The following is a 56,996-nucleotide window of genomic DNA, read 5'->3' on the forward strand; positions in this document are numbered from 1 at the left end:
TATGTCCCGAAACAGCACGAAAACGCTTGCGCCGGAACATAGAATCTCCCACGAAAGCCGCTACTTCCTGCGCGACGCCGCCTTCCGTGGCTTCAGCAGTGGCGCGAGGTAGTGCCCGGTGTATGAACGCTCTTCCGCAGCGACCTGCTCCGGCGTGCCGGTGGCGATGATCTCTCCGCCGCCGGCGCCGCCTTCGGGGCCGAGGTCGATGATCCAGTCGGCGGTCTTGATCACGTCGAGGTTGTGCTCGATCACGACGATGGTGTTGCCGGCGTCGCGCAGCCGGTAGAGCACGCCGAGCAGCATGTCCACGTCGTGGAAGTGCAGGCCGGTGGTCGGCTCGTCGAGAATGTAGAGCGTGCGGCCGGTGTCGCGCTTGCTCAGCTCCAGCGCCAGCTTCACCCGCTGCGCCTCGCCGCCGGACAGCGTGGTCGCACTTTGGCCCAGGCCGATGTAGCCGAGGCCCACCTCGACCAGCGTTTCCAGCTTGCGGGCGACCGTGGGTACGGCGTCGAAGAAGCCGCGTGCTTCGTTCACGGTCATGCTGAGCACGTCGTGGATGGTCTTGCCCTTGTAGCGGATGTCCAGCGTTTCGCGGTTGTAGCGCTTTCCGTTGCACACGTCGCAGGGCACGAACACGTCGGGCAGGAAGTGCATTTCGACGCGCACCAGGCCGTCGCCCTGGCAGGCCTCGCAGCGGCCGCCCTTCACGTTGAACGAGAAGCGGCCGGGGCCGTAGCCGCGCGAGCGCGCCTCCGGCGTGCCGGCGAACAGTTCGCGGATCGGCGTCAGCAGGCCGGTGTAGGTTGCCGGGTTGGAGCGCGGCGTGCGGCCGATCGGCGACTGGTCGACATTGATCACCTTGTCGAACTGCTCCAGTCCTTCGATGGCGTCGTGCGCCGCCGGCAGCGCGGCCGAGCCGTACAGGTGATGGGCGGCGGCGGTGTACAGCGTGTCGTTGATCAGCGTGGACTTGCCGGAGCCGGACACGCCGGTCACGCAGGTGATCAGTCCGAGCGGGATCGACGCATCCGCGCCGCGCAGATTGTTGCCGCGTGCACCGCGCACGTGCAGCCAGGCGTCCGACGGCTTGGTGCGCTTCTTCGGCACCTCGATCTGCTTGCGGCCGGAAAGGTAGGCACCGGTCAGGCTGGCCTCGGAGGCCTCGATGTCGGCCGGCGTGCCCTGCGCGATCACCTCGCCGCCGTGCTGGCCGGCGCCCGGGCCCATGTCGACCACGTGATCGGCCATTTCGATCGCTTCCTGATCGTGCTCGACCACGACCACCGTGTTGCCGAGGTCGCGCAGCTTGTTCAGCGTGCCGAGCAGGCGCGCGTTGTCGCGCTGGTGCAGGCCGATCGACGGCTCGTCCAGCACGTACATGACGCCGGTCAGGCCGGAGCCGATCTGGCTGGCCAGCCGGATGCGCTGCGCCTCGCCGCCGGACAGCGTTTCGGCCGAGCGGTCCAGGCTCAGGTAGTCGAGACCGACGTCGATCAGGAAGCCGAGGCGGGCGGCGATCTCGCGCATGATGCGGGCGGCGATCGCGGCACGCGCGCCATCCAGTTCCAGCCCTTCGAACACCTGCTGACAGGCGCGCAGCGGCAGTGAAGCGAGCTGCGGCAGCGTGTGGTCGCCGACCTTCACGTGGCGCGCGTCCGAGCGCAGCCGCGTGCCCTGGCAGTCCGGGCACACCTTGGTGTTGCGGTACTTGCCCAGTTCCTCGCGCACGACGACCGAATCGGTTTCGCGGTAGCGCCGCTCCAGGTTCGGCACCACGCCCTCGAAGGTGTGCTCGCGCACCGTGGTGCGGCCGGATTCCGACAGGTAGCGGAAGGGGATGCGGTCACGCCCGGAACCGCTGAGCACGATGTCCTGCAGCTTCGCGTCGAGCTGCTCCCACGGCGTATCGACGTCGAACTTGTAGAAGGTGGCGAGGCTGGACAGCAGCTGGAAATAGAACTGGTTGCGCCGGTCCCAGCCGCGGATCGCGCCGGAGGCGAGCGACAGGTGCGGGTGGGCGACGATGCGCGCCGGGTCGAAGAAGGTGACCATGCCCAGGCCGTCGCAACTGGTGCAGGCGCCGGCCGGGTTATTGAACGAAAACAGCCGCGGCTCCAGCTCGGCCACGCTGTGGCCGCACACCGGGCAGGCGAAGCGGGCGGAGAAGAGCTGTTCGGCGCCGCTGTCCATGTCCAGCGCGATGGCGCGGCCTTCCGCCTGCTGCAGCGCGGTCTCGATCGATTCCGCCAGCCGCTGGCGGGCGTCGGCGCGCACCTTCAGGCGGTCGACGACGACGTCGATCGAGTGCTTGATGTTCTTGTCCAGCTTGGGCAGCTTGTCGATGTCCATCAGCGCGCCGTCCAGCCGCACGCGCACGAAGCCGCGCGAGCGCAGGTCGGAAATGAGCTCGACCTGTTCGCCCTTGCGCTCGCTCACCACCGGAGCAAGGATGGCCACCTTGCTCTCTTCCGGCATCGCCAGCACCGCGTCGACCATCTGCGACACGCTCTGTGCGGCCAGCGGTGCGCCATGCTCAGGGCAGTGCGGCGTGCCCACGCGGGCAAAAAGCAGGCGCAGGTAGTCGTGGATTTCGGTCACCGTGCCGACGGTGGAGCGCGGGTTGTGGCTGGTCGCCTTCTGTTCGATCGAGATCGCCGGCGACAGGCCCTCGATCAGGTCCACGTCCGGCTTTTCCATCAGCTGCAGGAACTGGCGCGCGTAGGCCGACAGCGACTCGACGTATCGGCGCTGGCCCTCGGCGTACAGCGTGTCGAAGGCGAGCGAGCTCTTGCCCGAGCCGGACAGCCCGGTGATCACCGTCAGGCGGTCGCGCGGAATGTCGATGTTGATGTTCTTCAGATTGTGGGTGCGCGCACCGCGTATGCGTATCCAGTCCATGGTCCGGCCGGGGGCAGGGCAAACCGGGTATGAGACCCCATTTCCCGTCGAATTGCGAGCGGCTGCACAGGTCGGGCTGCACGCACTTGCGTCGCGCATGCGTATTGATTAGCGTGCCGCTCGCCGTCTCCCTCCAACAACGATGACAACAGACATGCAGATCCTGACCGTTGCGCCCTATCCGCGCGAGAACACGCTGTTCCGAATTCACGCCGTGCTGTCCGCAGTGCTGTGGGTGCTCATCCTGGTCGCCACCTTCGGCCTGGTGCTGGTCTACCTGCTGTTCGGCGGGCTGTTCTACCTGTTCGGCTTTTCCTGGTTCATCACCCACCTGAAGGGCAACGGAGCGCGCATCGGACCGGACCAGTTTCCGGACCTGCACGCGCGCATCGTCAGCGCCTGCGACCGGCTGGGCATACGCGAACTGCCCGAGTGCTACCTGATCCAGTCCGACGGCATCCTGAACGCGCTGGCGGCCAAATTCCTGGGCCGCCACTACGTCGTGCTGTTCTCGCCCATCGTCGATGCGCTGGAGGAGCGTCCGGATTCACTGGATTTCTACATCGGACACGAACTGGCGCACATCCACCGCAAGCACACCGGCCTGCTGCGTTCGGTCTTTCTCTGGCCGTCGGCCTTCCTGCCTTTGATCGGTGCCGCCTACCGCCGCGCCCAGGAATACACCTGCGACCGTTATGGTCTTGCGCTGTGCCCGAAGCCGGAGGATGCCGAACGCGCGCTGGCGGTCGTGGTGGGTGGATCGCGCCGGTGGATGACGCTGAACAGCGACACCTTCATCGGTCAGAGCGCCGAAAGCGGTGGCTTCTGGATGTCGTTCAACGAGCTGACCTCGGACTACCCCTGGCTGTCCAAGCGCATGCTGGCGCTGCGCGCGCTGTCGTCCGGCCGCGAACTGCGGGTGCCGCGACGCAGCCTGCGCGCCAAGCTGCTGGCGCTGTTCGTGCCGCGCTTTCCCGGGATTGGCGGCGGCGGCGGCCTGATCATGCTGGTCGCGCTCGTCGGCGTGATGGCCGCCATCGCCATTCCGCAGTACGAGGACTACGTGAAGCGTGCCCGCCTGGCGCAGGTCGATGCGGCCGCCGGCACGCTGCTGCAGCACCTGCAGACCGAGGCGGCCACGCTGGAACAGGCGAACACCCTGTTGTCCGCGCTCGACCGCGTGCCGGCGGTACAGGCGCTGCAGGCGGTGGCAAGCGTGGACATGCGCGAGGGCGGTACGGTGATCGTGACGCCGCTGGGCCGGCCCGGCGGCCAGGACGACGCGCTGGCCTTCGTGCCCTCGCTGGATGACGTCAGCGGCGCGGTCCAGTGGCAGTGCCAGACCGAGCGACCTGAGCCCCGCCGGCCGTCCTGGTGCCGCTGAAACCGGGCGGCGGTGACGGAGAGGCCGTGGCAGTGGCCGCGGCTTTGCTAGAATTCGGCGGTTCCTTCGCCGTCCCGCCATGACTTCCCCTATTTCAGACCGCATGACCCGCACCGAATGGCGTGCGGGCGTGGCGCTCGCATTCATTCTCGCCTTGCGCATGCTCGGCCTGTTCCTCGTGCTGCCGGTGTTTTCGGTGTTCGCGCGGACGCTGCCCGGCGGCGACAACATCTTCATGGCCGGGCTGGCCTTCGGCGTGTTCGGTCTCGCCCAGGCCTTCATGCAGATTCCGTTCGGCATTGCCTCCGACCGCTTCGGTCGCAAGCCGGTCATCGTCGTCGGTCTGCTGCTGTACGCGGCGGGCAGCCTGATGGCGATGTGGGCGCCGGACATCCACTGGATGATCGCGGCGCGCATCCTGCAGGGTACCGGCGCCATTTCCGCCGCGGTGACCGCGCTTGCCGCCGATCTGGTGCGCGACCAGCACCGCACCAAGGTGATGGCGATGATCGGTTCGACCATCGGCCTCGTGTTCGCCGGTTCTCTGGTGCTGTCGCCGGCGCTTTACGGCTGGGTGGGCATGGATGGCATGTTCCTGTTCATCGCCGTGCTGGCACTGACCGCGATTCCGGTGCTGCTCAAGGTGGTGCCCGACCCGGACCACGCGCCGGTGGTGCAGCCGACGCCGTTTGCGCGGGTGATCGCCGACCGTCAGCTGATGCGCCTCAACTTCGGCATGTTCACCGTGCACATGGTGCAGATGGCCATGTTCCTGATGGTGCCGCTGGCGCTGGTCGAAGTGATGGGCGTGCCGGTGGCCGAACACTGGACGCTCTACCTGCCCATCGTGCTGGCCAGTTTCGTCGTCATGGTGCCGGCCATCGTCTGGGCCGAAAAGCGGGCGCGCGTTAAGTCGGTGTTCCTGGCGTCCATCGTCACGCTGATCGTTTCGCAGTTCATCTTCCTGGCGCAGGTCGACCTGATGTGGGTGCTGGTCGGAGGGCTGTTCGTGTTCTTCATCGCCTTCAACCTGCTGGAGGCGCTGCTGCCCTCGCTGGTGTCGCGCATCGCGCCGCCGGCGGCCAAGGGTGCGGCGCTCGGTGTGTTCAATACAGCGCAGTCCATCGGCGCCGCCACCGGCAGCGCCATCGGCGGGGCGATCGCGCTGCGTTTCGGCGCCGCTGGCGTGTTCGGCTTCTGCATTGCGCTGGCCATCGCCTGGTGGCTGTGGGCACGCAGCATGCAAGCGCCGCCGGTGGTTGCACTGCGCGAGTACGCGATCGGCGATCATGTCGACATCGAGTGGCTGCGCGAGCGCCTGCTCGAACTGCCGGGTGTCAGGGAAGCCAGCGTAGAACGGGAGCGCCGGATGGCGTATCTGAAGGTGAATCTGGAACTGTGGGACGAAGAGGGCGTACGCCGGCTGCTCGATGCGCCGGTCGTTGCCTGAAATTCATATGGAATAATGGCGCAGCGCCCGTCCGGTGCGTAGCGCCTCTGTCAGAAACGAAATACACGAATCTCGCGGGAGGAAAATCATGGCTTCAGTAAACAAGGTCATCATCGTCGGCAACCTGGGCCGCGATCCGGAAACCCGCTACGCGCCAAACGGCGACGCGATCTGCAACATCACGGTGGCGACCACCGACAGCTGGAAGGACAAGGCTACCGGCGAGAAGAAGGAACAGACGGAGTGGCATCGCGTGTCCTTCTACGGCCGCCTGGCCGAGATCGCCGGCCAGTACCTGCGCAAGGGCTCGGCCGTCTATGTCGAGGGCAGCCTGCGCACCCGCAAGTGGCAGGACAAGGAAGGTCAGGACCGCTACACCACCGAAATCCGCGCCGAGCAGATGCAGATGCTGGGCAGTCGTCAGGGCTCGGGTGGCGGCGGTGGCGGTGAAAGCTACGGCGGCGGTGGCGGTGGTGGTTACGGCGGTGGCGACGATTTCGATCAGGCACCGCGCCAGTCCGCGCCGCGTCAGGCGCCCAGCCGGCCGGCTCCCGCGCCGCAGTCGGCACCGCCGTCCTCGTCCGGTGGCTTCGGCGGCATGGACGACGACATCCCGTTCTGACACGAACGGTCAGTCCGGACAGAAAAACGGCGCGCCTGCGGGTGCGCCGTTTTTTTTCAGCGCGCCGTCGCCCGCCCGGGCCGCGCGGCGACGAAGGCGCCCGCCGACACGCAGATCAGGCCGGCGACCAGCCAGCCGGACAGCGGTTCGTCGAGCAGCGGCGCCGCGGCGACGCCGGCCAGTACCGGCACCAGCGCCACCAGCGCGCCGGTGCGTTCGGCGCCCAGCTCATGCACCGCCTTCAGGAACAGCATCATCGCCACGATGGTGACGCCGGCGCCCTGGTAGAGACCCTGCAGCACCAGCATGCCGGTCGGCACCTGGTCGAGCGCCTTGGGCAGCCACAGCAGATAGACCGGGAGGTAGAGCGCGGTCGAGCCGAGCGCGACGAAGCGGGTCAGCGTCCAGGCGTCGCGCTTCCATTTCTTCGCCAGCACGCTGTACAGCGCCCACGCGGCCGAGCCGCCGAGCAGCAGCAGGTCGCCCAGCAGCATGTCGTGTGTCCATGCGTGGCCGCCGGCAGAGTAGTGCACCGCCACGCAGGCAATGCCCAGCGCAATGCCGGCCAGGCCGACCATGCGCCCGGCACCCGGTCGCGAGCCGAGCACCCACCAGGCGGCCGCGGCGACCAGGAAGGGCTGCATGCCCGGCAGCAGGATGGCGCCGTGCGCGGCCGGTGCGTACTTGAAGGCGGCGAACACGAACAGGCCGTAGATGAGGCCGCCGAGCAGGGTCAGCGTCCACAATTGCGCGTCGCGCCAGGCGCCGCGCGGCAGGCTGCCGGCGAAAGGCAGCAGCAACAGTGCGGCCGTGCCCAGGCGCAGCGCCAGCGTGTCCCACGCGGTCAGCGGGCTCTTGCCGCCGTAGCGGGACACCAGGATGAAGCCGGTCCAGATGGCGACGGTACCGGCAGCGGCGAGATAGCCGGTGGTGCGCGGGGGCGGGGCGAAGCGGGGCATTGCGAAGTCAATCGATGCGACGGGGCCTCAGTGTAGAGCGTGTCGTCGTCCGCCTCCCCGTCGTGTTGCCGGCTGTTCCGGTCGGCGCAGCGGCACAGTCAAGGCGCGCCCGCCTGATCCTGCTCAAGACGACCGACCGGCCGGCGGCTAGATTCAAAGGGGACTCGCCCCGGGCATTTCAGGAGACATCATGGAAAAGCGCTACATCGCCTTCATCATCAAGAACAGGGAACCGCTGTTGCTGCAGCGGAAGGACACGGTCAGCCATGCCTGCCGGCTGATGCACGAGAAGGGGACGGGGGCGGTACTGGTGGTCGACGACAAGCAGAAGCTGGTCGGCATCTTCACCGGCCGCGACGCGGTACGCATGCTGGCCGAGGGGCATCACGCGCCGGCCATGACGCTGGCCGAGGCGATGACGCCGGAGCCGCACACGATTGCGCCGGACCAGACCTCAATCGACGCGCTGCGCGAAATGAACGATCGCGGCTTCCGCCATCTGCCGGTGGTCGACAACGGGGTGATCGTCGGCATCGTGTCGCGCGGCGACTTCAAGGGCGCTGAACTGGAACGACTGGGCGACGAGACCAGCCTGTGGGAAAGAATCTGTTGACGCGGGATCTGCTGAGTCGGGATCCGCTGACTCAGCGGCGATCGGCGCGCGCGCTGCGGTACTGCTGCCGCCAGTCGCGCGACGAGGCCAGCCACCACATGCGGTCGAAGGCCAGTGACAGCGTCGGCAGCAGGTCGGCGAAGTAGTGCTCGGCTGCGCTCGGGCCGTCGGCCGCGTCGGGCAGGCCGTCCGCGTGGTCGATATCCAGCGCCGCCAGGCGTTCGGCCAGCGCCGGGTGGGTGTCGAAGGCGGCGGTGTCGGCGCGTGCGCCGAGCAGATGGTCCAGATCGGCCAGCGCGTCGTCGCGCACGAAGCCCACCTGCATGCCGAGGCCCATTTCGCGGAAAGGGCGGATGCGCGGCCGGCGTTTGCTGCGCGCCTGTTCCATCACCTTGGTCCAGTAGTTCTCGGTCAGGAAGCGGTCCTTCATCGCCAGATCGATCAGGGCGCCGGCCAGCGCCGGCGCGCCGACCGCGCGGGCAGCGAGTGCGTCGGCCTCGAATTCGTCCAGTCGCGACAACTGCACGGACTGTTCGAGATCAGTCCGTGCGGTGCGCGCGAACACACGGCGGGCGGCGCGCGCCAGCGCGCCGTCGTCCTCGTCGATGCGGTCGAAACAGCGCAGCCACCAGGTGCGCAGATGGGCGGCCCAGGCGCCGCGGCGGCCGCGCTGCGCCGACAGGTGAGCCAGTTCGTGCGCCAGCACCGCCGACAGTTGCTGCGGCGTCAGGCAGTGGGCCAGGGGTATGCCCAGCAGCAGCGTCGTGCGCATCGGGCCGAACAGACCGAAAGCCGGGCGACACACGACGGCCGCGTTCACCTCCGGCGTGGCCAGCACGCGATCGATGCGGCGTGCGCCGAGCCGCGCACACAGGCGGTCGATGCGCCGGCGGAAGCCGGGCGCCAGCGCGTCCGGCAGCACGATGCCCGTGCAGTCCGGCGTCGGTACCCAGAGCCAGTACGAAAGTCGCACGCCGACCCCGGCGACCGCCAGCAGCGTGGCCAGCGCCACGGCAGCCGCCCCGGTCGAGGCGCCATCCAGCGCATGCAGCAGCATCAGCCCGGACAGCAGGCTGCCGGCCAGCGCTGCGGTCAGCAGCCCGATGCATAGGGTGGCGCGCAGCGTGAGCAGGCGGCGAAGCTGGCGTTGTCGGCTGTGCGCATTCACGATGGCGGCTCCGGGCAGGGCAAACGCGAGGGGACTGGGCCGACTTATACGCAGCGCGCCAGCGCTGCGGCAATCAGCCGAATACCTGAGCCCGATCAGGCAATTTCCCCGTTCGAAACAACGATGTGGCGTCTGCTCGCGCCGATTTGTATCAGCGTGATGCGTTGGGCATGTCGGCGCGCGGCGTCGGCATAGACTGGAACGGTCATCTTCTTCGGCCCCCGTTTCACCATGGCGCTTCCCCTGTTCAAGCCCGATTCCCCGCTCGCCGAGTTCGAACTGCTTGAACTGCTGGACCGCAGCAACCGGCAGGCGCGCGAACGCCTGCGGCGCTTCGGCACGGTGTGGCCCTTCGGCAGCTACGTCTGTCCGGCCGGTTTTGTCCATCCGCTGGAGTCCGATCCCGCAAACTACGCGCTGCCGCACTACATGCAGTACGAAATACTGCACGACAGGCTGGTGGCGATGGCGTGGAAGGACAGGCTGATCGCCTACACGCTGGTGGCGCAGATCGGTCTGCCGCCGGAGTTCGATGCGGCGCGCACGTCGTCGGTCCGGGTCCATTTCGAATCGCCGGAAATGTCCGTCTATATGTACACGCCCTTCCTGCAGGCGCCCTGTCGCGCACATCCGCCGACCGTCGCCGACTTCCAGCGCACCCGCTTTCTCGAATCCTTCGTGACGCCGGCCGGCGCCAACGTGTTCGAGGCCCGGCGAGGCTGAAACCGCCAGCGGCGCCTACAATCGCCGCATGCCCAGATTCCAGCTGCTCATTTCGGCGATCGAGTTCGCCGCCACGCTCGCCTTTGCCGTGTCCGGCATGATCGAAGCGGCGCGCCGCCGCATGGACGTGGTCGGTGTGTTCGCCGTGGCCTTCATCACCGCTTTCGGCGGTGGCACGGTGCGCGACGTGCTGCTCGACCGCCGGCCCTTCTTCTGGGTCGAGCACCAGGGCTATGTGTGGCTCATCTTCGTGCTCACCCTGGTGGCGGCGCCCTGGCTGCACAAGCACCGCGAAATCGTCACCGAGCGCGCGATGCTGATTCCCGACGCGCTGGGCCTCGGTCTGTTTTCGGTCACCGGCGTCAGCCTGGCGCACCAGATGGGCATGCCGCTCTTCGTGTCGGTCATGATGGGTGTCGTCACCGGCGTGCTCGGCGGCGTCATGCGCGACGTCATCTGCAACGAGGTGCCGAACGTGTTCCACGACCACCGGCCCTATGCCCTGTGCGCCTTCGTCGGTGCCTGGCTCTACCTCGGCATGGACGCGCTGGCGGTGACACCGCTGCTGTCGCTGGCCGTCTCGGTCGCGCTGATCGCCGGCCTGCGGCTGCTGGCGGTGATGACCGGCTGGTCGGTACCGCGCTGGCCGCGCGACGAAAGCTGAGCACACCGTGTAGCGTCAATCTGTAGACACATCCGATAGTGTCAGCATAAAGTGACGCTATCGGATGTGCCATCGATCTTCCATGGCGCCCGACTTCCGCGCGAGGTGCGCCATGTCGCAAGCCTTCCCGTTTTCGGCCATCGTCGGCCAGGACGAAATGAAGCAGGCCATCCTGCTGTCGGCGGTCGATCCGTCCATCGGCGGTGTGCTCGTGTTCGGCGACCGCGGCACCGGCAAGTCGACGGCCGTGCGCGCACTGGCGGCACTGCTGCCGAAGATGCGCGCGGTCGAGGGCTGCGCCTACCAGTGCGACCCGGACGAGGTGGCTTCGGTCTGCCCGGTCTGTTCCGCCGCCGCCGCATCGCGACGCGCGCGGCTGGTGCCGGTGCCGGTGGTCGATCTGCCGCTCGGCGCCACCGAGGACCGCGTGGTCGGCGCTCTCGATCTCGAACGCGCGCTGACCCGCGGCGAGAAGGCTTTCGAACCCGGACTGCTGGCGCGCGCCCATCGCGGCTTCCTCTATGTCGACGAGGTCAATCTGCTGGAAGACCACCTGGTCGATCTGCTGATCGACGTGGCCGCTTCCGGCGAGAACGTGGTCGAGCGCGAAGGCCTCAGCGTGCGTCACCCCGCGCGCTTCGTGCTCGTCGGCAGCGGCAACCCGGAAGAGGGCGAGCTGCGGCCGCAGCTGCTGGACCGTTTCGGCCTGTCGGTCGAGGTGAGCACGCCGACCGACCTGCCGACCCGCGTCGATGTCGTGAAGCGGCGCGACGCCTTCGAGCGCGACCGCGCCGGCTTCTGTGCGCAGTGGTCCGGACGCGACGCCAAGCTGCGTCGTCGCATCGTCGGTGCGCGCGAGCGCCTGCCCGCCGTACGGGTGCCGGATGCGGCGCTCGAACAGGCGGCCCGGCTGTGCATGCAGCTCAGCACCGACGGCCTGCGCGGCGAACTGACGCTGGTGCGCGCGGCGCGCGCACTGGCCGCCTACGACGGCGACGACGAGGTCGGCGACGCGCACTTGCGACGGATCGCGCCGTCGGCGCTGCGCCACCGGCTGCGCCGCGATCCACTGGACGAATCCGGCTCCGGCGTGCGCGTGGCGCGCGCGGTCGATGAGCTGCTGCCGGCATGAGCGGGGCACCGATGCAGACTGACGACACGATGGCGCGCTGGCTGCGCGCACTGCTGCCGGCCGCGCTGTGCGCGCTCGATCCGGCCGGATGTGGCGGCGTGCGGCTGCGCGCCCAGGCGGGCCCGGCGCGTGACGCCTGGCTGGCGCAACTGCGCGCGCTGCTGCCGCCCGGCACGCCGCTGCGCCGCATTCCGCTCGATGCCCCCGATGCCCGCCTGCTCGGCGGGCTCGATCTCGCGGCCACGCTGCGCGCCGGCCGACCGGTGGCCGAGCGCGGCCTGCTGGTCGAGGCGCACGGCGGTGTCGTGCTGCTGGCGATGGCCGAGCGCATCAGTTCGGCCGCCGCGGCGAGGCTGACCGCGGTGATGGACGAGGGCGTCGTGGTGATGCTGCGCGACGGCATGGAAGCGCGCGAGGCGGCCGAGTTCGGGGTGATCGCGCTGGACGAGGCACAGGGCGACGACGAGAACCTGCCGGCCGCGCTGTGCGATCGGCTGGCCTGCATCGTCGACCTCGAAGGCCTGCGTGCCGGCGACTGCCCGCAACTGCCCTTCGATGCCGGACACATCGCCGCCGCGCGTGCGCGCCTGCCGACGGTCAGCGTGTCGCCGGTGGTGATCCAGTCGCTCGGTGCAGCGGCACAGGCCTTCGGGGTCGATTCGCTGCGCGCCTTCATGCTCGCGGTACGCGCCGCCCGCGCCGCGGCCGCGCTGGACGGGCGCGACCAGGTCGGCGAGCCGGACGTGACGCTGGCCGCCCAGCTCGTGCTGGCGCCGCGCGCGACGCAATGTCCGGCGAGTGCCGCCGAGGCACCCGCCGATGCGTCACCCGAGGCCGCCGCGCCCGATCAGCCCCCCGACAGCACGCCCGCCGAGGCTGCGCCGCCGCCGGGCGATGCGGGCGGCGAGCAGAGGGACGAGCAGAAGGACGACAGGCCCGCCGATCTGCAACAGCCGCTCGAAGACCGCGTGCTCGACGCGGTACGCGCCGCGCTGAGCCCTGACCTGCTGGCGCACATCCGGCTGGCCGGCGGTCGTCTGCCGCGGGCGCGCAGCGCCGGGCGCTCCGGCGCGCTGCGCGGAAACGGCCAGCGCGGACGGCCGGTCGGCGTGCGCAAGGGGCGACCGGGCGGCGGGCTGCGGCTCAGTGTCATCGACACGCTGCGTGCGGCGGCGCCGTGGCAGGTGCTGCGCCGACGCCAGGGCATGCCGGCGACGCGGGTGGCGGTGCGACCGGAGGACTTCCGCATCGTCCGTTACCGGCAGCGCACGCAGACCACCACCATCTTCGTCGTCGACGCCTCCGGCTCGTCGGCGCTGCACCGGCTGGGCGAAGCCAAGGGCGCGGTCGAACTGCTGCTGGCCGACTGCTACGTGCGGCGCGATCGCGTGGCCGTCATCGCCTTCCGCGGCACGCGTGCCGAACTGCTGTTGCCGCCGACCCGTTCACTGGTGCGCGCCAAACGCAGTCTGGCCGGCCTGCCCGGTGGCGGTGGCACACCGCTGGCCGCCGGCATCGAAGCCGGCTGGAGCCTGGCCGACGCGTTGCGCCGGCAGGGCGACACGCCGACCCTGGTGCTGCTCACCGACGGCCGCGGCAATGTCGCGCGCGACGGTCTGGGCGGCCGTGCCCGCGCCGAGCAGGACGCGCAGGCGGCGGCGCGGCGGGTGCGCGCGTCGGCACTGCGCACGCTGTTCATCGACACCTCGCCGCGGCCACATCCGTCAGCGCAGTCGCTGGCGGCCGGCATGGGCGCGCTGTACGCACCGCTGTCCGCGGCCGATGCGCAGGGCATATCACGGCTGGTGAAGCAGGCGGGCGCACAGTCCGCGGGCCAGAACGGATGAACATGACCGGTATTCGGCGATGACTTCGATGAGCGATTTGCCGCCGGCTGTGACCGGCGTGCGCCGCAGCGCACCGCATGCGGTGGTGATCGGCAGCGGCTTCGGCGGGCTGGCCGCGGCGGTCAGGCTCGGTGCGCGCGGCTACCGCGTCACCGTGCTGGAACGACTGGATGCGCCGGGCGGACGCGCCTACGTACACCGGCAGGACGGTTTCACCTTCGACGCCGGCCCGACCATCGTCACTGCGCCCTTCCTGTTCGAGGAACTGTGGCAGCTGTGCGGACGACGGATGGCCGACGACGTCGATCTGCGGCCGCTGTCGCCGTTCTACCGCATCCGTTTCGACGACGGCGAAAGCTTCGACTGCTCCGGTGATCCCGATGCGATGCGGCGCGAGGTGGCGCGGCTGGCGCCGGACGACGTGGCCGGTTACGAGCGCTTCATGCAGGCCAGCGAAGCGACCTTCCGCGTCGGTTTCGAACAGCTGGGTCACGTGCCCTTCGACAGCTGGATCGACATGGCGAAAGTGCTGCCGGCGATGCTGAAGCTGCAAAGCTATCGCAGTCTGTACAGCCTGGTGTCCAGCCACGTGCGCGACGAGCGGCTGCGCTTCGTGCTGAGCTTTCATCCGCTGTTCGTCGGTGGCAATCCGTTCACTGTCACGTCGATCTACGGCCTGATCGCCCACCTGGAGCGGCAGTGGGGCGTGCACTTCGCGATGGGCGGCACCGGCTCTCTGGTCAGCGGCCTGGTGACGCTGATCGAGGGGCAGGGCAACCGCGTGCGCTGCGACGCCGAGGTGGTCGAGATCACCGCGCACAACGGCCGCGCCACCGGCGTGCGGCTGCGCAACGGCGACACGATTGCAGCCGACGTCGTGGTGTCGAATGCCGACGCCGCCTACACCTACAAGCACCTGCTGCCATCCACCCGGCGCAAGCGCTGGACCGACCGCCGCCTCGACGACGCCCGCTACTCGATGAGCCTGTTCGTCTGGTACTTCGGCACGCGCGGCTGCTACGACGCGGTGCCGCACCACACGATACTGCTGGGTCCGCGCTACCGGGCGCTGCTGCACGACATTTTCGAGCGGCAGGTGCTGGCCGACGATTTCAGCCTCTATCTGCACCGACCGACCGCGACCGATCCGTCGCTGGCGCCGCCAGGCTGCGACGCCTTCTACGTGCTGTCGCCGGTGCCCCACCTGGACAGCGGCACCGACTGGTCGATCGAGGCGGAGCGCTACCGGCAGGCGATCGAGGACCGCCTTTCGGCGACGCTGCTGCCGGGGCTGGGCGAGCGCATCGTCACCTCGCGTGTCACCACGCCGATCGATTTCCGCGACCGCCTGCTGTCGCTGAAGGGCGCGGCTTTCGGGCTGGAGCCGGTGCTGACGCAGAGCGCCTGGTTCCGTCCGCACAACCGCAGCGAAGAACTGGAGCGGCTCTATCTGGTCGGCGCCGGCACGCACCCCGGCGCGGGTCTGCCCGGCGTGCTGTCGTCGGCGCGCGTGCTCGACCGTCTGGTGCCGGACCCGTCCCATGTCTGATCACGACGCAGCCCGCGACATGGCGGCCTGCCGCCGTCTGCTGCGCGACGGCTCGCGTTCCTTCTTCGCCGCCTCGCTGCTGCTGCCGCGTGCGGTGCGCGAACCGGCGTGCGCGCTGTATGCCTTCTGCCGCATCGCCGACGATCTGGTCGATGACAGCGCGGCCGACGAGGCGACCGTCGAGGCGCTGCGGCGCCGGGTCGATGCCGCCTGCGCCGGCCGGCCGCGCAACGATCCGGTCGATCGCATGCTGTCGCGGGTGGTGGTGCAGTTCGCCATACCGCCGGCGCTGCTGCACGCGCTGATCGAGGGCTTCGCTTGGGATGCGCGTGGCCGGCAATACGAAACGCTGTCCGAGCTGTACGACTACTGCGCCCGCGTCGCAGCCACCGTCGGCGCCATGATGGCGATGCTGATGGGCGTGCGCGACCGCGAACAGGCGGCGCGCGCCTGCGATCTCGGGCTGGCGATGCAGCTCACCAACATCGCCCGCGACATCGGCGAGGACGCCCGGCGCGGCCGGCTCTACCTGCCGCGCGGCTGGCTGCGCGTGGCCGGCATCGACCCGGACGACTGGCTGGCGCAGCCGGTGTTCGACGCGCGGCTGGTGCCGGTGCTCGATCGCCTGCTCGGCTGTGCCGACCTGCTGTACGAGCGCGCCGCTGCCGGCATCGAACAGCTGCCGCCGGCCTGCCGGCCGGGCATACGGGCGGCACGCGCCATCTATCGCGATATCGGTCGCGGCGTGGTGGCCAACGGACACGATTCGGTGTCGCAGCGCTCGGTCGTGTCGTCCTGGCGCAAGACGGTGCTGCTGGCCGGCTCGCTCACCGCCGCCGCGCGGCAGGCGGATGCGCGCTACGCCGAGCTGGAGGAGGTGTCGATGCTGGTCGACGCGGTCACCGCGGCGCCGCTGCCGCTGGCCGTGCAGGGACGGCTCGACCGCCTGCCGTCGCGCACGCCGCGACAGCGGCTGGAGTGGCTGATCGACCTGTTCGAGCGGCTGGAGCGGCAGGACCGGGCGCGCGCGCAGGGCGGCTGACGCCGGTGGCCTACCGCACCGCTTCGGCGATCAGCGCGGCCAGTCGCTGTGGCGCTTCCTCGTGCGCCAGATGCCCCAGTCCGTCGAGCTCGATCAGGCGCGCGCCGGTGACGATGCGCTGTACCCGGCGCGAACAGTCGGCCGGCACCGTGCGGTCGCCGCGCGCCGCGATCAGCGTCAGCGCGGCGTCGAGCCGCGGCAGGTCGCGCGCCAGCGGTGCGATGTCCCAGTTCGCCATCATGCCGAGCACCCCGGCCACGTGGGCGCGACAGCGCACCAGTCGCGCGTACAGCGCGATGCCGCGCGCGTCGATGTGCGAACCGGTGCTGGCGATCAGCCGCTCGACCGCACCGCTGCGCGACGCGCTGCGCGCGAACAGGGCGGCGGCAAAGGGGGTCAGTGACAGCACACGGGCGGCCGGCGGGAACAGCAGGCCGGCCAGGCCGGGCAGCGGCAGCAACGCGCCATTGAGGCTGACCAGCTGGCGGCCGGGCAGCAGGCCGTCGAGCCGCATGCGCAGTGCGATCGCCGCGCCCGCCGAGTGCCCGGCCACCGCCGCCGGTGCGATCTGCAAGGTCTGCATCAGCGCGCCGACGGCGCGCGCCATGCCGGGCAGCGAAAGCGTGCCGGCCGGCGGGGTCGAACTGAAGGCGTGGCCCGGCAGGTCGGGCGCGATGACGGTGTGTTCGCGTGCCAGCAGCGGCAGCAGGTCGCGCCAGGAATGGGTCGAGGCGCCACTGCCGTGCAGCAGGAGCAGAGGCGGGCCGCTGCCGTCGATCTGCACGTGCCAGCGCACGCCGCCCGCATCGACGAAACGGCTCGCATCGCGATGGGGCCAGTCGGCGCCGTCGCGCGGCCAGTCGAGGCTTTCGGTTGCGGCCATGGCGTTGTGAAGTTTCGGGGGCAGGTTCAGTGCAGTCGATGCAACCATACAGGAGGGCGTGCAATGAGTCCGACCACGCTGGTCATTGTCGAGGCGGTGCTGATATTCGGCGGCGTGCTGGTGTTCGCCGTGTACCAGCTGGTGTCGTTGCGCCGTTTGCAGAAGCGCGAGGGCGACCGCAAGGACGAAGCGCCGGAGCGCTGAGCCGGGTGCTGATCAGGCACCCTCAGGCGGCCCATGCGCTGCGCCGCGGCATGCGGAAGGGCAGCAGCATCTGCACCCAGCCGCTGCGGAAGCGTTCGAGGTCCAGGCTTTCGTGCACGCCATGTACCGGCTCGCCGAGCAGCCGGCTGTCGAGCAGCGAGCGCGCATAGAAAGGCGTGTCTTCCAGCGTGCGCGCCCGCGGTGTCGTGCCCGCTTCGCTGCGCGTCGCGCGGGCGATGCCCCAGCGCGTGCCCGGCAGGTCGTGCGCCGCCGGTGCGGCGAAGCTGCGGCAGCCGCCGTCGGCGTCGAAATGCAGCGCCAGCGAATGCGGCGTTCCGTCGCGACGCTGCACGTCGTACAGCACCGCGGTGTCGCCGCCGCGCAGGCTGCTGCGCGACCAGTGCCAGCGGGTGAAGTCCTCCTCCAGTGCGCGACTGCCGGCATTGCTGTCGGCATAGGCATCGCCATGCCAGTGCAGCGCGGGCTCGCTCAGTCTCACTTCGACCCGCGCACAGGGGGCGATCGGCAGCCACAGGTGGTGTCCGTCGGCATCGAGCGCGAAGGCGTCCTGCACCAGCGTCGGCGCGTGCAGGCGCACGCTGCCGCGTACGCGCATCGGCAGCGGGGCGCCGATCTCGTCGAGGTCGATGGTGAGTGCGGCGCCGTCCCAGTGCAGCCGGCTGGGGCCGATGCGCAGGCTGTGCGCGTCGCGCTGCAGTGCCGAGGCGCCGCGCTCGGTCATGGTCCAGCGGCGCTTTTCGCCATACAGCGCGACATTCACCGCGCAGTGCGCGTGCGGGTCGGCCACGCCCGGGTGACGGCGGCGGGCCAGTGCGTAATACGGCGAGAACACGCTGCCGATGAAGGCGATCACCGTCAGTCCGTAGCGACCGTCATCGCTGGTGGCGTCGACATACCACCAGCGGTAGCCACCCGGCGCGACGGCAGCGTCGAAGTTGCGTGCATTCATGAGCGGGCCTCCGTCCGGTCGCGCAGGATGCAGTCGGCGGCCAGCCGGCCGGACAGCGCGGCCATCGGCAGACCGGGGCCGGGGTGCGCGCTGCCGCCGGCCAGATAGAGTCCGGGCACGCGGCTGCGCGCGCCAGGACGACGGAAGGCGGCGCGCCAGCCGTGCGAGGCCTCGCCGTACAGCGCGCCGCCGGTCGCGGGAAACATCCGGTTGAAGTCCTCCGGCGTGGTGGTGACGCAGGCGCTGGCGCGGCGGTCGATGTGCAGGCCGCACTGTTCCATCTGGCGGAAGGCGAGGTGAGCGCAGCGCTCGATCTCGCCGGGGCGCGCCAGCCGGCGGTCGCCATCGGCCGGCGCATTGACCAGACAGAGCAGGCGTTCCGCCGGCAGCGGCGACGACGGCGGCGCGTCGCCGCGATCCTGCGCGCAGACATACACGGTGGGGGCGCGCGGCAGCCGGCGATGGCGCTGCAGGTCGTCGAATTCTGCGCGGTAGTCGGCGGAGAAGAACACGTTGTGGCGCACCAGCGGAAAGCCCTCGGTCGCCGCGACCAGATTCCAGGTCACCGCCGACAGCGAGCGCGCGGCCGGCTCGACCGCGGCCGTCGCGCGGCGCACGTCGTCACCGAAGTGACCGGCCGGCAGCGCGGCGACGTCGGCGTTGGCCACCACGGTGTGTGCCGCCAGCCACTCGCCCGAGGCCAGTCGGACACCCGATACGTGATCGCCCTTCAGCGTGATCTCGCTGACGTGCTCGCCGTAGCGGAACTGCACGCCGTGGCGCACGCACAGCGCCGCCAGCGCCTCGGCCAGCCGGTACATGCCGCCCTCGATCAGCCATACGCCGCGCTGTTCGACGTGGGCGACCAGCATCAGGGTGGCGGGCGCATCGAAGGGCGACGAGCCGCAATAGGTGGCGTAGCGGCCGAACAGCTGGCGCAGCCGCGGATCGCGGAAGTGGCTGCCGAGCGCCTGCCACATCGTCGCAAACGGGCGGATGCGCAGGATGTCGACGCCGGCGCGGCGCGCCAGTTCGAGCGGTCCCGGGCGCTGGGCGCGCATGAAGCTGCTGTCGAGCGTGCGGTAGATGGTCTGCGCCTCGCGCGTGAAACGGACGAAGCGGCGCGCCTCGGCGGCGCCGGCGAAGTCGCCGATGGCCTCGGCACTGCGGTCGACATCGGCATGCAGATCCAGGTGCTGCCCGGCCGACCAGGCGTGGCGCGCCAGCACTTCGACCTGGCGCGTGCCGACGTGCGTGACGAAGTCGCTGCCGGCGGCGTCGAAGATGTCCTCGAACACCTCGCGCAGCGTGAACACCGTCGGGCCGGCGTCGAGTCGCAGACCGGCCACGTGCACCTCGCGCAGCTTGCCGCCGGGCGTGCCGGCGCGTTCGGTCAGCGTCACCGCCAGGCCGCGGCGGGCCAGTTCGAGCGCGGCCACGAGGCCCGCCACGCCGGCACCGATCACCACCACGTCCTGTCTGCTCATGCCGGCTCCTGTAAACCTTCATTGACGTTACGACCTGTCATGTCTACATTACATTACACCAGCGCCTGACAATCAAGATTGACAGTTGGCGCGATAACTCGTCGGACAGCGCAGCGCTCCGGCACATGCGGGGGAACAGGCCATGGATGGAATGAAGCGCATCGAGCAGGCCCTGGGGATGGCGGTCGAACAATCGCTGGTGGCCGCGCTGTCGCATGCCGACGGTCCCGGCTGCCCGCCGCTGCTGGCAGCGGCCATACGTCACGCGGTGTTCCCGGGCGGCGCCCGCATCCGGCCGCGGCTTTGTCTGGCTGCGGCCTGCGCCTGCGGTGAGGACGACACGTCGATCGCCGATCACGCGGCGGCGGCGATCGAACTGCTGCACTGCGCCTCGCTGGTGCACGACGATCTGCCCTGCTTCGACGACGCGCCGCTGCGCCGGGGCAAGCCTTCGGTGCACAGCGCCTTCGGCGAGCGCATCGCCGTGCTGACCGGTGACGCGCTGATCGTGCTCGCCTTCCAGACGATGGCGCGCGGCGGCGCCCAGGCGCCGTACCGTCTGCTGCCGCTGCTGTCCATCATCGGCCGCGGTGTCGGCGTGCCGTCGGGCATCGTCGCCGGTCAGGCGCTCGAATGCGAAACCGACGTGAACCTGCGCCAGTACCAGCAGGCCAAGACCGGCGCGCTGTTTGCCGCGGCGACCATGGCTGGCGCGGCGGCGGCGGGGGCCGATCCCGGCCCGTGGCGCGCGCTTGGCGACTGCATGGGCGAAGCGTTCCAGGTCGCCGACGACATCCTCGACGTGGCCTCCACGCAGGAGCGCATCGGCAAGCCGATCGGTCGCGACGCCGCACTGGGCCGGCCGAGCGCGGCACGCGAACTGGGCATACCGGGCGCAGTGAAACGGCTGCAGCAACTGGTGAGCGATGCGATGGACGCAGTGCCCGCCTGCTCCGGTGCCGACGGATTGCGCGCGGTGATTGCGATGGAAGCGCGCCGCTTCCTGCCGGCAGAGATCGCCGACTGCGCCGCCTGAAGCGCGCGTCATGGATCTGCCCGACACTTTCCGGCCGTCGTCGATGACGGGGAACGAAGGCCTGGTCGAGCGCATCCGCCAGGCGGCGGAGCGCCTGCTCAGCAGCCCGCGTTTCCATCGCTGGGCGGCCGCCTTTCCGCTGACGCGCCACAAGGCGCGCCGCGAGGCGCGTGCGCTGTTCGACCTGTGCGCCGGCTTCGTCTATTCGCAGGTGCTGCTCGCCTGCGTGCGGCTGAAACTGTTCGACGTGCTGGCCGACGGCGCGCAGAGCGCGCAGCAGGTGGCCTTGCGCACCGGGCTCAGCCGCGACGCCGCCGAGCGACTGCTCGACGCGGCGGTGGCGCTGCGCCTGGCGTCGCGCCGCAGCGGCGGCCGCTACGGACTGGGCATGCTGGGGGCGGCCGTGCTGGCCAATCCGGGCATTGCCGACATGGTCGAGCACCACGGGCGCGTCTATCGCGATTTCGAGGACCCGGTGGCGCTGCTGCGCGGCCTGTCCGGTACGACCGCGCTGTCCGGCTACTGGCCCTATGCCGGCAATGCCGATGCGGCGGCGCTCGACGACGGCCGCATCGCCGACTACACGGCGCTGATGGCGGCTTCGCAGCCCCTGGTGGCCGACGAGGTGCTCGATGCCTATCCGGTGGCCATGCACCGCTGCCTGCTCGACGTCGGCGGCGGCGACGGCAGCTTCCTGCGTGCCGCCGCGCGCCGTGCGCCGGACCTGCGGCTGCAGCTTTTCGACCTGCCGGCGGTGGCGAATCAGGCGCGCCGGCGCTTTGCCGAGGCGGGCCTGATGGCCCGCGCCGAGGTGTTCGGCGGCGCCTTCCAGGCCGACCCTTTGCCGCGCGGCGCCGACCTGGTGTCGGTGGTGCGCGTGCTGCACGACCACGACGACGACGACGTGATGCAGCTGCTGCGGGCCATCCGCGCGCTGCTGCCACCCGACGGCACGCTGCTGATCGCCGAACCGATGTCCGGCGTCGCTGGTGCCGAACCGGTGGGCGACGCCTATTTCGGCTTCTACCTGATGGCGATGGGGCGCGGCCGCCCGCGCAGCGAGGCGCGCCTCACCGACATGCTGCGGGCCGCCGGCTTCTGCCAGATCGGCCGTCTACCGACGCGGATTCCGCTGCAGACCTGCGTTCTGGTCGCGCGTCCGCGACCGCTGACAGCCGATGACGCGACAGAGTGTAATTAAACGTTGACACAGATCATAGTAAACATAGAATGACACTTATGCGACAGGCCGCGCTGACACCGTCAGCCGACCGTCCTCAACGAGGAGGCGCGATGGACAGCATGGCCGTAGTGCTGCAGCAACCGGAACAGCTGGTCGTGACACGACTGGATCTGGCGCCTGCAGGAGACGCCGACGTCGTCGTCGATGTCGAGTGGAGCGGCATCAGCACCGGCACCGAACGCCTGCTGTGGTCCGGTCGCATGCCGCCCTTTCCGGGCATGGGTTATCCGCTGGTGCCGGGTTACGAATCGGTGGGCCGCGTCAGCGCTGCCGGTCGTACTGCCGGTCTGCGCGTCGGCGAGCGGGTGTTCGTACCGGGGGCGCGCTGTTTCGGCGAGGTGCGCGGCCTGTTCGGCGGAGCCGCTTCACGGCTGGTGGTACCGGCGGCGCGGGCGCTGCCGATAGACGAAGCCCTGGCCGAACGCGGCATCCTGCTGGCGCTGGCCGCCACCGCACAGCACGCGGTCATGGGCGGCGCTGCGCTGCCCGATCTCATCATCGGTCACGGCGTGCTCGGCAGGCTGGTCGCCCGGCTCACGGTCGCCGCCGGTGGCGACCCGGTGGTGTGGGAAACGAATCCGATGCGCGCCGCCGGCAGCACCGGTTACCCGGTCATCCCGGCTGCGCTGGACAACCGCCGCGACTACCGCTGCATCTGTGACGTCAGCGGCGACGCGACGCTGCTCGATACGCTGATCGCACGGCTGGCCCCGCAGGGCGAAATCGTGCTGGCCGGCTTCTACGAGGACGCACTGTCCTTCCATTTCGCACCGGCCTTCATGCGCGAGGCGCGACTGCGCGTCGCCGCCCAATGGCAGGACGCCGATCTGGCCACCGTGCGCGACATGGCCGCCGACGGCCGGCTGTCGCTCGATGGCCTGATCACGCATCGCGAGGTGGCCAGTCGCGCCGACCTCGCCTACCGCACGGCATTCGGTGACCCCGGCTGCCTGAAGATGATCCTCGACTGGAGACAGCTGTCATGACCGAAGCCTGTGGCGGCGGCGCCGTCAGCCCCATCAAGTTCGACCTGACCAAGGTGCTGCGCGCCGAGGCGGCGATCGATCCCGATCCCGTCGCCGACGGCGAAGTGACCAAGCAGACGCAGATCATCGCCATCTACGGCAAGGGCGGCATCGGCAAGAGCTTCACGCTGGCCAACCTGAGCTACATGATGGCGCAGCAGGGCAAGAAGGTGCTGCTGATCGGCTGCGACCCGAAGAGCGACACCACCTCGCTGCTGTTCGGCGGCAAGGCCTGCCCGACCATCATCGAAACCAGTTCGAAGAAGAAGCTGGCCGGCGAGGAGGTGGGCATTGGCGACGTGTGCTTCATCCGCGACGGCGTGTTCGCGATGGAGCTGGGCGGCCCCGAGGTCGGCCGTGGTTGCGGCGGGCGCGGCATCATCCACGGCTTCGAAACGCTGGAGAAGCTCGGCTTCCACGACTGGGGCTTTGACTACGTGCTGCTCGATTTCCTCGGCGACGTGGTGTGCGGCGGCTTCGGCCTGCCGATCGCCCGCGACATGTGCCAGAAGGTGATCGTGGTCGCCAGCAACGACCTGCAGAGCCTCTACGTCGCCAACAACGTGTGCAGTGCGGTCGAGTATTTCCGCAAGCTGGGCGGCAATGTCGGCGTGGCGGGCGTGGTGATCAACCGCGACGACGGCACCGGCGAGGCGGCGAGGTTCGCCGATGCGGCCGGCATTCCGGTGCTGGCCACCATCCCGGCCAACGACGACATCCGGCGCAAGAGCGCCAGCTACGAAATCATCGGCCGTCCCGGTTCGCAATGGGCGCCGCTGTTCGAGGAACTGGCCACCAACGTGGCGGAAGCGCCACCGGTGCGGCCGAAGCCGATGACCCAGGACGGCCTGCTCGGCCTGTTCGCCGCCGACGTGACCGGTCGCGACTACGTGATGACGCCGGCCACGGTGGCCGACATGCTGGGTCGCGAAGACGTGGTCCGGCCGTCGCTCGAAGTGGTGTACGACACCGTCTGAGGTGGCCACCATGACCGACACAACGCATACACAGGTCATCAACACCGACGCGCTGTCGGCGCAGCGCCGGCTGGCCGACGGTGACGGTATCGGCTGTCACGCCGGGCGCGAACAGCTGGACGGCGCGGCGCGCGCCGCCGGCAAGAGCGAAACGCTGGACCGCTACGCCGCCGACTATCCGAAGGGCCCGCATGACCAGCCGCAGAGCATGTGCCCGGCTTTCGGTTCCCTGCGCGTCGGCCTGCGCATGCGCCGCACCGCGACCGTGCTGTCCGGTTCCGCCTGCTGCGTCTATGGCCTCACCTTCACCTCGCACTTCTACGGCGCCCGCCGCAGCGTCGGTTACGTGCCGTTCAACAGCGAAACGCTGGTGACCGGCAAGCTGTTCGAGGACATCCGCGAGGCGGTCTACAAGCTGGCCGATCCGGCCCAGTACGACGCCATCGTCATCATCAATCTGTGCGTGCCGACGGCCAGCGGTGTGCCGCTGCAGCTGCTGCCGAAAGAGATCGACGGCGTGCGCATCATCGGCATCGACGTGCCGGGCTTCGGCGTGCCGACGCACGCCGAAGCGAAGGACGTGCTGGCCGGCGCCATGCTGCGCTATGCCCGCCAGGAGGCGGAGCAGGGGCCGGTGCAGGCGCCGCGCAGCGGCGTCGCCGACCGGCCGACGGTGGCGCTGGTGGGCGAAATGTTCCCGGTCGATCCGGTCATCATCGGTTCGCTGCTCGAACCGATGGGGCTGGCAGCCGGCCCGGTGGTGCCGACGCGCGAGTGGCGCGAGCTTTATGCCGCGCTCGACTGCGCGGTGGTGGGCGCCATCCATCCGTTCTACACCGCGAGCTTCCGCGAATTCGAGGCGGCCGGCCGGCCCATCGTCGGCTCGGCGCCGATCGGTCACGACGGCAGCGAAGCCTGGCTGCAGGCCATCGGTCAGGCGGCCAACGTCGGTCAGGCACAGATCGACGCGGCGAAGAACCGCTTCCTGCCGGCGATACGCGGCGCGCTCGCGGCCAACCCGATCAGGGGTCGCATCACGCTGTCCGGCTACGAGGGCTCGGAACTGCTGGTGGCGCGCTTGCTGGTCGAGAGCGGCGCCGACCTGCGCTACGTCGGCACCGCCTGCCCACAGACGCCGCACAGCGCGGCCGACCGCGAATGGCTGAGCGCGCACGGCGTGCATGTGCAGTACCGCGCCTCGCTCGAACAGGATCTCGCCGCGATGCGCGAATTCCGCCCGGACCTGGCGATCGGCACCACGCCGGTGGTGCAGGCGGCGAAGGAGGCGCGCATCCCGGCGCTCTACTTCACCAACCTGATTTCCGCGCGGCCGCTGATGGGGCCGGCCGGTGCCGGCTCGCTGGCGCAGGTGATCAATGGCGCGATCGGCAACAAGTCGCGTTTCGACACGATGAGCGAATTCTTCGACGGCGTCGGCAGCGGTCACACCGGCGGCGTGTGGCAGGACGTGCCGAAGGACAGGCCGGAGTATCGCGCCGCCTACCGCGCGAAGATGGCCAAGCTCGCCCGCGCGCGCAGCGTCGAGGAGGCGATATGACTACGCAGCGAACCCGCACCGGTGAGGTGGCGACATGCTGATCCTTGACCACGACCGCGCAGGCGGCTACTGGGGCGCGGTCTACACCTTCACCGCGATCAAGGGTCTGCAGGTGGTGATCGACGGTCCGGTCGGTTGCGAGAACCTGCCGGTCACCTCGGTGCTGCACTACACCGACGGCCTGCCGCCGCACGAACTGCCCATCGTCGTCACCGGCCTGGCCGAAGAACAGCTGGGCCGCGAGGGCACCGAAGGCAGCATGCGCCGTGCGCACCAGGTGCTCGATCCGGACCAGCCGGCGGTGGTGGTGACCGGCTCGATCGCCGAAATGATCGGCGGCGGCGTGACGCCCGAAGGCACCAACATCCAGCGCTTCCTGCCGCGCACGATAGACGAGGACCAGTGGCAGTGCGCCAACCGCGCCATCAACTGGCTGTGGACGCAGTACGGCGCCAAGCGCATCCCTGAACGCAAGCCGCGCGCCCCCGACGTGAAGCCGCGGGTGAACATCATCGGGCCGATCTACGGCTGCTTCAACACGCCGAGCGATCTGGCGGAAATCCGTCGTCTGGTCGAAGGCATCGGCTGCGAGGTGAACCTCAGCTTCCCGCTCGGCAGTCATCTGGCCGACGTGCCCAAGCTGGTCGATGCCGACGTCAATATCTGCATGTACCGCGAGTACGGCCGGCTGCTGTGCGAAACGCTGGAGCGGCCCTATCTGCAGGCGCCGATCGGCCTGCACTCGACCACCCGCTTCCTGCGCGCGCTGGGCGAACTGACCGGACTCGATCCGGAGCCCTTCATCGAGCGCGAGAAGCACACGACGATCAAGCCGCTGTGGGATCTGTGGCGTTCGGTGACGCAGGACTTCTTCGGCACCGCCAGTTTCGCCGTGGTCGCCAACGACACCTACGCACGCGGCATCCGCCACTTCCTAGAAGAGGACATGGGTCTGCCCTGCGCCTTCGCGGTGTCGCGGCGCGCCGGTGCCAAGACCGACAACGACGCGGTGCGCGCGCTGGTGCGCGACAAGACGCCGCTGGTCATGTTCGGCAGCTACAACGAGCGCATGTACATGGCCGAGTGCGGTGCACGCGGCAGCTACATCCCCGCCTCCTTCCCCGGCGCCATCATCCGCCGCCACACCGGCACGCCTTTCATGGGCTACGCCGGCGCCACCTATCTGGTGCAGGAGGTGTGCAACGCGCTGTTCGACGCGCTGTTCCACATCCTGCCGCTGGGCAGCGACATGGATCGCGTCGATGCCACCCCGTCGCGGCTCGCCCGTGCCGACGCACGACCGTGGGACGACGACGCCCAGCGCCTGCTCGATCAGTACCTCGACAAGCAGCCCTTCCTGGTGCGCATCTCGGCCGCCAAGCGGCTGCGCGACAAGGCGGAGGAGGCGGCGCGCAGCGCCGACGAACAACGCATCACCGCAGCGCGCGTGCAGCGCGCGCTGGAAACGACATGAGGACCGGTCTGGCCACCGTCCGGAGCGGGCGCAGCACACGCCCGTCCACCCTCTTGCGGGGCGCAGTCAGCCCCGGAAGTCCCCGCCGCGCGGGCGTTGCGCGGCAATGGCCGAAAGGCCCGTCAGGAGGTAATCGGTATGGCTGATGGCACTAGAAGCGGATCCCTGTCAGGACTGACAGATTCCGAGGCGCGGGAATTCCACGCCATTTTCATGACCAGTTTCATCGTCTTTCTGGTCGTCGCGATCATCGCGCACATCCTCGTCTGGAACTGGCGCCCGTGGCTGCCGGGTTCCGAGGGTTATGCGTCGCTGATCGAAGGCGTCAGGGCGGCGACCTACTCGGTCATTCCTTACATCTACCAGGCATAGGAGCGCAGATATGTGGCGTATTTGGTTGCTTTTCGATCCGCGCAGATCACTGGTCGCGCTCTTCACCTTCCTCATGGTGCTGGCGCTCCTGATCCATTTCATCCTGCTCAGCACCGATCGCTTCAACTGGATCGAAGGCCCGAGCAAGAAACCCGCAGCAACGGCCCAGAGCGCAATGCCGGCTCCGGTCGCGATGCGGACAACGCAGTAAATGCACTGACGGCAGGAGTGCGGGGACCGGGCCTGCCCGGCCTCGCATGAGCGCTGCAGCGCGTCTCTACCGCGGAGGCATCGCGCTTCCGGATAAGGGGGTTGGCATGTCCATGCTCAGTTTCGAAAAAAAATACCGCATCCGTGGCGGGACGCTGCTCGGCGGAGACCTGTTCGACTTCTGGGTCGGCCCCTTCTACGTCGGTTTCTTCGGTGTCACCAGCATCTTCTTCGCGCTGCTGGGCACACTGCTCATCATCTGGGGCGCCTCGCAGGGCACCACCTGGAATCTCTGGCAGATCAACATCGCCCCGCCCGACCTGAAGTACGGCCTGGGCATGGCGCCGCTGATGGAAGGCGGGCTGTGGCAGCTGATCACGGTGTGCGCCATCGGCGCCTTCGTGTCGTGGGCGCTGCGCGAGGTCGAGATCTGCCGCAAGCTCGGCATGGGGTATCACGTGCCGGTGGCCTTCTCGGTCGCCATCTTCGCCTACGTCACGCTGGTGGTGTTCCGGCCGCTGCTGCTCGGCGCCTGGGGCCACGGATTCCCGTACGGCATCATGAGCCACCTCGACTGGGTGTCGAACACCGGCTACCAGTACCTGCACTTCCACTACAACCCGGCGCACATGCTGGCGGTGAGCTGCTTCTTCGCCACCACGCTGGCGCTGTCGCTGCACGGTGCGCTCATCCTGTCGGCGACCAATCCGCCGGGTGACGGCGTGGTCAAGACGCCGGACCACGAGAACACCTTCTTCCGCGATGCCATCGGCTACTCGATCGGCACGCTGGGCGTGCATCGACTGGGTCTTTTCCTCGCGCTGTCGGCCGGCTTCTGGAGCGCGGTGTGCATCGTCATCAGCGGTCCGTTCTGGACACGCGGGTGGCCGGAATGGTGGAGCTGGTGGCTCAACCTTCCCGTGTGGCGATAACAGACGAAAGCGAGGGTGCCATCATGGCCGAGTACCAGAATCTATTCACGCAGGTGCAGGTGCACGCACCGTCCTTCCCCGGTGTTTCGGTCGGTCGTGACGACCGCGAACGCACTGGCACGCCGACCCACGTGCATCTGTTCGGTCGCCTCGGCGACGCGCAGATCGGGCCCATCTACCTCGGCTGGTTCGGGCTGGCATCGCTGATCTGCGGCTTCATCGCCTTCGAGATCATCGGCCTCAACATGATGGCTTCGGTGAACTGGGATCCGATCGAGTTCGTGCGCCAGCTGTTCTGGCTCGCGCTGGAGCCGCCGGCGCCGCACTACGGGCTGTCGATACCGCCTCTGAACGAAGGCGGCTGGTGGCTGATGGCCGGCTTCTTCCTCACCACGTCCATCCTGCTCTGGTGGGTGCGCATGTACCGCAGGGCGCGCGCACTCGGCATGGGCACCCACGTGGCCTGGGCCTTCGCTGCCGCGATCTGGCTCTACCTCGTGCTCGGCTTCATCCGGCCGGTGCTGATGGGTTCGTGGTCGGAGGCGGTGCCCTTCGGCATCTTCCCGCACCTGGACTGGACCGCCGCGTTCTCGATCCGCTACGGCAACCTGTTCTACAACCCCTTCCACATGCTGTCGATCGCCTTCCTCTACGGCTCGACCCTGCTGTTCGCGATGCACGGCGCCACCATCCTGGCGGTCAGCCGCTTCGGCGGTGAGCGCGAGATCGAACAGATCGTCGATCGCGGTACCGCGTCGGAACGCGCCGCGCTGTTCTGGCGCTGGACCATGGGCTTCAACGCGTCGATGGAATCCATCCACCGCTGGGCCTGGTGGTTTGCCGTGCTGTGCCCGCTGACCGGCGGCATCGGCATCCTGCTCACCGGCACCGTGGTCGACAACTGGTATCTGTGGGCCGTCAAGCATCACGTTGCACCGATGTATCCGGCGGTGTTCGGCACCGTCGTCGATCCCGCCACCGTGCAAGGAGTGCAGCCATGAACACCCTGAAGGCAACACTGCGTGTCGTCGCCATGCTGGGGGCGGGGCTGCTGATCGCCGCCTGCGAGAAACCGCCGATCGACACGGTGCAGCGCGGCGTGCGCGGCACCGGCATGGTCCAGGTCTACAACCCGCGCATCGTCGAGGGCGAACAGCAGAAGAACGTGGTGCCGGAGCCGATACCGGCGGCGCCGCGCGAGGGGCAGAAGGCGTCCGAGGTGTTCCAGAACGTGAAGGTGCTGGGTGACGTCAGCGTTGCCGAGTTCACCCGGCTGATGGTGGCGATGACCGCCTGGGTGTCGCCGGAACAGGGCTGCGCCTACTGCCACAAGCTGGAGAACATGGCCGACGACTCGATGTACACGAAGGTGGTGGCGCGGCGGATGATCCAGATGACGCAGCACATCAACGCCGACTGGAAGCCGCACGTCGCCGACACCGGCGTCACCTGCTACACCTGTCACCGCGGCATGCCGGTACCGGCCGAGGTGTGGTTCCAGCCGCCGCCGCAGAAGCACGCGACGCGTATGGCCGGCTCTAAGATGCAGCAGAACACGCCGGACGCCGCCGTCGCCTACGCCTCGCTGCCCTACGACGCCTTCACCCGCTATCTGCAGAAGGGGCAGGAAATCCGCGTCAATGCGGTGACCGCGCTGCCGACTGCGGCGCCTGGCTCGCTGGCCGACACGGAGGGTACTTACGGTCTGATGATGCACATGTCCGATGCGTTGGGCGTCAACTGCACCTACTGCCACAACAGCCGCGCGTTCGCGCCATGGACCGAAAGCACGCCGCAGCGGCAGACCGCCTGGCACGGCATACGGATGGCACGCGACCTGAACAACGACTACATGGTGCCGCTGACCGCGACCTTTCCGGCGCATCGGCTCGGGCCGACCGGCGACGTCGCCAAGCTGAACTGCGCGACCTGCCACCAGGGTGCTTACAAGCCGCTCTACGGCACGCCGATGCTGAAGGACTACCTGGCGCTCAGTGCCCCGGGCGCACAGGCCGCACTGCCGCCCGCTGCCGCAGCAGCAGCCGAGGCCCCGGCACCGGCCGCCGAGGCGGAGGCGGCGAAGCCCTGATCCTCGGTCGGCGCGCTCAGGTGCGCCGACCTGACCCCGTTCGGCCGCTCCTGCAGTTCTCCTCCGCGCTGGGCCAGACAGCGCCTCTGCGGGAGCGGATCCGGACACCACGCAGACAGGGAGCGCGACGCGCTCCCGGATCGCGCAGCGCCCGGGTCGGCTGGCCCCTCCCGCACTCCGCGCAGAGGAGACCGTCATGCAGGTCAGTCAAGTCATGTCGTCGGGCGTGCTCAGCGCAGCACCCGGCGACAGCGTCAGATCCGTCGTGATCCACATGCTCAGCCGTCACTGCGGCGCCATCCCGGTGATCGAGCCGGATGCCCGCATCGTCGGCATCGTTTCAGTGCGCGACATCATGCTGCCGATGTACCCCAAGCTGGGCGAGTACATCCACGATAACGTGGGTACGCGCGACTTCCTTGCAATGGAGGAGGGCTACGACCGCGTGCTGACGATGCGGGTCGATCAGGTGATGACACGCAACCCGCTGGTGCTGTCGCCCGAAACGCCGGTGCTCGAGGCCGCATCGTGGATGGGCGTCAAGAATTTCCGCCGCATGCCGGTCGCGCGCGACGGTAAGCTGGTCGGCATGGTGAGCATCGGCGACATCAACCGCGGGCTGTTCTTCGCACGCATCGGCGGCTAGGCGGACCGTCCCAGCGCCGGTCGATCGGCTGGTGCGGTCGGCGCCGGGACCGGGTTGTTGTGGGAGGGGTCTTCCGACCCCGACATCGGCCTGGATCGAAGCCCGCGGACAGCGAAAGCCCTGTCGCGGCCAAGGCCGCTCCCACAAAAAGCACGCTGTGTCGGTGGCACGAGCACGGTTGCTGTGGGAGCGAGCTTGCTCGCGATAAAGGCCTTGATCGGACGCAGCGGACAGCGAAAGCCCCGTCGCAGCCAAGGCTGCTCCGACAAGGGGGAAGCGCCCGACCGCCGTCGAGTCAGAGCGGCTTCACCTCTTCCCGACCGCGTGATTTCAGCCCCCAGTTCCAGATCGCGTTGAACGGCAGCGGCAGCACCATGAAGAGGTGCTCGACCACCGCCAGGCCGGCCATCGTGGCGAGCAGGGTGAGGGCCACGGCGTCGGCGCTGCCGGGCGCTGCCGCGGCAGCGTGGCCGATCAGTTCGCCGGTGAGCGCGCTGCCGGCGACGATGGACAGCGGCCACAGCGCATTCATGCGACGCCGGCGGAAGAAACTTTTCAGGTAGAGCAGGTGCGGCGGCAGGAATTCCTCGCTGAAGTTGCGCACGCCGAAATGCAGGTTCAGCTTGGCCGACAGCCGCATGCCCCAGAGCAGCAGATAGCTGTGCAGCGCGGTGGCGTTGGCGGCGTCCAGGGTGAGCAGGTAGATCAGCAGCGCGCCGCCGGCGATGGCCAGCTCGTGATGGATGATGGCCTCGGTCGCGTGACGGAAATGCGCGAGGCCGTCGCAACCCGCGGCGCAGGCGTGCTTGCGCGGGCCGGTCACCCAGCCCATCAGGAAGCTCATTTCCATCCAGCCCCACACCACCAGCGCGCTGGTGAAGCCGCAGTAGCTGCCGAGGGCGCTGTCGAGCCGTGCGCTGTGCTGCAGGCCGACCAGCGCGGCGATCGCCAGCACGCTGGCCACCGTCATGCTGATGCGGAAGGTGCGTCGCGGCAGGCCGTCCAGATAGAGGATGACACCGGTCGCCGCCCACCACAGCGCCAGCGCGTAGAGCAGGGGCAGCGCCCAGCCGGGCAGGGCGCCGTCCATCGCGCTCACCAGGCCGGCGACATGCGCACGTCGTCCGGCACCGCGTTCGGTTTGACCGGATGCAGGTAGAGGCGGGCGAAGGTGCCGAAGGCGGCCACTGCGCAGGCGCCGCGCTTGAGCAGACCGGTGATGCCGCCCTGCTGCTTCGCCGCCTCGTTTGCCCGGGCCAGCGCGAACAGCCGCTCGAGGCCGGCGCGGAAGGACGGGTTGTCGGTGTCCAGCGTCAGCGGGAACACCTGCCTGGAAATGTCCGAGGTGATGCGGAAGACCGCGTAGTCGTAGCTGTCGGCCTCCAGCCCCATGGCCTGGTGCAGCTGCGGCCGCATGTGGTCGCGCACGTACATCGTGGCGTACACCGCGAGCAGGAAGAAGCGCACCCACAGCAGATTGGCGCCGCGCAGCAGGTGAGGCTGGGCGCGCAGGATGAGGGCGAACGATTCGCCGTGCCGGAATTCGTCGTTGCACCAGCGCTCGAACCAGCGAAAGATCGGGTGGAAGCGCAGTTCGGGATGGCGCTCCAGCTGACGGTAGATGGTGATGTAGCGCGCGTAGCCGATCTTCTCCGACAGATAGGTGGCGTAGAAGATGTACTTCGGTTTGAAGAAGGTATAGCGCTTGGTGCGCTTCAGGCTGCCCAGATCGACGCCGAGGCCGTAGTCCTTCAGCGACATGTTCAGGAAGTTGGCGTGGCGCGCCTCGTCGCGTGCCATGTAGGCCATCAGTGCCTTGATGTCCGGGTTGTCGACGTTCTTCTTGATTTCGTTGTACAGCACGCAGCCGGAGAATTCGGAGGTGATCGAGCTGATCAGGAAGTCCATGAACTCCTGGTGCAGGGCCGGCGGCAGGTCGCGGATCTGTTCGCCGAAATCGGCGCTGCGCTGGAAGTGATCGTGATTGTTGTCGCCTTCGTACTCCAGCATCATCGCGTCCCACTCGGCGCGCACCGGGCTCACGTCGAGGCGGTTCATCGCGGCGAAATCGGTGGTGTAGAAGCGCGGGCTCAGCATGGTGCTGACGCGCGCCTTGTCGGTGGCTTCGGCGGAAACGGCGACCTGCGGCGCAGGCTGTGTGGCAGTGCTCATGGCTGTGCTCCCGATGCATGCAGGGTGGGGCGGCCGGCGTCGAGCAGCCGACCGAAGGCGCCGGCGTTCACCGGCCCGAAGGATTCGAGGTCGACGCGGCGCGCCGTGCTCCGATCGACCAGCGTGAGCCGGCCGTCGGCGCGGGCGATCAGCGAGAACGGCTGTTCCGGCCCGATCTGCTGACGGCGGCGTTCGCGCACCAGGCCGCGCAGGGTGCCGCGCACGAAGCCCTGTTCGCCGACGAAGGATTCGATCTGCGTATCGGTTCGCGCATCGATTACCGCGATGCTGCCGTCCGGCCTGTCTTCGAAACGCAGCTCGCGGACCGCGACCGCAGCGGCGTCCGGCGTCGCGATCGGCGTGCCGGACAGGCGGACCAAAGCCACCGCGGCCAGCACGCCGGCCAGCATCAGGCCGATGGCGAGCAGCGGCCAGCGCGGCAGTGCAGGTGCGGTGTGTGCGCTCATGCTGCGTTCCTCAGTGAGCGGCGAGTTGCGGTGCGCGACCGGTGCGGCGGGCACGCGGCGCGGGCGCATCGGCCTTCTGCGCGGCCGCTGCGGGCGCCGTTTGCGGTGCGTCGCTGCGCGCGGCCTGCCACGCTTCGGTCAGCAGGGCGGCGACACGGGTGGCGTCGGCGATGCAGCACAGCATCGGCTCCGGCCGGGCGGCCCGCCACGGACGGGCGTGCGGCCACAGGTGCAGCAGCGCGATGCGATCGGGCGCAGCCAGCAGCAGCGGAATGTTGCCGTGACCCTTGCGCGTGAGCTTCAGCCCGGCCGCGTCGATGCGGTTCAGCGGCAGGTTGAAGGTGAGGCTGAGCACGATGCCGACGCGCATGACGACGCGCCGGTCGGTGATCGTATAGACCGTGGTGCGCGCGCTCAGCCAGGCCAGCAGCGTCATCATGCCGAGCGCGGCCAGCACCAGAGGCAGCAGCATCAGCACGGCACTGGCGGCGTCGCCGAAGCGGCCGCCGTCGGCGACGACGAAGCCGGCGCGCAGCGCCAGGATGACCGCGAAGTAGAGCGCCAGCGCACGCACGTGGAAGCGCTCGCGCGCCAGTTGCCGCCAGTCCGGGCCACCCTGCCAGAGCAGTCTTTCGTCCGCCGGCAGTCGCTCCGGCAGGCCGGGCGCGGCTTCGAACTCGTGCTCGTGACCGTCGTGGCGGACCGCGCGCAGGCCGCTCACAGCAGAGGTTCCTTGCGCGACGCTTCGGCGTACAGCGTGCCGCCGCCGTAGTAGGCCATCACCTTCTCCTCTTCCAGCAGCGTGATGCGGTCGGTCGCCTTGGGTTGCGGCACGCTGGCGAACTGGTGGCCGAGGATGGACGCCACCTTGACCGCACGTTCGCCGACGCGGCAGAAGTTCATCGGCAGCAGCACGCGACGCGTACCACCGCCGGCCGGCACATCCAGTTCGAGGTAGCGGAACATCGCTTCCGAGCGGTCCACCCACAGATCACGCACCACGCCGCCCTGTGCGCCGTCGGCACCGATCACCGGCAGGCCGCGCGGGTCGGTGTCCTGATGCGCGACGTCGTAGTCGGGTGCGTCGCGCAGCGGCACGATGCGCAGCGCGCCGTCGAAGGTGAGGTCGGGCAGGTCGGCGCGGTCGGCCCAGGCGCCGGGGCCGACACCGTCGAGCATCGGGTTGCCGGTCGGGTCCAGCGGTGCGCCCGGCCAGTTGCCGCTGGGCGTGGCTTTCAGCGTCTGCGGCGACCGGAAGTCATTGGGCACGGTGACCGTGCGACCGTCCTGCAGGCGGAAGGTCTTGGGATCGGGGATCGGCGGAAAGCCCTGCACGCGAATGCTGTCGGAACGGTCCGATTCCAGCGGGTAGCCCTCGCGCTTGCTCTCCTGATGCAGGTGGTAGATCAACCCCGCGAAGAAGATCCAGAAGACGTACAGCACGATCTGTGCGACGTCGAAGTACTGGGTGATGGCGCCGGTTTCCATGGTCATTCTCCTGTGTGATGGATGTTCAGCCGGGGAAATCGGCCAGTCCGAACTTCGCGCTGGCCGGGACCGGCGCGCGCGGGGCGCTGCGCACCAGTGGTCCGAGTGCGACCAGGCTGGCGAACAGCAGATAGATTTCGCAGTGATAGACGAAGCTGTAGCCGGTGGCCGGCGAGGCGAGTGCCGGGCCGAGCGCGCCGGTGGTCGCCAGTGTCGACACGACGTCGCGCAGCGCACCGCCGAAGGCGATCGCCAGGCCGGTGCTGCAGGCGTGCACCGCACCCCAGGCGCCGAGCGCCAGCCCGTTCATGCCGCCGCTGTCGAGGCCCATTGCGGCGGTCAGCATGCCGACCGAAAACAGTCCGCCGCCGAAGCCGATCAGGCCGACGCCGCCGTGGAACAGCGCGGTCGACTGCAGCGGCTCGGCGAACACGACGGTCGAGAAGGCGACGATGCCGATCAGCGCGCCGAAGGCGGCGACGCGGCAGGCATCGACGCCGCGCGCCAGCGTGCGTGCCGCGAAGGCGAAGGCGGCCAGCGCGCCGCAGGCCATCAGCGCGGTCAGTGCGGTGGTGGCGCCGACGCCCATGCCCAGCACCTCGGCGCCATACGGTTCGAGAATGATGTCCTGCATGCTGAACGCGGCGCTGCCGAGGCCGAGCGCCAGCAGGTAGCGGGTGGCGCGCGCATGCGTCGAGAACTGCTGCCATATCGTGCGGAAGGGCTGGCGCGGCGTCTCGGTGCTGCGCGCGCTGCGCGCCTCCTGTTTCCACAGCGCGGCGATGTTCAGCGCCATGGTCAGCATGGCCGATCCCTGGATCACCTGGATCAGTCGCAGCTGCGAGAAGTCCGCCAGCAGCAGACCGAACAGGACGCCGCTGCCCACCATGCCCGCCAGCAGCATCAGGTACATCAGCGCCACCACGCGCGGCCGCGCAGCGGGCGGCGCGAGGTCGGTGGCGAGCGCGAGGCCGGCGGTCTGCACCGTCTGCATGCCGGCGCCGACCATCAGGAAGGCCAGCGCGGCGCCGGCCTGACCGACCCATTCGGGGCCACGCGTATCGCCGGACAGCAGGATGAGCGAGAAAGGCATGATGGCCAGTCCGCCGAACTGCACCAGCGTGCCCATCCACAGATAGGGCACGCGGCGCCAGCCGAGCGCCGAGCGGTGGGTGTCCGAGCGGTAGCCGAGCAGCGCGCGGAAGGGCGAGAACAGCAGCGGCAGCGCCACCATCGCGGCGACCAGCCAGGCGGCCATGCCCATCTCGACGATCATGACGCGGTTCAGCGTGCCGATCAGCAGCACGGTGGCCATGCCGACCGACACCTGGAACAGCGACAGGCGCAGCAGTCGCCCCAGCGGCAGCGCCTCGCTGGCGGCGTCGGCAAAGGGCAGGAAACGCGTGCCGACACCGGTCCACAGCCGTGCGGCGCGGGCGTTCAGTGCGGGCAGGCCGAGCCCTCTGCGCGGCGCGTTCATGTGCGCACCAGTTCCATCGCCTGCGAGGTGTAGAAGCCGCTGGCCACGCGTTCGCTGCGCAGCGGCGCCATCGCGCGCAGTCCGTCCTCGTCGGCGATCAGCCGTCCGAGCACCGCCGCGCGGACCGGTTCGATCGCCGGCGCGCGGTTGCCGCGCGGGAAGAAGCGGCCGACGAAATGCATCGCATCGAGGGCGCGCGTGCTGGGCGGGAAGGTGAACAGGATGGAGGCCGCGGTGCGCGCGGCCAGCCCCGACAGCACGCGCACGGCGTCGCGCGGACGGTAGTGGATCAGCGAATCCATCGCCACCACGTGGTCGAAGTGGCCGAGCGCGGGGTCCAGCATGTCGCCGGCGCGGAAGTCGATGCGGCCCGCCAGGCCATGCGGCATGCGTTCGCGCGCCAGCCCGACCAGGGTCGGCGACAGGTCGATCGCCACCACGTGGGCGCCCCGGCGCGCCGCCTCGACCGCCAGCGCGCCGGTGCCGCAGCCGGCGTCGAGCAGGCGGCAGCCGCTCAGATCGTCGGGCAGCCAGTCGAGCAGCGTGGCGCGCATGCGGTCGCGGCCGGCGCGCACGGTGGCACGGATGCGGCCGACCGGTGCATCGGAGGTGAGCCGCTTCCAGGCGTCCACCGCGGTGCGGTCGAAATAGGTGGCGATCTCGCCACGGCGTTCGAGGTAGGAGCTGTCCATGATCAGTCGAATCCCAGCAGGTCGAAAATGTCGCGGTCCTTCATCGGCGCGCATTCCAGCGGATCGGTGCCGGCCCACAGCGAGGCGGCCAGGCGCAGGTATTCGTGCTGCACCGCCTCGACCTCGACCGTCGGATCCATCTCGAACAGCGTGGCCTTCTTGAGCCGGCTGCGGCGGATCACGTCGAGGTCGGGAAACTGCGCCATGGTCTTCAGGCCGACCCGCTCGTTGAAACGGTCGATCTGGTCGGTGGCGTTGCTCCGATTGGCGATGACGCCGCCCAGCCGCACCTTGTAGTTCTTCGACTTGGCCTGGATGGCGGCGACGATGCGGTTCATCGCGAAGATGGAATCGAAGTCGTTGGCGGTCACCACCAGCGCGCGGTCGGCGTGCTGCAGCGGCGCGGCGAAGCCGCCGCACACGACGTCGCCGAGCACGTCGAAGATGACCACGTCGGTTTCGTCGAGCAGGTGGTGTTCCTTCAGCAGCTTCACCGTCTGCCCGACCACGTAGCCGCCGCAGCCGGTACCGGCCGGCGGGCCGCCCGCTTCGACGCACATGACGCCGTTGTAGCCGGGGAACACGAAGTCCTCGGGCCGCAGTTCTTCCGAGTGGAAATCGACGGTTTCGAGAATGTCGATCACCGTCGGCACCAGCGACTTGGTCAGCGTGAAGGTCGAGTCGTGCTTGGGGTCGCAGCCGATCTGCAGCACGCGCTTGCCGAGCTTGGAAAAGGCGACCGACAGATTGGACGACGTCGTGCTCTTGCCGATGCCGCCCTTGCCATAGACGGCGAACACCTTGGCGGTGCCGATGCGCAGCGTCGGGTCCTGGTGCACCTGCACGCTGCCTTCGCCGTCCGGATGCGAAGGGCCGCGGCGCGTCGTCAGCGACGACAGCGGGACATGGGTGGTGGTGACTGTATTCACGGTGCGGCCCTGGAAAGGTGGGTGAGGTGCGTCATGCGCTGGCCCGCTGGAACACGCCTTCGAGGCGGTCTTCCAGTTCGTCGCCGGCTTCGCGCAGGCGCGCGAGCACGCTGTCGTCCGGCTGCCAGTAACGTCGGTCGTGCGCCTCGATCAGCCGGTTGGCGAGCTTGGCGGCGGCGGTGGGGTTCAGTTCGGCCAGCCGGCTGCGCATCTTTTCGTCGAGCACGAAGGTCTGCGTCAGCTGCTGGTACACCCAGGGCGATACCTGGCCGGTGGTGGCCGACCAGCCCATGGTGTTGGTGATGTGCGCTTCGATCTGGCGCACGCCTTCGTAGCCGTGCGCCAGCATGCCTTCGTACCACTTCGGGTTCAGCATGCGGGTGCGCGTTTCCAGCGCCACCTGTTCGTCCAGCGTGCGCACCGATCCTTCGCCCAGGGTCTGGTCGCCGATATAGACCGGTGCCACCGCGGCGTCGGCGCCGCGGGCGCGGCGCACCGCGCGGGAGATGCCGCCCAGCGTGTCGAAATAGGTGTCGACCGTGGTCACCCCCAGTTCGACCGATTCGAGGTTCTGGTAGGCCAGTTCGACGTCGGCCAGCACGCTGGCGAGCAGCGCGCTGCGGGCGACCGGCCGGCCGCTGCGACCGTAGGCGTGGCCCTTGCGGCGGGTATAGGTTTCGGCCAGTTCGTCCTCGTCGTCCCAGCGGCTGTTCTCGATCAGATGATTCACGTTCGAGCCGTAGGCGCCTTCGGCATTACCGAACACGCGCAGCGCAGCGGTTTCGAGGTCACAGCCGTTGGCGGCCTGGAAGGCCAGCGCGTGCTTACGGATGAAGTTGTGCGCCAGCGGCTCGTCGGCGCTGGCGGCGAGGAAGGCGGCTTCGGCCAGCATGCGGATCTGCAGCGGCATCAGGTCGCGGAAGATGCCGGACAGCGTGATCACGACGTCGACCCGCGGCCGGCCGAGTTCTTCCAGCGGCACCAGCTGCGCGCCAACCAGGCGGCCGTAGCTGTCGAAGCGCGGTTTCGCACCCATCAGCGCCAGCGCCTGCGCGATCGGCCCGCCTTCGCTCTTCAGGTTGTCGGTGCCCCACAGCACCATGGCGATCGATTCCGGGAACGGGTGACCGTCGTCGGTGTGGCGGGCGAGCAGGCGCGCCGCCTGTTTCGCGCCATCGATGACGGCGAAGGCGCTCGGGATGCGGAAGGGGTCGAAGCCGTGCAGGTTGCGGCCGGTCGGCAGCACCGCCGGCGTGCGCAGCAGATCGCCGCCGGGGGCCGGGCGCACGAAGCGTCCGTCCAGCGCGTGCACCAGCGCATCGACTTCGTGGTCCTTGGCCAGCAGGCCGTTCGTTTTCGTCAGTTCGGCAATCAGTGCGCGCGTGCCGTCGTCGTCGGCCAGGTTGCCTGCGCTGCGGATGCGCTCCGGGCTGTCGCCGCGCATGACGGCGGCAATCATGGCGCGCGGCAGTTCGATGCCGTGTCCGGCCTGGGCAACCGCGTGCAGCAGGTCGGCGCGTTCGGTTTCTGTCGGCGCCTCGCCCACCACGTGCAGACCGCAGGGGATGAGCGTGCGCTCCAGTTCATGCATCTGCAGGCCGAGCGTCGCGATGGCGGTTTCGCTGTCTGCCCACGGCGGTGTCGCCGCACTCAGTTCGAGTGCGGCCGCCTGCGCCTGGATCAGTGCAGCCAGTGCCGGCGCCTCGCGCTCGCTGCCCGGTTCGCGTGCGCGCCAGCGCTCGACCGACACCTTCATTTCGGCCAGTCCGGCGTACAGGCCGGCCTGGGTGACCGGAGGCGTCATGTAGCTGATCAGCGTGGCGCCGGATCGGCGCTTGGCCAGCGCGCCCTCGGACGGATTGTTCGATGCGTACAGATAGAGGTTGGGCAGTGCGCCGATCAGGCGGTCCGGCCAGCAGGCGCCGGACAGGCCGGCCTGTTTGCCCGGCATGAATTCGAGCGCGCCGTGGGTGCCGAAGTGCAGCACGGCATGCGCGGCGAAGTCCTCGCGCAGCCAGCGGTAGAAGGCGGAGAAGGCGTGCGTCGGCGTGAAGCCCTGTTCGAACAGCAGACGCATCGGATCGCCTTCGTAGCCGAAAGACGGCTGCACACCGACGAACACGTTGCCGAAGCGGGCGCCGAGCACGAACAGGTGGCGGCCGTCGCTCAGATCGCGGCCGGGCGCCGGGCCCCAGTGCGCCTCGATCTCGCTCAGCCAGGTTTCGCGTCGCACGTGCTCGTCCGCCGGTATCCGGTGATGCACATTGGCCGGCGCACCGAAGCGCTCCGCATTGCCGGTCAGCAGCGCGTCGCGCAGTGCCGCCTCGCTGGCCGGCATGTCGATCTGGTAGCCCTCGCGCTTCAGCGCGCCGAGCGTGCGATACAGCGAGGCGAACACGGACAGGTGGGCCGCGGTACCGACTGCGCCGCCATTCGGCGGGAAGTTGAACAGCACGACGGCGACCCGGCGCTGTGCCCGTTCGGCGCGGCGCAGCGCGATCAGCCGCGCCACCTTGTCGGACAGCATGTCGGCGCGTTCGGCGCACACGTGCATGTCGCGTCCGCCTTCGCTGGGCGGGAAGCTGCAGCGGCGCGCACAGCCTTCGCAGGTGCCGCCGGCACCGGCGGAGCGGCCGCCGAACACCATCGGACTGGTGGCGCCATCGAGTTCAGGAATGGCCACCATGATGGTGTTCTCGACCGGCAGCAGGCCGCGCTCGGAGGCGCCCCACTGTTCCAGCGTCTGGAACTCGACCGGATGGGCAGCGAGGTAGGGCACGTCCAGCTTCGCCAGCAGGTCTTCGGCCGCCTTCGCGTCGTTGTAGGCCGGGCCGCCGACCAGCGAGAAGCCGGTCAGCGACACCACCGCATCGACCACGGCGCGGCCGTCGCGGATGAAGAAGCGCTCGACCGCCGGCCGCGCGTCCAGGCCGGTGGCGAAGGCGGGAATGACCGACAGGCCGCGCGCTTCGAGTGCGGCGATCACGCCGTCGTAGTGGGCGGCGTTGCCGGCCAGCAGGTAGGAACGCATCAGCAGCACGCCGACCGTACCGCGTGCCTCCGGCGCGGTCGGCAGCGCGGCGACCTGTTCGGCGATGCGCTGGGCGATGCGCGGGTGATAGACGCCGACTTCCGGATATTCGAACGGTGCGCCCGGTTTCATGCGTCCGCGCAGGTGGGCGCGCGGGCCGTCGGCGTAGCGGTCGATCAGGAAGCGCACCATGTTGGCGACGTTGTCCTGCGAGCCCGCCAGCCAGTACTGCAGCGTCAGGAAGTAGGCGCGCACGTCCTGTGCGGTGCCGGGTATGAAGCGCAGCAGCTTGGGCAGGCGGCGCAGCATGCGCATCTGCCGTTCGCCGGAACTGCTGCCGCCCTTGCCGGCGTTGCCGCGCAGTCGTTTCAGCAGCGCCATCGGGCCGCTCGGCGGCGCGCTCATGTCGAAGCGGCCGATGCGGGTGAGCCGCGCGACCTCGCCGGCCGACATGGCGCACACCATGGCATCGCACTGTTCGCGGCGCGCGATCAGCGCCGGCAGCACCGGGCGGAAGTGGTCCTCCATGAACAGCATGGTGGCGATGACGATGTCGGCGGCGGCGATGGCGGCTTCGCAGCGCGCCAGCGCCTCCGGCCGGTCGCTCCATTCGGATGCGGCGTGCACCTCGAGTTCCAGACCGGGCAGTTCGCGCCGCAGCGCGCTGCGTGCGCGCTCGGTGGCACTGGCCAGGTGGGTGTCCATCGTGACGATGACCACGCGTATGGGCGTGGCATCGGCGGTCGAGGGCTCAGCGTGCGAAGTGAGCTTTGGCATCGTAGAGCGTCTCCACCGTGATGGTGCTCAGTCCGCGGCTGCGGGCGTAGCTTTCGGTATTGCGGCGCGCCTTGCCGCGGACGAAGAACGGAATCTTCTTCAGTTCGCGTTCGCCGTCTGCGGTCCAGGCCGGGGCGTCGTCCGCGTCGCTCATGCCCAGTTCGGCCACCGCCATCGTCTGTACGGCGACGGCTGGCAGATGCGAGGCGGGCGCGGCGTCGTTGAATTCGAAGTCGTCGCGGAACATCTGCAGCAGGTGTTCTTCCAGCCCCATCACCAGCGGGTGCACCCAGCTGTCGAACAGCACGTTAGCGCCTTCGAAGCCATACACCGGGCTGTAGCGGGCCGGCACGTCCTGTACGTGGATCGGGCTCGATATGACGGCGCAGGCGATGCCCAGCCGCTTGGCGATGTGGCGCTCCATCTGCGTACCGAGCACCAGCTCCGGTGCGGCGGCGGCGATGGCTTTCTCGACTTCGAGGTAGTCGTCGCTGATCAGCGCCTCGACGCCGTAGCGCGCCGCCGCCTCGCGCACGTCGCGGGCGAAGTCGCGTGCGTAGCAGCCGAGGCCGACCACGGTGAAGCCCATCTCCTCCGCCGCGATGCGTGCCGCGGCGATGGCGTGTGTCGCGTCGGCGAAGATGAACACCCGCTTGCCGGTCAGATAGGTCGAATCGACCGAGCGCGCATACCAGGGCTGACGCGAGGCCGAAGCGCCGCGGCCGGCGGCGCCCGGCGTTTCGGCGCCCAGCAGCGGCGACGGATCCACGCCCGCCAGCGCGGCGACTTCGGCGATAAAGTCGCGCGTGGCGCCGACGCCCATCGGAATGGTCCGTGTCGCCGGCATGCCGAAGCTGCGGCTCAGCCAGCCGGTCAGCGTGCGCGACACTTCCGGGTAGAGATCGATATTGAAGTCGGCATCGGGCAGGCGGCGCAGGTCGTCGACCGAGGCGCCGAGCGGCGCCACCACGTTGACGTCGATGCCGAGCGCGTCGAGCAGGCGGCGGATTTCGGTCACGTCGTCGCGGCAGCGGAAGCCGAGCACGGTCGGGCCGAGCAGGTTGGCGCGCGGGCGCCGTGCCGGGTCGCGCGGCGGACGTGCGGCGCCGGGCGCGGGCACGCGGTCGGCGAGCAGGGTGCGCGCCAGGTGATAGAAGGTTTCGGCGGCGCCCCAGTTCTCCTTCTTCGAGTAGGCGGGCAGCTCCAGCGCCACCACCGGTATCGGCAGCTGCATGCCGGCGGCCAGCGCGCCGGACTGATCCTGGATCAGTTCGGCGGTGCAGGAGTCGCCGACCAGCAGCGCGGCCGGATGGAAACGCTCAAAGGCCTCGGCCACGGCGGCCTTCACCAACTCGGCGGTGCTGCCGCCGAGGTCGCGCGCCTGGAAGGTGGTGTAGGTGACCGGCGGCCGGCGGTCCTGCCGTTCGATCATCGTGAACAGCAGATCGGCATAGGTATCGCCCTGCGGTGCGTGCAGCACGTAATGCAGGTCGCGCATCGAGCTGGCGACGCGCATGGCACCGATGTGCGGCGGTCCTTCGTAGGTCCAGAGCGTGAGCTGCATCGCGTGCCCCTTCAGACGGCCAGCCGTGCGCGGCGCGCGAACGGGCGGGCGAACAGTTCGGCCAGGTCGCCCGCCTGGTCGTAGCCGTGTATCGGCGAGAACACCAGTTCGATCGACCACTTGGTGGCCAGCCCTTCGGCTTCCAGCGGGTTGGCGAGGCCGAGGCCGCACACCGTGAGGTCGGGGCGGGCCGCGCGCACGCGGTCGAGCTGGCGATTCAGGTGCTGGCCTTCGCTGAGCACGATGTCGTCCGGCAGCAGCGCCAGTTCCTCACTGACCATCTGGCGGTCGAGGAAGGGCGTGCCGACCTCGATCAGCCGCATGCCCAGTTCGCGCTGCAGGAAGCGGGCGAGCGAAGGTTCGAGCTGCGAGTCGGGCAGCATGAACAGGCTGCGCCCGGCCAGCAGCGGGCGCTGTCGTGCCAGGGCGGTTTCGGCGCGCGCACGCGCCGGGCCGGTCACCGCGTCGAATGTGGCCGGGGTTACGCCCCAGGCGCGGGCGGCCGCCTGCAGCCAGGCGGTCGAGCCTTCGGCACCGAAGGGGTAGGGCGCGCGCAGCAGGCGGGCGCCGCGGGCGATCAGGGCGCGCACGGTGTCGCCATTGAAGGGCTGGGCCGGCAACAGGTCGGTGTTCGGACCGATCGCCGGCACGTCGGCCGCGCGGCGGCCCGGCAGGAACACGACGTCGGCGATGCCCAGCTGTTCGAACTGGCGGCGGAACTGGTCCTCGACGATGTCCGGCAGGCAGCCCACCACCATCAGCTGGCGCGCGTCGGTGTGCGGCATCAGCGGCACGAAGGTGCGCAGCGCGGCGTCCTCGCCCTGGGTGAACGTGGTTTCGATGCCGGACCCGGAATAGTTCAGCACGCGCACCTGCGGCAGCAGCCGGGCGTTGAGCCGCTCGGCGGCACGAGCGAGGTCGAGCTTGATCACTTCCGACGGGCAGGAGCCGACCAGGAACAGCGTGCGGATTTCCGGCCGGCGTTCGAGTAGCGTGACGCACAGGCGGTCGAGTTCGTCGTTGGCGTCGGCCATGCCGGCCAGGTCGCGGTCGGTCAGGATGGCGGTACCGAAGCGCGGTTCGGCGAAGATCATGACGCCGGCGGCGGACTGGATCAGGTGGGCGCAGGTACGCGAGCCGACCACCAGGAAGAAGGCGTCCTGCAGCTTGCGGTGCAGCCACACGATGCCGGTCAGGCCGCAGAACACCTCGCGCTGGCCGCGTTCGCGCAGCACCGGGCGCTCGTCGCAGCCGCTGCGGGTGGCGATCGGAATGTCGTGCAGATTGCTCATGCCTGCACCACCGCGCCGTGGTTGCCGGCCGCCGGAGTCGCCGTGTCGAGCCGCGCGGCGCGCAACTTGAGCAGGAACTGTCCAGCGTTGATGACGTAGGTGAAGTAGGCGGCCAGCGCCAGCCACATCAGGCCGGTCGCGTCCAGCATGCCGGTCGCCAGTGCGACCAGATAGGCGGTGTGCAGCGCCAGCACCGCGAAGCTGAATACGTCTTCCCAGAAGAAGGGGCGGGCGAACAGCCAGACGCCGAACACCGCCTTTTCCCAGATCGAGCCGGTGACCATGATGGCGTACAGCAGCAGCGTCTTGATCACCACCGACCAGACCGCCGCCTGCAGGCCCTCACCGGACCACAGATAGCGCAGCACGAGCATGAGGCTGATCGCGAAGGCGATGAACTGCACCGGCGCCAGCACCCCCTGAACCAGGGTCCAGGGTGACTCATCCCGCCGGCGGCGTTCCTCCGGCGTATAGAGCGGTGTGTGCCGCGTCGCCGGTGAGGCCTCTCTGTTGCGCATCGTCGCGTCTCCTCTGTCCTCGTAATCGAATCTAGACGGCCGGGGACAAAGTGTCAATGTAAATTGACGTCACGACGAAATTACATCGGCGGAATGACAATGCGCGCGGTCCAGCTGGCCATTCGGGCCAGCGCGTCATCGAAATTGACAAGTTAACTTGACAGTGCAGGGTGGCGCGCTCTATTCCTACATTGTTGGCGTCCAGTTCTGCAGACATCGTCGAACCCACGCCTTCCTGCCCAGAGACTTGCTCGCCCTCGTCGTCAGTGCCACCACGGACACTGGGTTCACCACCCGCAGCAGCCGTACAGCCCGTCCGCATCCATGGGGCGTCCACCGGGGGCGCATCCGACACGGCCGGGGCACGACAAGAAGACCCAAGGAGGCAGGAAGATGGCCGGGATGACGCAGCGAGGCGCCCGCAGGGCGCAGGTGTCGGTAGAGAGCTTGTCCGTGCAGGAGCAGGGCGGCGTGAGCCACTTCGGTGGGCCGCCGATCGGACCGCCCGTATTTGCCGCCCCCGACTGGCTGGGGGATCTGGCGCAGACGATAGAAGCGGAAATCATTCCACGGCTGATGCTGGCGCACGGCGATCTGGTCGATCTGCCGCCGGCCGGGGCGGGCGCAACGACCATCTCGGCGCGCGAAATCCACGAATTTGCCAACCTCGTGCTGGCACAGGATGCTGGCGTCGTACGCAACTGCGTGCAGGCGATCCGCGCCCGCGGCGTCGAGCCACGGGTCATCTGTCTCGACTTGCTGGCGCCGGCGGCGCGCCGGCTCGGCGAGCTGTGGGAAGCCGATCTGTGCGATTTCACGCAGGTCACGCTCGGCCTGTGGCGGATCCAGCAGGTGCTGCACGACGTCAGCCCGAGTTTCCGCAGCGATCTGCATTCGGGCGAGACAGGCCGCCGCGTGCTGCTCGCCACCTTGCCGGGAGAGCAGCACACCTTCGGTATGTCCATGGTGGCCGACTTCTTCCGCCAGCGCCGCTGGGACGTGCGCCTCGACACACCGGGTCCGCGCGGCGAAGCGCTGCGCCTGCTGCGCGCCGAGCGCTTCGATCTGGTGGGCGTGTCGCTCGGCAGCGAAACGCGCTTCGATGAACTGGCGGAATGGATCACCACCGCTCGCCGCGTGTCGCTGCAACGCGACATCGTGGTGATGGTCGGCGGCCCGATCTTCGCCAGCCGGCCGGAATGGGTGCCGCTGGTCGGCGCCGACGCGACCGCGCGCGATGCGAGCGCCGCGGTCGATGTGGCCGAAGCATTGCTGCCTGTGCGATTTGCGCATGGGTGATCAGTTTCTGGAGGGTATCGATTGGGTTCGGAGCAGGGGCGCGATCAGATCGCGAAAATGGACGCCGATGCGGGAAGGTTGACGGTGAAGCCTTTTGATTCGCCGATGGGTTTGCTACATGGCGTCGATGCCGAGTCGGCTGCACGACTCATTGCCGCCGCCTCCGACGTTGCGCTGTTGCTCGACGACAAGGGCGTCATCCGCGACCTTGCATTCAACGACGGCGCGCTGCTGCCCGAGGCCGGCGCGCGCTGGCTTGGGCGCCGGTGGACCGAGGTGGTGACGGTTGAAAGCCGCCCCAAGGTCGAGGCGCTGCTGCAGGACGCAGCCAGCGGCGAAAGCCGCCGTGCGCGGCACGTCAATCATCCGGTGCAGGGCGGCAGCGATCTGCCGCTGCTGTACTCGACCGTGCGCATCGGACACGACGGCACGGTCGTCGCACTCGGCCGCGACCTGACGGCGCTGTCCATGCTGCAGCAGCGGCTGGTCGATGCGCAGCAGTCGATCGAACGCGACTATGCCCGCCTGCGCCAGCTCGAGGCGCGCTACCGCCTGCTGTTCCAGATGACGTCGGAAGCGGTGCTGGTGGTCGATACCGTCAGCCAGCGCATCGTCGAGGCGAATGCCGCCGCCAACCGGATGCTGGGCGAGGACGCGCGCAGCGTGGTCGGCCGCAATTTCCCGGAAGGGCTGGACGACGCCGGCAATCAGGCGGTGCAGGGACTGTTCGCCGCGGTGCGTGCCAACGGTCGTTCCGATGACGTCCGCGTGCGCGGGCCGGGGGGTGGCGACTGGCTGGTGGCCGCCTCGCTGGTCAGACAGGACGCCGCATCGCTTTATCTGGTGCGGCTGTCGCAGATCGGTGCCACCGGCACCGAATCGGGCGAGCGGATGTCGGTGGTCGATGCGGTCGAAATGGTGCCGGACGCCTTCGTGCTGACCGGCGAGGACGGCGTCATCCTGACCGCCAACCAGGCCTTCGTCGATCTCGCGCAGCTGGCAAGCATCGAACAGGCGCGCACGCAGTCGCTCGAACGCTGGCTTGGCCGTCCGGGCGTTGATTTCAAGGTGCTGATGGTGAACGTGCGCCAGCACGGTTCGATCCGCCTGTTCTCGACCGTGCTGCGCGGCGAGCACGGCTCGGACGTCGACGTCGAGGTGTCGGCGGTCGCGGTGGACCGCGGTGAGCGTCCGTGCATCGGTTTCACCGTGCGCGGCGTCAGCCGCCGCATCGAGCCGGAACCGCGGGTCAGCCGCGAGATGCCGCGTTCGGTCGAGCAGCTGACCGGCCTGGTCGGTCGCGTGTCGCTGAAGGATCTGGTGCGCGAATCGACCGATCTGATCGAGAAGCTGTGCATCGAGGCGGCACTCGACATGACGCACGACAACCGCGCGTCGGCGGCTGAAATGCTTGGCCTGAGCCGGCAGAGCCTGTACGTGAAACTGCGCCGTTATGGCATCGGCGATCTCAACGCCGATCAGGGCGACGACGGCGGGCAGGAGCCGGGCGAGGAGTGATCCGGAGCGGGTCGGTCGGCCGGGTGGCACCCCGCCGACCGCGTCCGCACGGCGCTGTCGTGAAGCACGGTCGGCGACCTTGCGCCGGGTGTCAATCAAAATGGACTGAATGAGTGTAAGTTTGTCTTGACGCTCTTGCGTGTCAAGCCTACTGTTAGCTCATGACACGTCCAGCCCTCTCTGCCGTTGCCGAACTGCTCAAGCCCATCACCTGGTTTCCGCCGATGTGGGCTTTCGGTTGTGGCGTCGTCGCCTCCGGCCTGCCGGCCGGGGAGCGCTGGCAGGTCGTGCTGCTCGGCGTGCTGTTGGCAGGGCCGCTGGTCTGCGCGACCAGCCAGGCGGTGAATGACTGGTTCGACCGTCATGTCGATGCGATCAACGAACCGCAGCGTCCGATCCCATCCGGTCGCATGCCGGGTCACTGGGGTCTCTACATCGCAGTCGCCTGGACGCTGCTGTCGCTGCTGGTGGCGACCGCGCTCGGTCCCTGGGGCTTTGCCGCCGCCGCTGTCGGCCTGCTGCTGGCTTGGGCCTACAGCGCGCCGCCGCTGCGGCTGAAGGCCAACGGCTGGTGGGGCAACACCGCCTGCGCGCTCTGTTACGAAGGTCTGGCCTGGGTGACCGGTGCGGCGGTGATGGCCGGCGGTGCGATGCCCGACCTGCGCAGCCTGCTGCTGGCCGGCCTGTACAGCGCCGGCGCGCACGGCATCATGACGCTGAACGACTTCAAGTCGGTCGATGGCGACCGTCGCATGGGCATCGCCTCGCTGCCGGTGCAACTGGGGGTTGCGCGCGCCGGTCGGGTCGCCTGCTGGGTGATGGCGGTGCCGCAAGTCGTCGTCGTCGCGCTGCTCGCGCACTGGGGCGCGCCGGCACACGCTGCGCTGGTGGGCATGCTGCTCGGTGCCCAGCTGATGCTGATGTCCCGCCTGCTGGACGACCCGCGCGCGCGCGCGCCTTGGTACAACGGCACCGGCATCACGCTCTACGTGCTCGGCATGCTGGTGAGCGCCTTCGCACTGCGCGCGCTCGGAGGCGACTGACATGAACAACGCCCTCGGCTGGATCGGTATCTTCCGCCTCGGTCTGGTGCAGACCGCGCTCGGCGCCATCGTCGTGCTGACCACGTCGACGCTGAACCGCGTCATGGTGGTCGAACTGGCCTTGCCGGCCATGCTGCCGGGCGTTCTGGTGGCGCTGCATTACGCGGTGCAGATGCTGCGGCCACGCCTCGGGCACGGATCGGATCTGGGCGGGCGGCGCACGCCGTGGATCATCGGCGGCATGGCGGTACTGGCCGCCGGCGGCACGCTGGCCGCAGTCGCCACCGTGCTGATGGCCGATCACTTCGTCGCCGGTGTCGCCTTGGCGGTGCTTGCCTTCGCACTGATAGGCGTCGGTGTCGGCGCCGCCGGCACCTCGCTGCTGGTGCTGCTCGCCAAGCGCGTGGACGACGGCCGCCGTGCGGCCGCCGCCACCATCGTCTGGATGATGATGATCCTCGGCTTCGCCGTCACGGCCGGCATCACCGGCAAGCTGCTCGATCCTTTCTCCGGCGAGCGGTTGTTGCAGGTCGTTGCGGGCACCTCGGTCTGCGCCTTCATGCTGGCGCTCGTCGCCGTGCGCGGCGTCGAGGGCGCCGGCCCCGCTGCGAACACGGTGTCGACGGGGCTGCCGCACTCTCCTCTTCAGCGCACCCCATTCCGCGCTGCGCTTGCCCAGGTCTGGGGCGAGTCGCATGCGCGGCTTTTTACACTGTTCGTGTTCGTGTCCATGCTCGCCTACAGCGCGCAGGACCTGATACTCGAACCCTTTGCCGGCACCGTGTTCGGCTATTCGCCCGGGCAGTCGACCCAGCTGTCGGGCCTGCAGCACGGCGGCGTGTTCGCCGGCATGCTGCTGGTGGCGCTGACCGGTACCGTGTTCGGCGGCCGGCAGATCGGCTCGCTGCGGCTGTGGATCATCGGCGGCTGCATCGCCTCGGCCTGCGCGCTGTCGGGCCTGACCGCCGCTGGCTTCAGCGGCCAGGGCTGGCCCTTGCGCGAAACCGTGTTCCTGCTCGGCGTTTCCAATGGCGCGTTCGCGGTGGCCGCAATCGCGTCGATGATGCGCCTGGCCGGCCAGGGCGGCGCTGGCCGCGAGGGCGTGCGCATGGGTCTGTGGGGCGCGGCGCAGGCGATCGCTTTCGCGCTGGGCGGATTCGCCGGCACCGTCGCGGTCGATCTGACACGTGCCCTGATCGCCGAACCGGGCGTCGCCTATGCGCTGGTGTTCGCTGGCGAGGCGCTGCTGTTCATCGTATCGGCCTCCATGGCGATGCGGATTTCCGGCCTGCAGCCGGCGACCGTGGCGGCGCGTGCGCCGGCCGCGCCGTTACCGCTGATGCCGCGCGCGGAAGGAGAGGCCTGATCATGGAAAGCTACGATGTGGTGGTGGTCGGCGGCGGGCCTGCCGGGGCCACCGCGGCGACCGATCTGGCGCGACGCGGCTACGCGGTGCTGCTGCTCGATCGCGGCGGGCGAATCAAGCCCTGCGGCGGCGCGATACCGCCGAAGGCGATCGAGGAGTTCCGCATTCCGGATGAACTGCTGGTCGCCCGTGCCCGCTCGGCACGCATGGTGGCGCCCAGCGGGCGCGCGGTCGACATGCCGATCGACGGCGGTTTCGTCGGCATGGTCGATCGCGAGCAGTTCGACGAATACCTGCGCGAACGGGCCGGACTCGCCGGCGCGCATCGGCGCAGCGGGAGCTTTCAGCGGGTGAGCCGCGACGGTGCCGGCTCGGCCGTCGTGCATTACCGCGTCGGCGAGCAGGGCGAGCGCTGCGTGCGCGCCCGCGCCATCATCGGCGCCGACGGTGCGCTGTCGGCGGTCGGCCGGCAGTGTGTGCCGGGCGCCGACCAGGTGCCCTGCGTGTTCGCCTACCACGAGATCGTGCGCGCGCCGCAGACCGGTTTCGACGGCAGCCGCTGCGATGTCTATTACCAGGGCCGGCTGTCGCCCGATTTCTACGGCTGGGTGTTCCCGCACGGCGACACGGTCAGCGTCGGCGTCGGCTCGGCGCGCAAGGGCTTCTCGATACGCGGCGGCGTCAGCGCCTTGCGCGACAGTGCCGGCCTCGGCACAGCCGGCACCGTTCGCAGGGAAGGCGCGCCGATTCCGATGCGCCCGCTGCGGCGCTGGGACAATGGCCGCGACGTGGTGCTGGCCGGCGACGCGGCTGGCGTCGTCGCGCCGGCGTCCGGCGAAGGCATCTACTACGCGCTCAGTGGCGGCCGGCTGGCGGCCGAGGCGGTCGACGCCTATCTGGTCACCGGCGATGCGCGCGCGCTGAGGCTGGCGCGCAAGCGTTTCATGAAGGCGCACGGCCGGGTGTTCATGGTGCTCGGCATCATGCAGCGCTTCTGGTACGCGAGCGACAAGCGGCGCGAACGCTTCGTCAGCATCTGCCGCGATCCCGACGTGCAGCAGCTCACCTGGCAGGCCTACATGCACAAGCGGCTGGTCCGTGCGCGGCCGCTGGCGCACATGCGCATCTTCTTCAAGGACCTTGCGCACCTCTGCGGCATCGTGTCGCCATGAATGCCCGGACGGCCACGCGCTGGAAGCCGGTGGCCGTCGCTGCACTTGCCGCGCTTGCGGTGGCCGGCCTGGGCGGTGCCATGACCGATCTGAGCGACTGGTACCGTGCGCTCGCCAAACCCGCCTGGCAGCCGCCGGACTGGGCTTTCGGGCCGGCCTGGACCCTCATCTTCGGTCTTGCCGCCGCCGCCGGCGTGCTCGGCTGGCGCCATGCGCCGGACGCGCGAGGGCGTCGGCAGATGCTGGCGATGTTCGCCGCAAACGGCGGCCTGAACGTGCTGTGGAGTGCGCTGTTCTTCCATCTGCGCCGTCCCGACTGGGCGCTGGCCGAAGTCGTGCTGCTTTGGCTGTCGGTGGTGTTCCTGATGGTCCGCCTGCGACCATGGTCCGCACGTGCGGCCGCGCTGTTGCTGCCGTATGCGGTGTGGGTCGCGTTTGCGGCAGCGCTGAATCTGTCCATCGTCCGCCTGAACGCCCCCTTTGGCTGACGCGCCGCACTTTTTGACGCCGGTCACGTGTGCCGGCAAGCGACTTGCCGTAGCATGCAGGCGTTAAACTCAAGCAATTGAAGGCGTTGTCGCGATCGCGCCGTCGGCAGTCCGGTGATCAGCGGGTGTGCGCCCGTTGAATTGCGCTCACCGGGCTTCCCGAACCACGCGGCAGCGCATGTCCCGGTCCAGGCCGGGCCCGAAATTTGCAGCAGGGCGGCCTCGTACCTCTCCGTCCTGCTTACCAGGCCCATGCCGTGAACAAGCTACCGAACGATCCAGGAGACCTGAGCGCCTTCTCCGATGTGGCCCCGGAGTTGGCCGACATGCTCGTGTCGGTCGCCAGCGACATCGCGCTGGTGATCGATGAAAAGGGCGTCATCCGCAGCGTCGCGCTGGGCGGCACCGAGCCGGTCAGCGCCGCAGCCGGCGAATGGCTGGGCCGCCAGTGGATAGACACGGTGACGCCGGACACCCGCCGCAAGGTCGAGGACCTGCTGAACGAGGCGGCCGAGTCGGGCGTTTCGCGCACCCGCCACATCAATCACCCGTCGCTCGCCGGCAGCGATCTGCCGGTGGCCTACACCGCGGTGCGCCTCGGCCATGGCGGCCCGCTGCTGGTGGTCGGACGCGACCTGCGCGCCGTCTCGGCGATGCAGCAGCGGCTGGTCGACGCCCAGCAATCGATGGAACGCGACTACTGGCGCATGCGGCAGGCGGAAACCCGCTACCGCCTGCTGTTCCAGATCGCCACCGATGCGGTACTGGTGGTGGACGCCGACACGCTGCGCATCGTCGACGCGAACCGTGCCGCCGGCCGTCTGTTCGGCGGTACGGTGCAGGACATGCCCGGCCGCCAGGCCGGCTACGCGCTGGCGCCGTCCTCGCTGCCCGTACTGGAAGAGCTGCTGGGCACGGTGCGGGTGTCCGAGCGCCCGGGCGACGCGATGCTCGACCTGGCGTCGGGCGGGCGCATCCACGCGTGGGTATCCTTGTTCCGCGACGAAGGCAGCACGCTGCTGTTGATGCGCGCCTGGCCCGAAGGCGGGCAGATGCCGCCAGCGGTCGACGATGCGATGCTGCCGGAACTGGTGCGTCTGACACCCGATGCGGTCGCCTTCACCGACGAACAGGGGGTGTTGCTGAGCGCCAATCCGGCTTTCGTCGAGCTGGTGCAGGGCGTCGACATGGCGTCGCTGCGTGGCCGCTCGATGGCGGAATGGCTGTCCGGCGAGAGCGACGGACTGGGTGCCCTGATCGCAGCGGTACGGCAGAGCGGCACGCTGCGTCTGGCGACGCGTCTGCGCAACGAGCGCGGGCACGACGTCGATGTTGAACTGTCGGCTGTGCTGATCCATAACGGAGACTCGAACACCATCGGTCTCATCATCCGCGCAGTGCAGCCGCGCGGTCCCGGCGTGGGGGTCAGGGGTCGCATGCACTGAGCGTGTCGCGCAAAGTGAACGATCCTCTCTACAGTCCGCCCTTCGGTCAGGCCGACCTGACCAACTGCGAGCGCGAACTCATCCACCTTGCCGGCTCGATACAGCCGCACGGCGTGCTGCTGGTCGTGCGTGAATCAGACCTGCAGGTGCTGCAGGCCAGCCTGAATACCGAACAGTGGCTGGGCGTGCAGCACGCGGCGGTGGTCGAGGCGCCGCTGCCGGCGCTCGGTGGCGACCTGGCGGCGCGTGTGCGCGAACTGGGCCGGACGCTGACCGAACTCGAACTGACGCCTTTCCACTGCAGCACCGGCCACGGCGGGCTGTTGCGGCATTTCGAGGGCATGGCGCATCGCGGGCAATCCGGCACGCTGATCGTCGAACTCGAGACCGCCGGGCCGCCGGCCGAGGACGTCGCAGCCCAGGCCCTGCTGGCGACGGCGGTGCGACGCTTCAGCGAGGCGATGAGCGTCGATGCACTGGCCGACACTGCGGTGCAGTCGATACGCGAACTGACCCGTTACGACCGCGTGATGGTGTATCGCTTCGACGCCGACGGCCATGGCGAGATCGTCGCCGAGGCGCGCGACGACCGGCTCGACACCCTGCTCGGTCACCGCTATCCGGCAACCGACATTCCGCAGCGCGCCCGCGATCTCTACCTGCGCAACCGGGTGCGCGTGCTGGTCGATGCGCGCTACCTGCCGGTCGCCGTCGAACCGCGCCGGCTGCCGCACGGCGGCGAAGAGCTGGACATGTCGATGTGCCACCTGCGCAGCATGTCGCCGCTGCACATCCAGTACCTGCGTAACATGGGCGTGACCGCCACGCTGGTGGTGTCGCTGGTGCGCGAGGGGCGGCTGTGGGGGCTGATCGCCTGTCATCACTATTCGCCGCGGCGCATCCATTACGCACAGCGCGCCGCCGTCGACGTGCTGGCGGAGGTGATGTCGACGCGCATCGCGGCGATCGAGAACTATGTGCGCACCCAGGTCGACGTGCTGGTGCGGCGCATGGAACTGCGGCTGATCGAGGCGACGTCGACCGAGGGCGACTGGCGTGCGGCGCTGATGCGCAACGCGCGCACCCTGCTGCAGCCGATGGACGCTAGCGGTGTCGCGCTGCTGCACGACGGCGAACTGCTGACCGCTGGCGAGGTGCCGTCCACCGAGTCGGTGCGCGCGCTGGCCGGCTGGGTCTCCGGCGAAATGAAGCAGATGCTGTTCAGCTGCGCCTCGGTCGAGCGCGCCAACCCGGCGCTGGCCTACCTGACGCCGGGGGTGTGCGGCGTGCTGGCGATCGATCTGTCGACGCGGGGCCGCAATCTGCTGATGTGGTTCCGGCGCGAGCAGCGTGCCAAGCTGACCTGGGCCGGCGACCCGGCGAAGCCCATGGTCGACAACGATCCGCTGACCTTGTCGCCACGACGCTCCTTCGAGGCGTGGTCGGAAATCGTGCGCGGCACCGCGGCACCGTGGTCGCGCGCCGATCTGGCGCTGGCGCGCGCGATCGGCGCCTCGCTGCGCGACGTGATCATGCAGACGCAGGCGGTGCGCCTGCTCATCGCCCAGCACCAGCTTGAAAAATTTCGCACCGCCGTCGACGAGTCGCCGGAGCCGCTGCTGGTTGCCGACGGCGACGGCCGCATCCTGTTTCCCAGTCCGGCGCTCGCCGGCATCCTGCCGGGCGGCTGCCGGCAGCCGGTGAATTTCGACGAACTGGCGGCGCTGTTCGAAGATCAGGCCTCGGTGCGCGATGTGTTGAGGTCGCTGCGCGAAGGACGTGTGTCGTGGCGTGGCGAGTGGCGGATGAGCGGTGGCATTGCGCTGGGCGTGCGCGCCGACGTCGTGCCAGGCCCGCGCGACGCCGTGCTCGGCTGCATCCTGATGTTCACCGACCTCACCGATGCGAAGCGCACCGAGGCGGCGCGTCGCCATCTCGAACAGTCGCTGACGATGACCGGTCAGGCCGATGCGCAGCTGACCACGCGCGAGGCGCGCGGCCTGCCCGACGAAGTAATGGGCGCCATCCTGGCCAATGCGAGCGTGGCGGCAATGGAGCTGACCGACACCACGGCGTCGATCCCGGTCGCTACGCTGATCGAGGAACTGGAGGCATCGGCGACGCGCGCCGCGGCGGTCTATGCCCGCCTGCGCGAATTCAACCGCCCACTCTGAGCCTGGCGGCGTCGCCGGCCGGCAGCGCCTCGAAAATGTCCACGTGACGCAGGAAGGCGGCTTCGGCTTCACGTGCGATGTCCGCCCGCGTGGCGTCGTCGCGCGACGGACCGTCGAGTGCGGCGCGCAGTCGTGCGCTGAGTTCGGCCGGCGCATGGGCACCGAAGCGGTAGAAGCGGGTGCCGGTTTCGCCGTCCAGCGCGAAGCACCGTGCGACGATGCGCTGCAGGATCTGTCCGCCCTGCAGATCGCCGAGGTAGCGCACATACACGTGCGCGAGCAGCAGTTCCGGCCGGCGCGCCGACAGTTCGCTCAGGCGCGCGGCGTAGTCCGCTGCCGCGTCGACCAGCGGCAGCGCGTCCGCCCAGCCGTCGCCATGCAGTGTGGCCAGGTCGGCTTCCAGCGCCGCGCAGCGCGGCAATCCTTCGATGTCGAGTCCGGCCAGGCCGGGGTGCGCCGCATGCCGCGCCAGCGCGGCTTCCAGATCGCGGTAGATCGGGTGCAGGTTGCGCAGCAGGATGCAGTAGGCGGTCAGCCCGAGTTCGCCGCGCAGCAGCGCCGGCATCGGGCCGCTGCGCTCGACCTGCGTGTGATGTGCTGCGGTTACCTGTCTGAGGCGCTGCGACAGCGGGGGCTGTTCGGTGGCGTGCATGGGGAAGGGTGCGTCGGCCTGTCAGTCGTGTACGGTGTGCGGATGCGGCAGCGTGCTGCCGATCTCTGCGTGGAGCGCTCGCATGTCCGACCTGTTGGCGAATGGTGTGTTGATCGACCTGATCATGATAGGGGTTTTGTTCGAAGCGGCGGCACTGGCGCTGCTGCATCGCCGGCGCGGCCTGGGCTTCGCGCCGGGCCGCTGGCTGCCGACGCTGGCCGCCGGCCTGTGCCTGATGCTGGCCCTGCGCGCAGCCCTCACCGGCGGCG

51 protein-coding genes (1 of these 51 running past the window's edge) are annotated in these 56,996 nt (G+C 69.3%); 32 read left to right on the forward strand and 19 right to left on the reverse strand.

From position 1 onward, the window contains the following. Positions 1–60: 60 nt before the first annotated feature. Positions 61–2,901 (reverse strand): excinuclease ABC subunit UvrA, encoded by a 2,841-nt coding sequence (uvrA, locus tag IV112_RS05665; protein ID WP_304001693.1) that lies wholly within the window; start codon positions 2,899–2,901, stop codon positions 61–63. Between the two features lie 154 nt (positions 2,902–3,055). Between uvrA and IV112_RS05670 the strand changes: the two genes are divergently transcribed. The 3 genes from IV112_RS05670 to ssb all read left to right on the forward strand — a co-directional run bounded on the left by IV112_RS05670 (position 3,056) and on the right by ssb (position 6,357). After that, positions 3,056–4,285 carry a M48 family metalloprotease gene (locus IV112_RS05670; protein ID WP_304001695.1) on the forward strand — a complete coding sequence of 410 codons (1,230 nt, stop codon included), beginning with the start codon at positions 3,056–3,058 and terminating at the stop codon, positions 4,283–4,285. 103 nt (positions 4,286–4,388) lie between these two features. Beyond that, positions 4,389–5,735 carry an MFS transporter gene (locus IV112_RS05675; protein WP_020165709.1) on the forward strand — a complete coding sequence of 449 codons (1,347 nt, stop codon included), beginning with the start codon at positions 4,389–4,391 and terminating at the stop codon, positions 5,733–5,735. An 88-nt stretch (positions 5,736–5,823) separates the two neighbouring features. Beyond that, entirely contained in the window at positions 5,824–6,357 is a 534-nt protein-coding gene (gene ssb, locus IV112_RS05680; protein ID WP_304001701.1) for a single-stranded DNA-binding protein, read from the forward strand. Positions 6,358–6,413: 56 nt separating this feature from the next. Here the strand turns inward: ssb and IV112_RS05685 are convergent, their stop codons facing one another. Next, positions 6,414–7,316 carry a DMT family transporter gene (locus IV112_RS05685; RefSeq protein WP_304001704.1) on the reverse strand — a complete coding sequence of 301 codons (903 nt, stop codon included), beginning with the start codon at positions 7,314–7,316 and terminating at the stop codon, positions 6,414–6,416. A gap of 190 nt (positions 7,317–7,506) precedes the next feature. Here IV112_RS05685 and IV112_RS05690 point away from each other — a divergent pair, with 190 nt between their 5' ends. Further along, positions 7,507–7,929, forward strand: a complete 423-nt coding sequence (locus IV112_RS05690; RefSeq protein WP_304001706.1) for a CBS domain-containing protein — start codon at positions 7,507–7,509, stop codon at positions 7,927–7,929. Between the two features lie 31 nt (positions 7,930–7,960). Here the strand turns inward: IV112_RS05690 and IV112_RS05695 are convergent, their stop codons facing one another. Beyond that, positions 7,961–9,097, reverse strand: coding sequence for a M48 family metallopeptidase (locus IV112_RS05695; RefSeq protein WP_304001709.1), 1,137 nt, complete (start codon positions 9,095–9,097; stop codon positions 7,961–7,963). A gap of 231 nt (positions 9,098–9,328) precedes the next feature. Between IV112_RS05695 and IV112_RS05700 the strand changes: the two genes are divergently transcribed. The 6 genes from IV112_RS05700 (at position 9,329) to IV112_RS05725 (ending at position 16,054) form a co-directional block, all read left to right on the forward strand. After that, complete coding sequence (locus IV112_RS05700; protein ID WP_304001712.1) at positions 9,329–9,820, forward strand: hypothetical protein; 492 nt, start codon at positions 9,329–9,331, stop codon at positions 9,818–9,820. A gap of 28 nt (positions 9,821–9,848) precedes the next feature. After that, entirely contained in the window at positions 9,849–10,484 is a 636-nt protein-coding gene (locus IV112_RS05705; RefSeq protein WP_304001715.1) for a trimeric intracellular cation channel family protein, read from the forward strand. A gap of 112 nt (positions 10,485–10,596) precedes the next feature. Continuing rightward, positions 10,597–11,616, forward strand: coding sequence for a magnesium chelatase ATPase subunit I (bchI, locus tag IV112_RS05710; RefSeq protein WP_304001718.1), 1,020 nt, complete (start codon positions 10,597–10,599; stop codon positions 11,614–11,616). An 11-nt stretch (positions 11,617–11,627) separates the two neighbouring features. Beyond that, entirely contained in the window at positions 11,628–13,463 is a 1,836-nt protein-coding gene (locus IV112_RS05715; RefSeq protein WP_304001721.1) for a magnesium chelatase subunit D, read from the forward strand. A gap of 28 nt (positions 13,464–13,491) precedes the next feature. After that, complete coding sequence (locus tag IV112_RS05720) at positions 13,492–15,012, forward strand: phytoene desaturase (RefSeq protein WP_304001723.1); 1,521 nt, start codon at positions 13,492–13,494, stop codon at positions 15,010–15,012. Beyond that, on the forward strand, positions 15,005–16,054 hold the full coding sequence (locus IV112_RS05725) for a phytoene/squalene synthase family protein (RefSeq protein ID WP_304001726.1): 1,050 nt from the start codon (positions 15,005–15,007) through the stop codon (positions 16,052–16,054). The genes IV112_RS05720 and IV112_RS05725 overlap by 8 nt, the downstream gene beginning before the upstream one ends. A 10-nt stretch (positions 16,055–16,064) precedes the next feature. On the opposite strand, the gene bchO is transcribed toward IV112_RS05725, so the two are convergent. Further along, a complete protein-coding gene (gene bchO / locus IV112_RS05730; protein WP_304001727.1) occupies positions 16,065–16,937 on the reverse strand; it encodes an alpha/beta fold hydrolase BchO in 873 nt (290 codons plus the stop codon). Positions 16,938–17,000: 63 nt separating this feature from the next. On the opposite strand from bchO, the gene IV112_RS05735 reads away from it, so the two are divergent. Further along, a complete protein-coding gene (locus tag IV112_RS05735; RefSeq protein ID WP_304001729.1) occupies positions 17,001–17,141 on the forward strand; it encodes a hypothetical protein in 141 nt (46 codons plus the stop codon). A 22-nt stretch (positions 17,142–17,163) separates the two neighbouring features. Here the strand turns inward: IV112_RS05735 and IV112_RS05740 are convergent, their stop codons facing one another. Then, complete coding sequence (locus IV112_RS05740) at positions 17,164–18,111, reverse strand: carotenoid 1,2-hydratase (protein ID WP_304001732.1); 948 nt, start codon at positions 18,109–18,111, stop codon at positions 17,164–17,166. Continuing rightward, a complete protein-coding gene (gene crtD, locus IV112_RS05745) occupies positions 18,108–19,598 on the reverse strand; it encodes a 1-hydroxycarotenoid 3,4-desaturase CrtD (protein ID WP_304001734.1) in 1,491 nt (496 codons plus the stop codon). The genes IV112_RS05740 and crtD overlap by 4 nt, the downstream gene beginning before the upstream one ends. Before the next feature lie 142 nt (positions 19,599–19,740). On the opposite strand from crtD, the gene IV112_RS05750 reads away from it, so the two are divergent. The 12 genes from IV112_RS05750 to IV112_RS05805 all read left to right on the forward strand — a co-directional run bounded on the left by IV112_RS05750 (position 19,741) and on the right by IV112_RS05805 (position 31,160). Beyond that, a complete protein-coding gene (locus IV112_RS05750; protein WP_304001737.1) occupies positions 19,741–20,634 on the forward strand; it encodes a polyprenyl synthetase family protein in 894 nt (297 codons plus the stop codon). Positions 20,635–20,644: 10 nt separating this feature from the next. After that, on the forward strand, positions 20,645–21,835 hold the full coding sequence (locus tag IV112_RS05755) for a methyltransferase (RefSeq protein WP_304001740.1): 1,191 nt from the start codon (positions 20,645–20,647) through the stop codon (positions 21,833–21,835). 92 nt (positions 21,836–21,927) lie between these two features. Beyond that, on the forward strand, positions 21,928–22,863 hold the full coding sequence (bchC, locus tag IV112_RS05760; RefSeq protein WP_304001743.1) for a chlorophyll synthesis pathway protein BchC: 936 nt from the start codon (positions 21,928–21,930) through the stop codon (positions 22,861–22,863). Further along, positions 22,860–23,879, forward strand: coding sequence for a chlorophyllide a reductase iron protein subunit X (locus tag IV112_RS05765; protein WP_020165691.1), 1,020 nt, complete (start codon positions 22,860–22,862; stop codon positions 23,877–23,879). Before bchC ends, IV112_RS05765 begins: the two co-directional genes overlap by 4 nt. A gap of 10 nt (positions 23,880–23,889) precedes the next feature. Next, on the forward strand, positions 23,890–25,437 hold the full coding sequence (bchY, locus tag IV112_RS05770) for a chlorophyllide a reductase subunit Y (RefSeq protein ID WP_304001749.1): 1,548 nt from the start codon (positions 23,890–23,892) through the stop codon (positions 25,435–25,437). A 34-nt stretch (positions 25,438–25,471) separates the two neighbouring features. Continuing rightward, the gene (gene bchZ / locus IV112_RS05775) at positions 25,472–26,911 is read left to right on the forward strand and encodes a chlorophyllide a reductase subunit Z (protein WP_304001751.1); all 1,440 of its coding nucleotides are present in this window, start codon (positions 25,472–25,474) and stop codon (positions 26,909–26,911) included. Positions 26,912–27,049: 138 nt separating this feature from the next. After that, complete coding sequence (pufB, locus tag IV112_RS05780; RefSeq protein WP_029143824.1) at positions 27,050–27,283, forward strand: light-harvesting antenna LH1, beta subunit; 234 nt, start codon at positions 27,050–27,052, stop codon at positions 27,281–27,283. 10 nt (positions 27,284–27,293) lie between these two features. After that, positions 27,294–27,494 carry a light-harvesting antenna LH1, alpha subunit gene (gene pufA, locus IV112_RS05785; protein WP_019916985.1) on the forward strand — a complete coding sequence of 67 codons (201 nt, stop codon included), beginning with the start codon at positions 27,294–27,296 and terminating at the stop codon, positions 27,492–27,494. A 106-nt stretch (positions 27,495–27,600) separates the two neighbouring features. Then, positions 27,601–28,425, forward strand: coding sequence for a photosynthetic reaction center subunit L (gene pufL / locus IV112_RS05790; RefSeq protein ID WP_019916987.1), 825 nt, complete (start codon positions 27,601–27,603; stop codon positions 28,423–28,425). A gap of 23 nt (positions 28,426–28,448) precedes the next feature. Beyond that, positions 28,449–29,426: a photosynthetic reaction center subunit M gene (pufM, locus tag IV112_RS05795; RefSeq protein ID WP_024300836.1), complete on the forward strand. Its 978-nt coding sequence runs from the start codon at positions 28,449–28,451 to the stop codon at positions 29,424–29,426. Further along, positions 29,423–30,514: a photosynthetic reaction center cytochrome PufC gene (gene pufC, locus IV112_RS05800; RefSeq protein ID WP_304001757.1), complete on the forward strand. Its 1,092-nt coding sequence runs from the start codon at positions 29,423–29,425 to the stop codon at positions 30,512–30,514. Before pufM ends, pufC begins: the two co-directional genes overlap by 4 nt. Before the next feature lie 196 nt (positions 30,515–30,710). Next, complete coding sequence (locus IV112_RS05805) at positions 30,711–31,160, forward strand: CBS domain-containing protein (RefSeq protein WP_304001760.1); 450 nt, start codon at positions 30,711–30,713, stop codon at positions 31,158–31,160. Between the two features lie 295 nt (positions 31,161–31,455). On the opposite strand, the gene puhE is transcribed toward IV112_RS05805, so the two are convergent. Genes puhE through bchF form a run of 12 tightly spaced genes read right to left on the reverse strand, consistent with a single transcriptional unit; the run spans position 31,456 to position 45,570 of the window. Further along, positions 31,456–32,250 (reverse strand): putative photosynthetic complex assembly protein PuhE, encoded by a 795-nt coding sequence (puhE, locus tag IV112_RS05810; RefSeq protein WP_304001763.1) that lies wholly within the window; start codon positions 32,248–32,250, stop codon positions 31,456–31,458. Between the two features lie 5 nt (positions 32,251–32,255). Then, positions 32,256–33,332 (reverse strand): magnesium-protoporphyrin IX monomethyl ester (oxidative) cyclase, encoded by a 1,077-nt coding sequence (gene acsF / locus IV112_RS05815; protein ID WP_304001766.1) that lies wholly within the window; start codon positions 33,330–33,332, stop codon positions 32,256–32,258. Continuing rightward, positions 33,329–33,799, reverse strand: a complete 471-nt coding sequence (puhC, locus tag IV112_RS05820) for a photosynthetic complex assembly protein PuhC (RefSeq protein ID WP_304001768.1) — start codon at positions 33,797–33,799, stop codon at positions 33,329–33,331. Before puhC ends, acsF begins: the two co-directional genes overlap by 4 nt. Positions 33,800–33,809: 10 nt before the next feature. Next, a complete protein-coding gene (gene puhB / locus IV112_RS05825; RefSeq protein ID WP_304001770.1) occupies positions 33,810–34,520 on the reverse strand; it encodes a photosynthetic complex putative assembly protein PuhB in 711 nt (236 codons plus the stop codon). Next, positions 34,517–35,287 (reverse strand): photosynthetic reaction center subunit H, encoded by a 771-nt coding sequence (puhA, locus tag IV112_RS05830; RefSeq protein WP_304001772.1) that lies wholly within the window; start codon positions 35,285–35,287, stop codon positions 34,517–34,519. The genes puhB and puhA overlap by 4 nt, the downstream gene beginning before the upstream one ends. Before the next feature lie 25 nt (positions 35,288–35,312). Further along, a complete protein-coding gene (locus tag IV112_RS05835) occupies positions 35,313–36,767 on the reverse strand; it encodes a BCD family MFS transporter (RefSeq protein ID WP_304001775.1) in 1,455 nt (484 codons plus the stop codon). Then, positions 36,764–37,459 (reverse strand): magnesium protoporphyrin IX methyltransferase, encoded by a 696-nt coding sequence (bchM, locus tag IV112_RS05840; protein ID WP_304001776.1) that lies wholly within the window; start codon positions 37,457–37,459, stop codon positions 36,764–36,766. The genes IV112_RS05835 and bchM overlap by 4 nt, the downstream gene beginning before the upstream one ends. Before the next feature lie 2 nt (positions 37,460–37,461). After that, on the reverse strand, positions 37,462–38,388 hold the full coding sequence (gene bchL, locus IV112_RS05845; protein ID WP_304001779.1) for a ferredoxin:protochlorophyllide reductase (ATP-dependent) iron-sulfur ATP-binding protein: 927 nt from the start codon (positions 38,386–38,388) through the stop codon (positions 37,462–37,464). A gap of 31 nt (positions 38,389–38,419) precedes the next feature. Then, a complete protein-coding gene (locus IV112_RS05850; RefSeq protein WP_304001781.1) occupies positions 38,420–42,196 on the reverse strand; it encodes a magnesium chelatase subunit H in 3,777 nt (1,258 codons plus the stop codon). Further along, entirely contained in the window at positions 42,171–43,760 is a 1,590-nt protein-coding gene (gene bchB, locus IV112_RS05855) for a ferredoxin:protochlorophyllide reductase (ATP-dependent) subunit B (RefSeq protein WP_304001783.1), read from the reverse strand. Before bchB ends, IV112_RS05850 begins: the two co-directional genes overlap by 26 nt. An 11-nt stretch (positions 43,761–43,771) precedes the next feature. Further along, entirely contained in the window at positions 43,772–45,052 is a 1,281-nt protein-coding gene (locus IV112_RS05860; RefSeq protein ID WP_304001784.1) for a ferredoxin:protochlorophyllide reductase (ATP-dependent) subunit N, read from the reverse strand. Next, the gene (gene bchF, locus IV112_RS05865) at positions 45,049–45,570 is read right to left on the reverse strand and encodes a 2-vinyl bacteriochlorophyllide hydratase (RefSeq protein ID WP_304001786.1); all 522 of its coding nucleotides are present in this window, start codon (positions 45,568–45,570) and stop codon (positions 45,049–45,051) included. Before bchF ends, IV112_RS05860 begins: the two co-directional genes overlap by 4 nt. Before the next feature lie 471 nt (positions 45,571–46,041). On the opposite strand from bchF, the gene IV112_RS05870 reads away from it, so the two are divergent. The 8 genes from IV112_RS05870 to IV112_RS05905 all read left to right on the forward strand — a co-directional run bounded on the left by IV112_RS05870 (position 46,042) and on the right by IV112_RS05905 (position 56,075). Beyond that, positions 46,042–46,869, forward strand: a complete 828-nt coding sequence (locus tag IV112_RS05870) for a cobalamin B12-binding domain-containing protein (protein ID WP_304001788.1) — start codon at positions 46,042–46,044, stop codon at positions 46,867–46,869. A 105-nt stretch (positions 46,870–46,974) separates the two neighbouring features. Beyond that, entirely contained in the window at positions 46,975–48,387 is a 1,413-nt protein-coding gene (gene ppsR / locus IV112_RS05875) for a transcriptional regulator PpsR (protein WP_304001791.1), read from the forward strand. A 161-nt stretch (positions 48,388–48,548) separates the two neighbouring features. Further along, on the forward strand, positions 48,549–49,430 hold the full coding sequence (chlG, locus tag IV112_RS05880; protein WP_304001794.1) for a chlorophyll synthase ChlG: 882 nt from the start codon (positions 48,549–48,551) through the stop codon (positions 49,428–49,430). Position 49,431: 1 nt separating this feature from the next. Further along, positions 49,432–50,796, forward strand: a complete 1,365-nt coding sequence (locus IV112_RS05885) for a BCD family MFS transporter (RefSeq protein ID WP_304001797.1) — start codon at positions 49,432–49,434, stop codon at positions 50,794–50,796. A 2-nt stretch (positions 50,797–50,798) separates the two neighbouring features. Then, a complete protein-coding gene (locus tag IV112_RS05890) occupies positions 50,799–51,968 on the forward strand; it encodes a geranylgeranyl diphosphate reductase (RefSeq protein ID WP_304001800.1) in 1,170 nt (389 codons plus the stop codon). After that, complete coding sequence (locus IV112_RS05895; RefSeq protein WP_304001803.1) at positions 51,965–52,456, forward strand: TspO/MBR family protein; 492 nt, start codon at positions 51,965–51,967, stop codon at positions 52,454–52,456. The genes IV112_RS05890 and IV112_RS05895 overlap by 4 nt, the downstream gene beginning before the upstream one ends. Before the next feature lie 257 nt (positions 52,457–52,713). Then, positions 52,714–53,901, forward strand: coding sequence for a transcriptional regulator PpsR (ppsR, locus tag IV112_RS05900; protein ID WP_304001805.1), 1,188 nt, complete (start codon positions 52,714–52,716; stop codon positions 53,899–53,901). 14 nt (positions 53,902–53,915) lie between these two features. Then, a complete protein-coding gene (locus tag IV112_RS05905) occupies positions 53,916–56,075 on the forward strand; it encodes a GAF domain-containing protein (RefSeq protein ID WP_304001807.1) in 2,160 nt (719 codons plus the stop codon). Here IV112_RS05905 and IV112_RS05910 read toward each other — a convergent pair. Further along, positions 56,059–56,727, reverse strand: a complete 669-nt coding sequence (locus IV112_RS05910; RefSeq protein ID WP_304001808.1) for a heme oxygenase (biliverdin-producing) — start codon at positions 56,725–56,727, stop codon at positions 56,059–56,061. The two genes, IV112_RS05905 and IV112_RS05910, sit on opposite strands and share 17 nt — an antisense overlap. Positions 56,728–56,809: 82 nt before the next feature. Here IV112_RS05910 and IV112_RS05915 point away from each other — a divergent pair, with 82 nt between their 5' ends. Then, positions 56,810–56,996, forward strand: the 5' portion of a protein-coding gene (locus tag IV112_RS05915) for a hypothetical protein (protein ID WP_304001810.1). Its footprint extends 86 nt past the window's final position; 187 of the gene's 273 nt are visible here — the first part of the coding sequence; the start codon lies at positions 56,810–56,812; its stop codon lies beyond the right edge, outside the window.

The organism is Methyloversatilis discipulorum (assembly GCF_018780585.1).
Lineage (GTDB): Bacteria > Pseudomonadota > Gammaproteobacteria > Burkholderiales > Rhodocyclaceae > Methyloversatilis > Methyloversatilis discipulorum_B.

Coding starts and splice junctions, on each gene's coding strand:
- uvrA (WP_304001693.1), bottom strand. CDS start 2,901: ATGGACTGGATACGCATACGCGGTGCGCGCACCCACAATCTGAAGAAC.
- IV112_RS05670 (WP_304001695.1), top strand. CDS start 3,056: ATGCAGATCCTGACCGTTGCGCCCTATCCGCGCGAGAACACGCTGTTC.
- IV112_RS05675 (WP_020165709.1), top strand. CDS start 4,389: ATGACCCGCACCGAATGGCGTGCGGGCGTGGCGCTCGCATTCATTCTC.
- ssb (WP_304001701.1), top strand. CDS start 5,824: ATGGCTTCAGTAAACAAGGTCATCATCGTCGGCAACCTGGGCCGCGAT.
- IV112_RS05685 (WP_304001704.1), bottom strand. CDS start 7,316: ATGCCCCGCTTCGCCCCGCCCCCGCGCACCACCGGCTATCTCGCCGCT.
- IV112_RS05690 (WP_304001706.1), top strand. CDS start 7,507: ATGGAAAAGCGCTACATCGCCTTCATCATCAAGAACAGGGAACCGCTG.
- IV112_RS05700 (WP_304001712.1), top strand. CDS start 9,329: ATGGCGCTTCCCCTGTTCAAGCCCGATTCCCCGCTCGCCGAGTTCGAA.
- IV112_RS05705 (WP_304001715.1), top strand. CDS start 9,849: ATGCCCAGATTCCAGCTGCTCATTTCGGCGATCGAGTTCGCCGCCACG.
- bchI (WP_304001718.1), top strand. CDS start 10,597: ATGTCGCAAGCCTTCCCGTTTTCGGCCATCGTCGGCCAGGACGAAATG.
- IV112_RS05715 (WP_304001721.1), top strand. CDS start 11,628: ATGCAGACTGACGACACGATGGCGCGCTGGCTGCGCGCACTGCTGCCG.
- IV112_RS05720 (WP_304001723.1), top strand. CDS start 13,492: ATGAGCGATTTGCCGCCGGCTGTGACCGGCGTGCGCCGCAGCGCACCG.
- IV112_RS05725 (WP_304001726.1), top strand. CDS start 15,005: ATGTCTGATCACGACGCAGCCCGCGACATGGCGGCCTGCCGCCGTCTG.
- bchO (WP_304001727.1), bottom strand. CDS start 16,937: ATGGCCGCAACCGAAAGCCTCGACTGGCCGCGCGACGGCGCCGACTGG.
- IV112_RS05735 (WP_304001729.1), top strand. CDS start 17,001: ATGAGTCCGACCACGCTGGTCATTGTCGAGGCGGTGCTGATATTCGGC.
- IV112_RS05740 (WP_304001732.1), bottom strand. CDS start 18,111: ATGAATGCACGCAACTTCGACGCTGCCGTCGCGCCGGGTGGCTACCGC.
- crtD (WP_304001734.1), bottom strand. CDS start 19,598: ATGAGCAGACAGGACGTGGTGGTGATCGGTGCCGGCGTGGCGGGCCTC.
- IV112_RS05750 (WP_304001737.1), top strand. CDS start 19,741: ATGGATGGAATGAAGCGCATCGAGCAGGCCCTGGGGATGGCGGTCGAA.
- IV112_RS05755 (WP_304001740.1), top strand. CDS start 20,645: ATGGATCTGCCCGACACTTTCCGGCCGTCGTCGATGACGGGGAACGAA.
- bchC (WP_304001743.1), top strand. CDS start 21,928: ATGGACAGCATGGCCGTAGTGCTGCAGCAACCGGAACAGCTGGTCGTG.
- IV112_RS05765 (WP_020165691.1), top strand. CDS start 22,860: ATGACCGAAGCCTGTGGCGGCGGCGCCGTCAGCCCCATCAAGTTCGAC.
- bchY (WP_304001749.1), top strand. CDS start 23,890: ATGACCGACACAACGCATACACAGGTCATCAACACCGACGCGCTGTCG.
- bchZ (WP_304001751.1), top strand. CDS start 25,472: ATGCTGATCCTTGACCACGACCGCGCAGGCGGCTACTGGGGCGCGGTC.
- pufB (WP_029143824.1), top strand. CDS start 27,050: ATGGCTGATGGCACTAGAAGCGGATCCCTGTCAGGACTGACAGATTCC.
- pufA (WP_019916985.1), top strand. CDS start 27,294: ATGTGGCGTATTTGGTTGCTTTTCGATCCGCGCAGATCACTGGTCGCG.
- pufL (WP_019916987.1), top strand. CDS start 27,601: ATGTCCATGCTCAGTTTCGAAAAAAAATACCGCATCCGTGGCGGGACG.
- pufM (WP_024300836.1), top strand. CDS start 28,449: ATGGCCGAGTACCAGAATCTATTCACGCAGGTGCAGGTGCACGCACCG.
- pufC (WP_304001757.1), top strand. CDS start 29,423: ATGAACACCCTGAAGGCAACACTGCGTGTCGTCGCCATGCTGGGGGCG.
- IV112_RS05805 (WP_304001760.1), top strand. CDS start 30,711: ATGCAGGTCAGTCAAGTCATGTCGTCGGGCGTGCTCAGCGCAGCACCC.
- puhE (WP_304001763.1), bottom strand. CDS start 32,250: ATGGACGGCGCCCTGCCCGGCTGGGCGCTGCCCCTGCTCTACGCGCTG.
- acsF (WP_304001766.1), bottom strand. CDS start 33,332: ATGAGCACTGCCACACAGCCTGCGCCGCAGGTCGCCGTTTCCGCCGAA.
- puhC (WP_304001768.1), bottom strand. CDS start 33,799: ATGAGCGCACACACCGCACCTGCACTGCCGCGCTGGCCGCTGCTCGCC.
- puhA (WP_304001772.1), bottom strand. CDS start 35,287: ATGGAAACCGGCGCCATCACCCAGTACTTCGACGTCGCACAGATCGTG.
- IV112_RS05835 (WP_304001775.1), bottom strand. CDS start 36,767: ATGAACGCGCCGCGCAGAGGGCTCGGCCTGCCCGCACTGAACGCCCGC.
- bchM (WP_304001776.1), bottom strand. CDS start 37,459: ATGGACAGCTCCTACCTCGAACGCCGTGGCGAGATCGCCACCTATTTC.
- IV112_RS05850 (WP_304001781.1), bottom strand. CDS start 42,196: ATGCCAAAGCTCACTTCGCACGCTGAGCCCTCGACCGCCGATGCCACG.
- bchB (WP_304001783.1), bottom strand. CDS start 43,760: ATGCAGCTCACGCTCTGGACCTACGAAGGACCGCCGCACATCGGTGCC.
- IV112_RS05860 (WP_304001784.1), bottom strand. CDS start 45,052: ATGAGCAATCTGCACGACATTCCGATCGCCACCCGCAGCGGCTGCGAC.
- bchF (WP_304001786.1), bottom strand. CDS start 45,570: ATGCGCAACAGAGAGGCCTCACCGGCGACGCGGCACACACCGCTCTAT.
- ppsR (WP_304001791.1), top strand. CDS start 46,975: ATGGGTTTGCTACATGGCGTCGATGCCGAGTCGGCTGCACGACTCATT.
- chlG (WP_304001794.1), top strand. CDS start 48,549: ATGACACGTCCAGCCCTCTCTGCCGTTGCCGAACTGCTCAAGCCCATC.
- IV112_RS05885 (WP_304001797.1), top strand. CDS start 49,432: ATGAACAACGCCCTCGGCTGGATCGGTATCTTCCGCCTCGGTCTGGTG.
- IV112_RS05890 (WP_304001800.1), top strand. CDS start 50,799: ATGGAAAGCTACGATGTGGTGGTGGTCGGCGGCGGGCCTGCCGGGGCC.
- IV112_RS05895 (WP_304001803.1), top strand. CDS start 51,965: ATGAATGCCCGGACGGCCACGCGCTGGAAGCCGGTGGCCGTCGCTGCA.
- IV112_RS05910 (WP_304001808.1), bottom strand. CDS start 56,727: ATGCACGCCACCGAACAGCCCCCGCTGTCGCAGCGCCTCAGACAGGTA.